This window comes from Massilia pseudoviolaceinigra, from assembly GCF_030846505.1.
Classification (GTDB): domain Bacteria; phylum Pseudomonadota; class Gammaproteobacteria; order Burkholderiales; family Burkholderiaceae_D; genus Telluria_A; species Telluria_A violaceinigra.
Genome location: NZ_JAVCWL010000013.1, coordinates 57672 through 115342, shown reverse-complemented (window position 1 = coordinate 115342; position 57671 = coordinate 57672). Strand labels below are relative to the sequence as shown.

General features: G+C 63.9%; 46 protein-coding genes and 2 pseudogenes (1 of these 48 only partly in view). 35 read left to right on the top strand and 13 right to left on the bottom strand.

Annotated features, from left to right (window positions below):
- The first annotated feature begins 231 nt into the window (after positions 1–231).
- The gene (locus RBA40_RS14585) at positions 232–618 is read left to right on the top strand and encodes a hypothetical protein (protein WP_306648540.1); all 387 of its coding nucleotides are present in this window, start codon (positions 232–234) and stop codon (positions 616–618) included.
- 22 nt (positions 619–640) lie between these two features.
- Positions 641–979, top strand: a complete 339-nt coding sequence (locus RBA40_RS14580) for a hypothetical protein (protein ID WP_306648539.1) — start codon at positions 641–643, stop codon at positions 977–979.
- Between the two features lie 35 nt (positions 980–1014).
- Here the strand turns inward: RBA40_RS14580 and RBA40_RS14575 are convergent, their stop codons facing one another.
- On the bottom strand, positions 1015–2178 hold the full coding sequence (locus RBA40_RS14575) for a tyrosine-type recombinase/integrase (RefSeq protein ID WP_306648538.1): 1164 nt from the start codon (positions 2176–2178) through the stop codon (positions 1015–1017).
- A 478-nt stretch (positions 2179–2656) separates the two neighbouring features.
- Between RBA40_RS14575 and RBA40_RS14570 the strand changes: the two genes are divergently transcribed.
- The 5 genes from RBA40_RS14570 to RBA40_RS14550 all read left to right on the top strand — a co-directional run bounded on the left by RBA40_RS14570 (position 2657) and on the right by RBA40_RS14550 (position 12796).
- Positions 2657–5737, top strand: a complete 3081-nt coding sequence (locus RBA40_RS14570) for a di-heme oxidoredictase family protein (RefSeq protein ID WP_374710499.1) — start codon at positions 2657–2659, stop codon at positions 5735–5737.
- 345 nt (positions 5738–6082) lie between these two features.
- Positions 6083–7324: a Na+/H+ antiporter NhaA gene (nhaA, locus tag RBA40_RS14565; RefSeq protein ID WP_306648536.1), complete on the top strand. Its 1242-nt coding sequence runs from the start codon at positions 6083–6085 to the stop codon at positions 7322–7324.
- Between the two features lie 93 nt (positions 7325–7417).
- Positions 7418–8302, top strand: coding sequence for a hypothetical protein (locus RBA40_RS14560; protein WP_306648535.1), 885 nt, complete (start codon positions 7418–7420; stop codon positions 8300–8302).
- A gap of 279 nt (positions 8303–8581) precedes the next feature.
- Positions 8582–11413, top strand: coding sequence for a class I tRNA ligase family protein (locus RBA40_RS14555; protein ID WP_306648534.1), 2832 nt, complete (start codon positions 8582–8584; stop codon positions 11411–11413).
- A gap of 120 nt (positions 11414–11533) precedes the next feature.
- Positions 11534–12796 (top strand): glycosyl hydrolase, encoded by a 1263-nt coding sequence (locus RBA40_RS14550; protein ID WP_306648533.1) that lies wholly within the window; start codon positions 11534–11536, stop codon positions 12794–12796.
- Here RBA40_RS14550 and msrC read toward each other — a convergent pair whose 3' ends face one another.
- Both msrC and RBA40_RS14540 read right to left on the bottom strand, forming a co-directional pair.
- Positions 12797–13294, bottom strand: a complete 498-nt coding sequence (gene msrC, locus RBA40_RS14545; protein WP_306648532.1) for a free L-methionine (R)-S-oxide reductase MsrC — start codon at positions 13292–13294, stop codon at positions 12797–12799.
- Positions 13295–13517: 223 nt separating this feature from the next.
- A complete protein-coding gene (locus RBA40_RS14540) occupies positions 13518–14363 on the bottom strand; it encodes a substrate-binding periplasmic protein (RefSeq protein WP_306648531.1) in 846 nt (281 codons plus the stop codon).
- Positions 14364–14823: 460 nt separating this feature from the next.
- Here RBA40_RS14540 and RBA40_RS14535 point away from each other — a divergent pair, with 460 nt between their 5' ends.
- The 6 genes from RBA40_RS14535 (at position 14824) to RBA40_RS14510 (ending at position 20162) form a co-directional block, all read left to right on the top strand.
- The gene (locus RBA40_RS14535) at positions 14824–15489 is read left to right on the top strand and encodes an NUDIX hydrolase (RefSeq protein ID WP_306648530.1); all 666 of its coding nucleotides are present in this window, start codon (positions 14824–14826) and stop codon (positions 15487–15489) included.
- 25 nt (positions 15490–15514) lie between these two features.
- Complete coding sequence (locus tag RBA40_RS14530) at positions 15515–16492, top strand: SPFH domain-containing protein (protein ID WP_306648529.1); 978 nt, start codon at positions 15515–15517, stop codon at positions 16490–16492.
- A 7-nt stretch (positions 16493–16499) separates the two neighbouring features.
- Complete coding sequence (locus RBA40_RS14525) at positions 16500–17459, top strand: lipopolysaccharide kinase InaA family protein (protein ID WP_306648528.1); 960 nt, start codon at positions 16500–16502, stop codon at positions 17457–17459.
- Positions 17460–17477: 18 nt separating this feature from the next.
- Positions 17478–18455 (top strand): VWA domain-containing protein, encoded by a 978-nt coding sequence (locus RBA40_RS14520; protein ID WP_306648527.1) that lies wholly within the window; start codon positions 17478–17480, stop codon positions 18453–18455.
- Positions 18456–18463: 8 nt separating this feature from the next.
- Positions 18464–19834, top strand: a complete 1371-nt coding sequence (locus RBA40_RS14515; protein WP_306648526.1) for an adenylosuccinate synthetase — start codon at positions 18464–18466, stop codon at positions 19832–19834.
- An 82-nt stretch (positions 19835–19916) separates the two neighbouring features.
- On the top strand, positions 19917–20162 hold the full coding sequence (locus tag RBA40_RS14510) for a Rossmann-fold NAD(P)-binding domain-containing protein (protein ID WP_306648525.1): 246 nt from the start codon (positions 19917–19919) through the stop codon (positions 20160–20162).
- 141 nt (positions 20163–20303) lie between these two features.
- Here RBA40_RS14510 and RBA40_RS14505 read toward each other — a convergent pair whose 3' ends face one another.
- From RBA40_RS14505 to RBA40_RS14490, 4 genes are all read right to left on the bottom strand, one after another.
- Positions 20304–20879: a TerD family protein gene (locus RBA40_RS14505; RefSeq protein WP_306648524.1), complete on the bottom strand. Its 576-nt coding sequence runs from the start codon at positions 20877–20879 to the stop codon at positions 20304–20306.
- 160 nt (positions 20880–21039) lie between these two features.
- On the bottom strand, positions 21040–23085 hold the full coding sequence (locus tag RBA40_RS14500) for a di-heme-cytochrome C peroxidase (RefSeq protein WP_306648523.1): 2046 nt from the start codon (positions 23083–23085) through the stop codon (positions 21040–21042).
- Between the two features lie 185 nt (positions 23086–23270).
- The gene (locus RBA40_RS14495; RefSeq protein WP_306648522.1) at positions 23271–24026 is read right to left on the bottom strand and encodes a PEP-CTERM sorting domain-containing protein; all 756 of its coding nucleotides are present in this window, start codon (positions 24024–24026) and stop codon (positions 23271–23273) included.
- Positions 24027–24087: 61 nt separating this feature from the next.
- Entirely contained in the window at positions 24088–25137 is a 1050-nt protein-coding gene (locus RBA40_RS14490) for a site-specific integrase (RefSeq protein WP_306648521.1), read from the bottom strand.
- Between the two features lie 185 nt (positions 25138–25322).
- Between RBA40_RS14490 and RBA40_RS14485 the strand changes: the two genes are divergently transcribed.
- From RBA40_RS14485 to RBA40_RS14465, 5 genes are all read left to right on the top strand, one after another.
- The gene (locus RBA40_RS14485; RefSeq protein WP_306648520.1) at positions 25323–26396 is read left to right on the top strand and encodes a DNA-binding protein; all 1074 of its coding nucleotides are present in this window, start codon (positions 25323–25325) and stop codon (positions 26394–26396) included.
- A 141-nt stretch (positions 26397–26537) separates the two neighbouring features.
- A complete protein-coding gene (locus RBA40_RS14480) occupies positions 26538–28706 on the top strand; it encodes a LamG-like jellyroll fold domain-containing protein (protein ID WP_306648519.1) in 2169 nt (722 codons plus the stop codon).
- A 7-nt stretch (positions 28707–28713) separates the two neighbouring features.
- Complete coding sequence (locus RBA40_RS14475; protein WP_306648518.1) at positions 28714–29499, top strand: 4'-phosphopantetheinyl transferase family protein; 786 nt, start codon at positions 28714–28716, stop codon at positions 29497–29499.
- Complete coding sequence (locus tag RBA40_RS14470) at positions 29496–29858, top strand: hypothetical protein (RefSeq protein ID WP_306648517.1); 363 nt, start codon at positions 29496–29498, stop codon at positions 29856–29858. The genes RBA40_RS14475 and RBA40_RS14470 overlap by 4 nt, the downstream gene beginning before the upstream one ends.
- Before the next feature lie 40 nt (positions 29859–29898).
- Positions 29899–30294 carry a hypothetical protein gene (locus RBA40_RS14465; RefSeq protein WP_306648516.1) on the top strand — a complete coding sequence of 132 codons (396 nt, stop codon included), beginning with the start codon at positions 29899–29901 and terminating at the stop codon, positions 30292–30294.
- Positions 30295–30313: 19 nt separating this feature from the next.
- On the opposite strand, the gene RBA40_RS14460 is transcribed toward RBA40_RS14465, so the two are convergent.
- The 3 genes from RBA40_RS14460 to tmpT are packed head-to-tail and all read right to left on the bottom strand — an operon-like array spanning position 30314 to position 33088.
- Positions 30314–31027 carry a glutathione binding-like protein gene (locus tag RBA40_RS14460; protein ID WP_306648515.1) on the bottom strand — a complete coding sequence of 238 codons (714 nt, stop codon included), beginning with the start codon at positions 31025–31027 and terminating at the stop codon, positions 30314–30316.
- A gap of 52 nt (positions 31028–31079) precedes the next feature.
- Entirely contained in the window at positions 31080–32471 is a 1392-nt protein-coding gene (locus tag RBA40_RS14455) for an MFS transporter (RefSeq protein WP_374710497.1), read from the bottom strand.
- On the bottom strand, positions 32456–33088 hold the full coding sequence (tmpT, locus tag RBA40_RS14450; RefSeq protein ID WP_306648514.1) for a thiopurine S-methyltransferase: 633 nt from the start codon (positions 33086–33088) through the stop codon (positions 32456–32458). Before tmpT ends, RBA40_RS14455 begins: the two co-directional genes overlap by 16 nt.
- A 223-nt stretch (positions 33089–33311) precedes the next feature.
- Here tmpT and RBA40_RS14445 point away from each other — a divergent pair.
- From RBA40_RS14445 to RBA40_RS14435, 3 genes and pseudogenes are all read left to right on the top strand, one after another.
- Positions 33312–34870 (top strand): annotated as a pseudogene (locus RBA40_RS14445) (catalase).
- A 42-nt stretch (positions 34871–34912) separates the two neighbouring features.
- Positions 34913–35455 (top strand): ankyrin repeat domain-containing protein, encoded by a 543-nt coding sequence (locus RBA40_RS14440; protein WP_306648513.1) that lies wholly within the window; start codon positions 34913–34915, stop codon positions 35453–35455.
- A 148-nt stretch (positions 35456–35603) separates the two neighbouring features.
- The gene (locus tag RBA40_RS14435; RefSeq protein ID WP_306648512.1) at positions 35604–36500 is read left to right on the top strand and encodes a LysR family transcriptional regulator; all 897 of its coding nucleotides are present in this window, start codon (positions 35604–35606) and stop codon (positions 36498–36500) included.
- A gap of 332 nt (positions 36501–36832) precedes the next feature.
- Here the strand turns inward: RBA40_RS14435 and pstS are convergent, their stop codons facing one another.
- The gene (gene pstS, locus RBA40_RS14430) at positions 36833–37897 is read right to left on the bottom strand and encodes a phosphate ABC transporter substrate-binding protein PstS (protein ID WP_306648511.1); all 1065 of its coding nucleotides are present in this window, start codon (positions 37895–37897) and stop codon (positions 36833–36835) included.
- A 245-nt stretch (positions 37898–38142) separates the two neighbouring features.
- Here pstS and RBA40_RS14425 point away from each other — a divergent pair, with 245 nt between their 5' ends.
- The 6 genes from RBA40_RS14425 (at position 38143) to RBA40_RS14400 (ending at position 47337) form a co-directional block, all read left to right on the top strand.
- Positions 38143–38481: a cobalt-zinc-cadmium resistance protein gene (locus RBA40_RS14425; RefSeq protein ID WP_306648510.1), complete on the top strand. Its 339-nt coding sequence runs from the start codon at positions 38143–38145 to the stop codon at positions 38479–38481.
- 120 nt (positions 38482–38601) lie between these two features.
- Positions 38602–40086 (top strand): TolC family protein, encoded by a 1485-nt coding sequence (locus tag RBA40_RS14420; protein ID WP_306648509.1) that lies wholly within the window; start codon positions 38602–38604, stop codon positions 40084–40086.
- Between the two features lie 3 nt (positions 40087–40089).
- Positions 40090–41625 (top strand): efflux RND transporter periplasmic adaptor subunit, encoded by a 1536-nt coding sequence (locus RBA40_RS14415; protein WP_306648508.1) that lies wholly within the window; start codon positions 40090–40092, stop codon positions 41623–41625.
- Positions 41626–41634: 9 nt separating this feature from the next.
- Positions 41635–44763, top strand: a complete 3129-nt coding sequence (locus RBA40_RS14410) for an efflux RND transporter permease subunit (RefSeq protein WP_306648507.1) — start codon at positions 41635–41637, stop codon at positions 44761–44763.
- A gap of 84 nt (positions 44764–44847) precedes the next feature.
- A complete protein-coding gene (locus RBA40_RS14405) occupies positions 44848–45552 on the top strand; it encodes an SMI1/KNR4 family protein (protein WP_306648506.1) in 705 nt (234 codons plus the stop codon).
- A 96-nt stretch (positions 45553–45648) separates the two neighbouring features.
- On the top strand, positions 45649–47337 hold the full coding sequence (locus RBA40_RS14400; protein ID WP_306648505.1) for a hypothetical protein: 1689 nt from the start codon (positions 45649–45651) through the stop codon (positions 47335–47337).
- Between the two features lie 159 nt (positions 47338–47496).
- On the opposite strand, the gene RBA40_RS14395 is transcribed toward RBA40_RS14400, so the two are convergent.
- Both RBA40_RS14395 and RBA40_RS14390 read right to left on the bottom strand, forming a co-directional pair.
- Positions 47497–48552, bottom strand: coding sequence for a M23 family metallopeptidase (locus tag RBA40_RS14395; RefSeq protein WP_306648504.1), 1056 nt, complete (start codon positions 48550–48552; stop codon positions 47497–47499).
- 68 nt (positions 48553–48620) lie between these two features.
- A pseudogene (locus RBA40_RS14390) lies at positions 48621–48836 on the bottom strand (hypothetical protein); the annotation flags it as partial.
- Positions 48837–49114: 278 nt separating this feature from the next.
- Here RBA40_RS14390 and RBA40_RS14385 point away from each other — a divergent pair.
- The 8 genes from RBA40_RS14385 to RBA40_RS14350 form a co-directional block, all read left to right on the top strand.
- Positions 49115–50356 (top strand): erythromycin esterase family protein, encoded by a 1242-nt coding sequence (locus RBA40_RS14385; RefSeq protein WP_306648503.1) that lies wholly within the window; start codon positions 49115–49117, stop codon positions 50354–50356.
- Between the two features lie 2 nt (positions 50357–50358).
- The gene (locus RBA40_RS14380; RefSeq protein ID WP_306648502.1) at positions 50359–50916 is read left to right on the top strand and encodes a cytochrome b; all 558 of its coding nucleotides are present in this window, start codon (positions 50359–50361) and stop codon (positions 50914–50916) included.
- A gap of 64 nt (positions 50917–50980) precedes the next feature.
- Positions 50981–51115, top strand: a complete 135-nt coding sequence (locus RBA40_RS14375) for a hypothetical protein (protein WP_306648501.1) — start codon at positions 50981–50983, stop codon at positions 51113–51115.
- Positions 51116–51125: 10 nt separating this feature from the next.
- Positions 51126–51962, top strand: coding sequence for a leucine-rich repeat domain-containing protein (locus RBA40_RS14370; protein ID WP_306648500.1), 837 nt, complete (start codon positions 51126–51128; stop codon positions 51960–51962).
- Between the two features lie 453 nt (positions 51963–52415).
- The gene (locus tag RBA40_RS14365; protein WP_306648499.1) at positions 52416–53012 is read left to right on the top strand and encodes a PEP-CTERM sorting domain-containing protein; all 597 of its coding nucleotides are present in this window, start codon (positions 52416–52418) and stop codon (positions 53010–53012) included.
- A gap of 620 nt (positions 53013–53632) precedes the next feature.
- Complete coding sequence (locus RBA40_RS14360; RefSeq protein WP_306648498.1) at positions 53633–55357, top strand: molecular chaperone HscC; 1725 nt, start codon at positions 53633–53635, stop codon at positions 55355–55357.
- Between the two features lie 88 nt (positions 55358–55445).
- On the top strand, positions 55446–57113 hold the full coding sequence (locus tag RBA40_RS14355) for an energy transducer TonB (RefSeq protein ID WP_306648497.1): 1668 nt from the start codon (positions 55446–55448) through the stop codon (positions 57111–57113).
- Between the two features lie 92 nt (positions 57114–57205).
- Positions 57206–57671 carry the 5' portion of a DUF2310 family Zn-ribbon-containing protein gene (locus RBA40_RS14350; RefSeq protein ID WP_306648496.1) on the top strand. Its footprint extends 296 nt past the window's final position, so 466 of the gene's 762 nt are visible here — the first part of the coding sequence; it begins with the start codon at positions 57206–57208; its stop codon lies off the right edge, out of view.

Sequence of the window (57671 nt, the reverse complement as noted above, 5' to 3'; positions counted from 1 at the left end):
TTTCCTCCGCGTGATGAGCGTGTTGATGCGCGGCATCGTCGTGGACGCCGGCTCAGCAATGGTAGAGATTGACACTTAGCGAATACTTAGTGAGGGGCCGCTTTTTGCCGATCGCGCAACTACGCCATTTTTCCACGAAATTGCCGTTCGCAGCGGCATCTTGTTGATATAGAATTATCGCCCATTAATAGTTGCGGACGGCAATCCCGATCGCTCCGACCCACTGCGACAATGGCGAAAAAACAGATTCCTTCCGACGTGCGCCGCCTGATTTTGAGGAACCTTCCTTCCATTCCCCATCTTGAAGCGCTGATGCTGCTGCATGCGAGCGCGCCTGCGTCCTGGTCCGCGCCGGACCTCGCACGGCGCCTGTACGTGGCGCCCGCCAAGGCGCGCGAGGTGCTCGACTACCTGCGCCGTGCGGGAATGCTGCGTGGCGGCGCCTCGCCGTCGAGCTATTTGTTCAGCCCGCGGCGCGAGGAGTTGCGCCATCTGATCGATACCCTTGCGCTGCTGTATTCGAGCCACTTGGTGGAAATCACGCTGCTCATTCATGCGAAACTGGACCGCGTGGCGCACCATCGGGCCAACGCTGCCGGCGCCAAGACCGGCACGTAGGTGCCGGGCCACGTCATGTCGCTTGCGCGCTGCGGCGACGGCGCCGCCTGAACTGAGCACGGTGACGGCGGCGCTGCGCCTGCGGCACTACGAGACGGCCATTGCCGACTTCCAGGGCACCAGCATGTTCAACCTGGTGCTGATCGCGCTCATCGACGCGCTGTATGCCGGACCGGCCGTGCTCGCCATCGTCGGCAATTTCTCCCTCCTTGCCACCTTGCTGTGCATTCTGATGGGGACCATTTACCTGATCGGGCTGATCGAACGCAGCAACCGCACGATCGCCCGCTTCGGCGTTGATTCGATCGTCATCCTGCTGTGCCATATCGGCGGGCTGTACCTGCTTTTTCAGCTCAGATAGGACCGGGCCGGCCTGACGCCGCGCCAGCGGAGCGATTACAGGCTACCCTTGCCGATCACCGAAGCGATGATCTCGTCGTGGCGCTCGTTGTCGGTCTTGTGCAGGTACGCCGCCGTGGTCGCGATGTTCGCGTGCCCGGCCGTGTCCTGCAGGGTTTTCAGCTGCACGCCGTTGTTGGCATGGTTGGTCAGCATGCTGTGGCGCAGCCAGTGGGGCGATGCCTGGCGCAATACCGCGGCCGTTTCGGTATCGCCCTGGGCCGCGGCGGCCGATGCGGCGGCGCCGAACACGGCTTTCAGGGCCTGCGCGGCAGCTTCGTCGGTGATGCGCACGCGTTCGATGCTGCGGCTCGATAACACCAGCGGCGTGCTATCGCCCCGATGCGTCTGCGGCAGCAAGCCGAACGCATGGCGGTAGTCGCGAAATGCCGCCAGCATCTCCGGCGGGACCGGCAAGCGGCGTGGCTTGTTTCCCTTGCCCACAACGTCGAGCCACCAGCGAGCGTTCCCTTCGGTATAAATCGCCCCCATGCTCGCGCTGACGATTTCGTTCAGGCGCGCGCCGGTATGGGTGAACGCCACCAGCAGGAAGCGGTCCCGTTCGCGCTGCTTGAACGCCGACAGGGTAGCCGCATCGCGCGCGCTGACGGTGGCCAGCGCCAGGGCGATGGCATGCGGCGTCAGGTAGCGCGTGATGCGGCTGGCGCCCGGTGCCTTGACGTTCTTGACCAGCCGCGCCGGATTGCGCCGCATATAGCCGGTCTGTTCGGCGAACGCCAGTAAACCCTTGACCGCGATCATCGCCTGGCGCCGGCTGGCGTCCGACAGCGGCCCGGTAAACGGGCGGTAGCGCGGATCGCTGCGCGGCCATTTGGTCGTTGCCACCCAGTCGGGCGGTGGATTTTTCAGGAATTCCTTGTACAGGTTCAGGTCCGCCACGCTGAGCTGGTGAAACGACCTGCCCGCTTCCTCTCGGCACCAGGTGAGGAAACGAAACAGTTCCTTTTGCGTGTTGGCGATCGATTTTTCGCTCAGTTCCCCGTGTGCGATGAATTCGCGGGCAATTTCGCTGTCGGTGCTGGCGTTGGTGATGGCGTCGTCGGCCACATGGAAAATGCCGATGTCCGGGCGCTTGGTGTCGCTGGGCACCGGACCGTTGCGCGGCACCGGTTCCAGATTGATCGGCGTGAATTTGTGCATGCGGGAAGTGTCGAGTACTGTGTTAACGTACAGTATAGCATCTGTAACAACTTAACGCTGCCCCGGGCGCACCCGGCGTAAACACGATTTCCCCTGGCGTAGCGCTCTTCCAACACTTCAACGGTAAAAACAGCACGCGGTACTGGTAACGTTTCCAGATTGTCATATTTGCATGTTATAAAGATGCGAACAGTAGGCGGTGCAATCCACGAAACCGCACGACGGCGGGGCTGCCGACGCTGCCTGGCCATCAAGAGAAGCGTGGCGGCCGGTTCAACCCGGCTGCATCACTTTAATGAAGTCCGACAATCACGAGGTAAATATGAGGTATTCAACATCGGGTGCGCCGCGCAATGGGGCAACGCCGGGACAGTTGCGCAAGCTGTCGGCCCAGGGGCTTCCCCTCGCACTGGCACTGCTGCTGGCCGCCTGCGGCGGCAACGGCGGCGGTGAGTCCCCGCCGGCCGCCCAGGGCAGCATGAGCGGCACGTCGCGCATGGTCGCCGGCGCCGGGCCGAGCGCGGAAGCGGCGCTCACGCCGCTCAGTGCCAGCGCCAGTTCGGCCGAGCGGCCCGACCTGGCCGGCACGGCCGCCATCGACCACAATGAGAACACGCGCTGGGCCAGCGGCTTTTCCGACGCCGAATCGCTCACGCTCGACTTCGGCAAGTCCGAATTCATCAGCCGCGTGCGCATCGACTGGGAAAACGCCCACGCCAGCCAATACCTGCTGCAAGTGTCGGACGATAACACCAGCTGGACCACCATCCGGACCGTGGACAACAGCCAGGGCGGCACCGAGGACATCACCGGCTTGATCGGCAAAGGCCGCTATCTGCGCATGCAGGGCGTCAAGCGCTCTACCCAGTACGGCTACTCCATCTTCCAGATCCAGGCCTTTTCCGGCGCGCCGGTGAGCACCAACCCGGTACCTGTCCCCGTGCCCGCACCGAATGAACCCGGCCAGCCGGGCGTGGCCATCAAACCGGTCGCGGCCAATTCCTCGCCGGTTGAAAACCAGGGCATGTCGGCCGCCATGACGATCGACGGCAAAGCGGCGACGCGCTGGGCCAGCAGGCCCGAGGACGGCGCCTGGATCGAGTTCGACTTCGGCGCCAAGACCCAGGTCGGCTACATGAAGCTGCTCTGGGAAAACGCCCACGGCAAGCAGTACGAACTGCGCGTGTCGGACGACGGCCAGAACTGGACCCAGGTGCGCAACGTGAGTAACGGCCGCGGCGGCACCGAGGAATTTTTCAACCTCGGCATCAACGCCCGCTTCATCCGCCTGCAGGGCGTGGCCCGCGCCACCCAGTACGGCTATTCGCTGTTCGAGGTGGCGTTCAAGACCCCGGGCAGCGACAACACCGTGCCCGTGTCCTTTACCTCGGCGCATCCCTTCCCCGCCAACGGCAATGGCCTCACTCCCCTGCCCGCTTCGGCCGAACCGCTCGAAACGCTGCAGTTCACGTTGCCCGACGGCACCCTGGTCACCCGCTTCGGCGCGCGCGGCCTGGCCCGCCACGGCCGCGAGCGCGGCGAGGACTGGAACGAGATCGGCCAGGGTCCCAACGAAACGGTCGATCCGGCAACCGGCCTGCCTGTCGACAAGGGCCCGGGAAATTACCTCACTTTCGTGCCGCAATACTTCAAGAACCGCACCTGGGGCGTCGAGATCATCGACAACAGCCGCGTGGCCGGCGTCACCACGCCGCAGCTGATCGTCAACCAGTACACGCAGACCGACTTCCTGTCCGGCGGCGTGGCCTTTTTCCGCGCCTTCGACCGCCCTGGCGTGACCGGCTACGGCTGGATGAATCCCGGCGAACTGGTCGACCGCAGTGTGGCCCAGTGCGCGCCGATCCCCTACCCTGCCAACGGCAAGCTGACCCATGTCAACGGCATCAACGGCGCCTGCACCCTGCTGGTCAAGGGCTACCCGGGACATGGAGGCATCGATGCCAGTGGTATGCCAAATGGCAAGAGCGTTGCGGGACGTCCGCTGGTCGCCGGCGACATCATTGAAGTGTCGCCCTCGTTTTTCTCGACCAGGGAATCGATGGCCGCGAAGGGCGACACCGGCGGCATCCGTTATTACTCGTACGAGTGGGTCTACGTGGTCGGCGCCGGCCTGAAGCCGTGGTACGGCGTGCAGCCGCGCCTGAACTCGGTGCCGCTGCCGGAAGAAACCTTGTCCGGTGGCCTGGGATCGATCTCCTACAACTACACCGACAACGGCCTGTTCATGTTCCAGCAGCCGCATAACAATGTGGGTATGCAAAACATGCAGCGCTTTGTCGAAGGCCGGCGTCTGGTGCATACGAATTTCCTGACAGGCGAGCATAACGAGCCGGGCAACGACCGCTACCTGCCCGCGGTGGGTCTGCAAGGACAGCGCTATAACCAGTCCGCCTGTATCGCCTGCCACGTCAACAACGGCCGCAGTCCGGCGCCGAGCGCGCTCAACCAGCGTCTGGACAGCATGTCGGTGCGCGTTGCCTCAACCAGCCCGACGGGCCAGCAACTGCCGCATCCGTTGTACGGCACCGCGGTCCAGATGAACGCCGTATCGCCCGCCGGCAGTACCCAGAGCTGGGGTGCCGGGGTGCGCGTGGCGGGCTTCGAGACCCGGTCGGTCAAACTGGCCGACGGCACCATGGTGGAATTGCGCAAGCCCACGCTCGGCTTTGAGGGGCCGGTGCCGGACGCCTTCTCGCTGCGCGCGGCCCAGCCGATGATCGGCACCGGCTTGCTCGAAGCCATTCCGGAAGCGGACATCCTGGCGCGTGCGGCCCAGCCGCTGGACGCCGATGGGGTCAAGGGCACGGCCAACTTCGTGTTCGATCCGGAAACCGGTGCGGTGCGTCTCGGCCGCTTCGGTTGGAAGGCATCGAAGGCGACCTTGCGTCACCAGAGCGCCGACGCGCTGCTGCTCGACATGTCGGTCACCTCGCCGCTCTATCCGAACCGCACTTGCGGCGCCAATCCGGCCGGTTGCGCATCAGGCGGAACGCAAAAAGGCATTCCTGACGCCGACCTGAAGTCGATCGCGCAATACCTGGCACTGGTTGGCGTGCCGGCGCAACGCAGCGTCGTCAGCGGCTTTCCGAAGGGCGTGGCGCCGCTCGATGAGCACCGCGTCGACGCGCAGCAGGTCAACGCCGGCGGCAAGTTGTTCCAGGGTATGCGCTGCGCCGCCTGCCACACCGTGCAGATGAAGACAGGCGCCGGCCATCTGTTCGCCGAGCTGCGCAACCAGACCATTCGCCCTTACACCGACATGCTGCTGCATGACATGGGCGCGGGACTGGCTGACAAGTTTGCCGAAGGCCAGGCAAAAGGCAATATGTGGCGTACCGCACCGCTGTGGGGCATCGGTTACACCGACATGGTCATGGGCAAGAACGGCAAAGCCGGCTACCTGCACGACGGCCGCGCGCGTAACCTGACCGAGGCGATCCTGTGGCACGGCGGCGAGGCGGACCGCTCGCGCCAGCGCTTCGAAAATCTGTCGGCGCAAGACCGCGAGGCCCTGCTGGCATTCCTCAAGTCGCTGTAATTTTTCGCTCGCGTGGTAAATGAAAAAGGGGGCCGGATAGCACGTCTATCCGGCCCCCTTTTTTTCATGGGGCATGTGATGCCCGAGCCGCGCCACCCGCTAGCCGCCGGGGTGCGAATCGGTTATACTGTGCCCTGGGTGTCCACACGTCCGTGTGGCAGGTTTTGCGATGGTCGGGCCGCCACGCGGCTTGTTGACGACCCATGACCCCCTCTTCCTTCTCTTTCCAGCTTTTTTCTCCGCCTGAGCGGTGCATCCTTGCATGCCGCGTGCTTCATCTCGCTCCTCCAGAGCCCCGCTTTTCCTGATCCAACTACCGTGCCAATCTTTGGCGAAAGGAATCACATGGCGATTGTCGCTAGAAGTCTGTCGAACAGTTTCAAGGCGTTCTTTGCGTCGAGCAAAGCCGGGGGCATTGTCCTGATCGTCTGCACCCTGGTCTCGCTAGTGCTGGCCAACTCCCCCGTCGGCGGCGACTACCTGCAGTTCTGGCACCTCAAACTGGCCGGCCTGAGCATCGAGCACTGGATCAACGATGCGCTGATGGCCTTCTTCTTCCTGTTGATCGGCCTGGAACTGGAGCGCGAGCTGTATAACGGCGAGCTGTCCAACTTCAAGAACGCGCTGCTCCCCATCGTGGCGGCGGTGGGCGGCATTTGCGTGCCGGCGCTGATCCACTTCGGCTTCAATAACGGTTCGCCCACGCAGGCCGGCATCGGCATTCCGATGGCGACCGATATCGCCTTCGCCCTGGGCGTGCTGGCCTTGCTGGGCAGCCGCGTGCCGGCGTCGCTGAAGATTTTCCTGACCGCGCTGGCCGTCATGGACGACCTGGGCGCGATCATCGTGATTGCCGTCTTTTATACCGCCCAGCTGTCGGTGCCCTATCTGCTGGCGGCCGTGGCCATGTTCGCGCTGCTGGTTTGCATGAACCGCGTGCTGCGCATCATGGCGCTGGCGCCGTACCTGGTGGGCGGCGCCGTCATGTGGGTGTTGATGCTTAAATCAGGCGTGCATGCGACGATTGCCGGCGTGCTGCTGGCCTTCGCCATACCGTTCTCCGCGAAGCAGGACGATCAGGAATCGCCATCGCACCGGCTGGAACATATCCTGCACAAGCCGGTTGCGTTTATCATTTTGCCGATCTTCGCCCTCGCAAATACAGGCATTCTCATCGCGTCCGGCTGGACCCAGGAGCTGATGTCGGCCAATAGCCTCGGCATTCTCGCCGGCCTGGTGATCGGCAAGCCGCTGGGAATCACCTTGTTCTGTTTCGCGGCGGTGGCAATCGGCATATGCCGGCTTCCGCTCGACCTCGGCTGGCGCCATGTATTCGGCGCGGGACTGCTGGGCGGTATCGGCTTTACGATGTCGATCTTCATTACCAATCTCGCGTTCGTCGGCCAGCCCGAGGTGGTGAACGCGTCGAAGATGGCGATTCTGCTGGCCTCCGTGATTGCCGGCGTGATCGGCTTCGCGTGGCTGACGATGTTCGGCAAACCCCAGGCTAATGACAGCGACCCGGATACGCTCGATTTCGACGACGGCGCGTCCGTGGAGTCGACAGGGAAATCGGCAACGCAGTAATCGGAGGGACTATCAATTTCTTGATGGAAATAATAGAATGCGATGCATGCTTGTTCAATCGACACAGTTGCCACCGCAAGGGATTACCTACTCATGAAAACGTCCGCCGCACTCCTGATGTTTGTTGGCATGACGCTTGGCGCCGCCAATGCACCGGCACAAACGCCGGCTAAAAAAAGCGGCCCTGCTGCGAAGGCGGCTGATCGCTCCTTTGCCCCGGTGCACTGGGATCCGGCACTGCCGCCGACCGCCTACGCCCGCAACGATCCGAAACAGGTGTTCGCCTGGGTCAAGCGCAAGATCGATGCGGTGGGCAAGATCGATGAATTTTCGAGCAGCGCGGACCGCGAGGCGCACGCCGCCGCCGTGGCAGCGGCGATGAGCGCGGTCGCGCCGATTGCCTTCCTGACCAAATGCGAGGCGGAGTACGACGCCGAGCGCCAGGCGTTCATGGTAAAACAGAAGACCGCTGCCTTCCGCGATTCCTTGCTCAAGCAGCCCAACGCCGAAGCGCTCACGATGCGCAAGCTGGTCCTGAGGTCCGATGTAATCGAGAGCAGCAAATCCGCCACGCAGAATGCTTATGGCGCGAGGAGCATGGTGACGTACACGGAGTCGTCGGAGCTCGCGCTGGGTGTGCCGGCAGGTGCGATGAACGAACCGGCTGCGGCAGTAGTTCGTGGCAACTATACCGCCACGGTCATGCCCTACGCTTACGAATTCATTCACTACACCACCGCCGTTCCCATGCCCGCCGCCGAGGCGCGGGTGAAGAAAAGCCCGTTCGGTTGCATTGCCGTGGCGTCGCTGGAAGCGCCTTACCTGTTTAGTTACGAGGAACGTGAGTCCACTACACGCATCGCCCCTTCCCTCGACAGGATCAATGGCACCGGGCTACTAAGCAAGCTCGACCGTGTGCAAGTCTATGACAAGGCCAGCGGCAAAATCTACGCGACGCACGAGCGCGACGGGCTGTAACTGGTTTCAACACGCCCTTGCGTAAAATGTGCCAGTGCAATATATTGAAGCCATGAACCCGCACAACGCCCCTCCCCTTCGCACCCGCCCGGCACTCGATGCCGCCGCCGGCCCGCGCCTGGGCGCGGGTGTTGCACGAATTATCCGAGCGACCACACACGTCGCTCGCTTTCGTGTTTCGGTCGTCGGATAAATTTCAAGCGAGCACTTGGCGGTAATTCGCGAAGCGTTCCGCGCAAGTCTCATCCAGCTTTGCTCCCGACTTTATCGGAGCACTACATGCACACCTCGTTTTCCCCATCGCACGACCACGCCAGCGGCACGCCCGCCGCGTCAAGCTACGCACTTCGGCTGAACCAGCCCGCCTTCTGGAATACCCCCAGTCCGGCGATGGAAGAGCGCCTGCTCGCCCACTGGCGCGCCACCGGCCAGCGCCAGCAGCTCGATAGCGCGCGCCAGGATAAACCGCGCTACTGGCTGCTCGACGGTCCGCCTTACGCCAACGGCGACGCCCATCTGGGCCATCTGCTCAACAAAACGCTCAAGGACGTGCATGCCCGCTACGCCAGCGTGTGCGGCCAGCGGGTCACCTGGCGTGCCGGGTGGGATTGCCACGGACTGCCGCTCGAACTGGCGGTCGAAAAGCGTCACGGCGCGCGCGCCAAGGACAACGCGCCCCTGTTCATGCGGCAGTGCCGCGACGAAGCGACGCGCTGGAAGGATCAGCAGGCGCTATCGATGTCGCGCGCCGGGCTGATGGCGGACCTGGACCAGCCGTGGCTGACCATGGACCCCGAGCGCGAGGCGTCCTCGCTGTCGCTATTGCTCGAGATGTGGCAGGCCGGCCTGCTGGTGGAACGGCATTCGCCCGTGCACTGGTGCCCGGCGTGCCAAAGCGCGCTCGCCGCCAGCGAACTGGAAAAAACCACCCGCGAGCGCATGGAGACCTTCTTCAGCGTGCCGTTCGCGCCCGCGTCCTGCCAGGCGCTGGAACAAGGCGCGCGCCAGAACGGGGCGGCCTGGCCGGCCGGCCCGCTGCACCTGCTGTCCTGGACCACCACGCCGTGGACACTGTGGGCCAATGCCGGTTTCGGCCACCCCCAGGCGGGCGCGCTCAGTGTCGCCACGCTCCATAATGGCCTGCGCGTCGTGCTCGCGGTGCAGGCGCGTGACCGTTTGCTGCGCGACTACCCGGCGATGTTCAGTCACGCCGGCCACGAATTCGATGGTGCGCTCGACTTTTCCCAGCTCGGCGCGCTGCGGCCGGAGGCGGTCAGTCCGCTCACCGGCCTCGTGGCGCCCCTGCTGGCGGCGGCGTTTGCCAACGAAAGCGAAGGCTCCGGCTTCGTGCACCTGGCGCCGGCGTTCGGACCGGACGACTTCGTGCTCCACGAAACCGATGGCGTGCGCCTCGACTGCCATGTCGGCAAGGATGGCCGCCTGATGGACGTCGGCACGGTCGCCATGCCGGACGCGCTGCGTGGCGCCACGCTGGAAGTGGCGTCGCAGGTGTCATGCGACTTGCTGGCGCAGTCCGGCCGGCTGGTGCACGTCGAGCGCAGGAGCGTTGAAACCACGATGTGCTGGCGCCACAAGAAACCGGTGTTCTACCGCGCCAGCCAGCAGTGGGCGCTCGATCTGCACAAACCCTTCGACGGCTGCCCGGAAGGACTGGCGCAGCGCGCCATGGCCGCGCTCGGGCACACCGTGTTCGTACCGGACGAAAAGGCACGCGCGCCTCTGGCCCTGATGATGTCGACGCGCCGCTTCTGGACCTTGTCGCGCGACCGCCTGTGGGGTTTGCCGCTGCCGTTCTTCCGCCATGAGGCGAGCGGCGAACTGCATCCCGATAGCGCCGCCATGTGGCGCGAGCTGGTGCAGCGCGTGCGCAGTGGCGGTGTCGAAGCCTGGCAAACCTTCGATACCCCGCCCGGCTACACAAAGAGTACCCAGAGCGTCGATGTCTGGTTCGACGCCGGCGCCGCCTGGCACAGCGCGGCCGAAGATGGCTGCGGCCAGGCCGACCTGGCGGTCGAAGGCCAGGACCAGACGCGCGGCTGGTTCCTGTCCTCGTTCCTGCTCCACGCCTTCAAAAGCGCCCTGCCGCCTTTCAAAAAGGTGATGACACACCGGTTCGTGGTCGATGAAAAGGGCATGAAGTTTTCCAAATCCGACGGCGGCACGCCGGACCACAAGGCGCTGTTCGCCAAGTGTGGCGCCGATGTGTTCCGCCTGTGGGTTTGCAGCCAGGACGTGGGCGACGAGATGAAATGGTCCGGCACCTCGCTCAAACAGGCCACGCAGGACGCCAAGGACTGGCGCAGCTTCCTGCGCTTTCATCTGGCGAACATGCAGGACGATCCGGCGGCGCCTCGTCCGGACAGCCTGCGAGAGCTCGACCGCCTGGCGTTGCGCAAATTGCAGGAGGCGCGCCACCAGTGGCACGCATGCATGGAGGGTGGCCGCTTCTACCAGGCGCTCACCTGCCTTGCGCAGTTTCGCCAGTGGGCCAGTGCGGAGTGGTTCGAGCTGTCCAAGCGCACCTTGTACTGCGCGAAAAGCGGTAGCGCGGCGCTGGTGAGCGTGCAATGGGCGCTTCGCGAATCGTTTCTGTTGTGCGCACAGATGCTGGCGACGGTGATGCCGTTCGCCTGCGAGGAAGCGTATCTTGCCTGGCCCGGCCACCCTCGCGCGTCGCTGTTCCTGCACGAATTTCCGGAAAAGGACGAGCAGTCCGGCATGGACCCGGCGCTGCGCCACACCGACGCGATGCTGACCTGGCGCCGCTCGCTGCAGCCGCTGGTCGAACGCGCACGCGCCCTGGTCGACAAGGGTACGCCCGTGTGCCTGGCGTTCCAGGGCGACCAGGACCAGCAGAGCGAAGAGCGGCTGCGCGCCCTGTTCCCCGGTTGTTTCGTAGTGCTGGGAGACGAGGCGAACGCGCTCGACGCGTGGGAAGCCGGTCCGGCCGGCGACGCGGTACCAGTCCGTGCCGGCAAGAGCGCCGCTCGCCCGCACCGGTGCGGCCGCTGCCGCGACTACCTGAGGGTGGCGCTCGATGAACGAGCGCTGTGCCACCAGTGCGCCGAGGAGGTAGCGCACGCGAGGTGACGCACTAAACACGGCCCCAGTTGCGCGCTGCCGACTAAAGAAGCCCGTCAATACAGTACATCGTTGAAAAGCAGCGCGCACAAGGCTACCTTGGGTGCTCCCTCACCGCTGGAGAAACACATGACCTACCCACGCACGGCGGGCATCCGCCTGCTCGCCCGTCTGACCGCCCTGATGGCGGCCCTGACGCTGCCCGCTCATTCGCAAGCGGCCGACAACGACACCTGCACCGTCAACCAGCAGATCTGGCCGCTATGCGTCAACGATCACGACGGCTGGGGCGTCGAACGCGGGAACTACTGCATCGCGCGCAGCTTTTGCACCAGCATGCCGCCGGCAGCCACCCGCAGCGCGCCGGTCGACAACAATGCGAATGCCAAAACGCGCGCGCTATTCAGCTATCTGCGCAGCGTCTGGGGCAAGCAGGTCATCGCCGGCCAGGCCGACCTGACCTGGAAAGACGCGATCGACATGGCTGAACGGGTACGCGCCGATACCGGCAAGTCCCCTGCGCTGATGGGCTACGATTTCATGAACTACGGGCTGACGGCCAACTGGGTGGAGGGCCGGCGCAAGACCGAAGAAGCGATCGCCTTTGCCGGCAAAGGTGGGCTGGTCACATTCGCGTGGCACTGGCGCGACCCGGCGCTGCTGAAAACGGCCCAGGTCAACAACGCCAACTTCTATGCGCGCGAGAGCGATGCCAGCAAAAACACCAATTTCATGATTCCCATGGCCCGTGGGGCGCTCGACAAGAGCAGCCCGGCTTACCAGCAGATCAACGACGGCATCGACATGGTGGCGGTGGAGCTCAAAAAGCTCTCCGACGCGGGCGTCACCGTGCTGTGGCGGGCCTTGCATGAAGCGTCGGGCTACAAGGGCGATGGCTGGTTCTGGTGGGGCCGCACCCGTACCGACGGCGTGCCGCAGGCGTACGCGAACATCCTGTTGTGGCGCCACATGTTCGACCGCCTGGTGCACAGGCATGGCCTGCATAACCTGATCTGGATATGGAACGGGCAGGATCCGGCGTGGTATCCGGGCGACGACGTGGTGGACATCGTCAGCTACGATATTTACGACGGCAGCGACAACAAGACCTACGGCTCGCAGCTGGCGACCTACCAGCAGGCGTTGAACACGCCGGTGGAACGCAAACCGGCCGCCTTGAGCGAAAACAGCTTCATCCCCGATCCGGACAAGATCGCCGCGGACAAGGCCTGGTGGCTGTGGTTCATGGTGTGGAACGACGGCGACGGCCCGGCCGGCGTCACCAGTCCGAACAACTTCTGGACCGGCGAGTATTACAACACCAATGCGCACAAGCGCAAGGTGTACAGCCATCCGGACGTGATCACGCTGGACAAGCTGCCGCGTTTTTGATCAGTGCATGTCGGTCGCGTCGAGGAATGCCTGGACCATCGCTTCGAGGCCGACGCGGTCTTCTTCGCTGAAGCGGTTCAGCAGCGGGCTGTCAATGTCGAACACGCCGTACAGCTGGCCGTCCTTGAGCAGCGGGATGACGATTTCGGCGTTCGAGGCGCTGTCGCAGGCGATGTGGCCCTCGAACGCGTGCACGTCGGCGACCACGATGGTGCGGCGCTCCTGCGCGCAGGTGCCGCACACGCCACGGCCCAGGGGAATGCGCGCGCACGCGACCTTGCCCTGGAAGGGGCCGACCAGCAGTTCCTGGGCGCCCTCCTTTTTGCCCGGGCGGAGCAGGTAGAAACCGGCCCAGTTCAGGTCCGGAATGGTGGAATACACCAGGGCGGCGAATTGCGACGCGTTGGCGGTCAGATCGCGCTCGCCGTCAAGAATGCTGCTCACTTGACGCGCGAGAAGAGAATAGTCACCTGTGTTGCTGGAAATGTCGGAGTGCATACGGCTGGCTGTTTGTCCGGTTAATGTGAAAAAGAAAGCGATGGATTGCGGGCGGCTGCATTGTAACGCGTGTCGCCAGGGATACTGTATCGAAGCGAGGGTGGACATGGAGAGCATCGGTCAGCGCAAAGCGCTGTTTCAAGGCCTCGCTCCGGTTAGCCGCTTGCTCAAGCAAGGCATCCGCGTGAGGGGCCGATAGAGGCCGAATCTGAAACGGAATTGCTTAACGAACTATTTTTCCAGAATCCCGTGTTCTCCCCTCATTGTCGGATGCCTGACTCTGAGACACGGCACTGTGGGCTGGAATCGCGTACCGTTCGCGCAGTTTTCTCAGTGCCCCTGAGGCTTCGAGATGCTTGATGCCGTTGGCCAGGACGCGCAGCCAGGTCGCGCTGCGGCTGTCTTCGCGCGCGAAGCCGATCGTCAAGGGCAGTGCTTGCTTCAAGCATCCAGCTTGTCTAAGCTGCGCGGTCACACCCAGCTTGCGTGCTTGAAGGCCGACGACGGCTTCGTGCTCGAGCATGACCAAAAAGCGTCCGGCGAGCATTTTTTGCAGATTGGTCGTACCGGCCTTGGCGCCATGGGAAAAGTCGAGCGCATGGCGGTCTGCGCGCCTGGCCACGATATAGGCGTCCATGGCCCCGTCGTCATAGCCATAGTCGGCGATGACGCCGACGGTAATGCCTGCGAGCGAGCGCTGGTCGCGATAGGCCCATTTCTCGTTCGCGCGAGTATAGAAGCAGGCCCTGGAGTAGGCTATTGGTGCGCTCAGGCGCAACCTGTCGTCGACCGGTGGAGCGTAGACGCCTTCGATATCGCCGGTGCGCGTTTCGCGCATGGCCCGGTTCAGCGGCATCAGGATCGGCTCGACCAGATAGCCGGCGGCGCCCATCGCCTGCAACGTGGCATCCACGAGATAGCCTCCGCTGAGTTTTCCGTCCGTCGCACAGACAAACGGACACCATTCGTCCGACGCCATGCGGATCACGCCGCTGGCGGCGGCAGGTACGGGAAGTATCAGCACAGCGACCAGGCTGAAACAGAAGGGGGTGTCGCACACAAATGACATGGTCTCACTTCACACGGGGATATGGTAGGGATTCCTTCGTGTTGGCGCTGGCGCCGACCAGGTTGGCAGCAAGGCCCGCACCGACTTTTTCTCGCCATGGCTAGCCGGCCTCCCCCTGCGGCCATGTCTGGCCGGACCGCTTCGGCCATCTTGAAAACGCCGATCTCCCGCATCAGCTTACCAGCCTGTTCCTGGGCGGCGCAAGCTTTGCGCGAAACCGGCAAGCTATCCAACAACGGCATGCTGCGATACTTGCCGCCTACCTTGCAGCAAATTGCCATTCAGAATAGCGTCGCGGCAGTGCGCCAGGAAAGATTCGCTCGATTAAGTCGCACTTTGAAACTAATCCGGAAATTTCGCTGCTTCGTCGAGTCGCATGAAAAATAGCTTGCGGTTTCATTTTGAAACTAAGTACAATGCAAACATGTCAACTAAATCCACCCTTCCACAGGAGCCCAGCGTGAATGACGTCATCTGCACCGTCGACACCGTCCTGCTCACCCTTGCCGACGACGGCTTGGCGGTCGCCCTGCTCAAGCGCGAACGCGAGCCGTACAAAGGCGTGGCCGCCCTGCCCGGCGGTTACATCCACACCGATAAAGACCGCCACGGATTCGACGCCGCCCTGCGCGTTCTCAAGTCCAAAACCGGCATCGACGTGCCTTATCTCGAACAGTTGGCCGCCTTTTCCGGCGCGGCGCGCGATCCGCGCGGCTGGTCGGTGTCGCTCGCCTATTACGCGCTGGTGCCGCACGCGGTCATCGCCGCGGCGGGCCACCCGGGCGTGAAGCTGGTCGGCGTCGACCGGCTGCCTACCCTGCCCTTCGATCACGCCACGATCGTGGCGGCGGCGGTCGAGCGGCTGCGCAGCAAGAGCCAGTATTCGTCGCTGCCATGCTTTCTGGTCGGCGAGCTGTTCACGCTGCCGCAGCTGCAGCGTGTGTATGAGGCGCTGATGGGCGAAGCGCTGAACAAGGTGAGCTTTCGCCGCAAGATGACCGAGCTGGACGTGCTGGAAGCGGCCGAAGGACACATGGATGCGTCGAGCCCCAGCCGCCCGGCGCAGTTGTACCGGTTGCGTGCGCAATTTCGCGACCGCCTCGGGCTGCTCAAGCGCGGCCTCTGACCAATCAACCAAGGAGAACACGATCATGGCCATTATCGACAGGGTGAAGTGGGACGGCAGCCCTAGCCAGCTGGCATGGAAATACCCCTCGCAGGAGCTTTCGACGATGACGCAGCTGATCGTCAATGAGTCGCAGGTCGCCTTCGTGGTGCGCGACGGCGTGTACGAAGGCCCGTTCGGCGCCGGCCGCCACACGCTCTCCACCGGCAACATGCCCTTGCTGCGCAAGCTGGTGGGCCTGCCGTTCGGCGGCCAGTCGCCGTTTTCGGCCGAAGTCTGGTTCGTGAACCTGGCCACCACGCTCGATGTACGCTGGGGCACGCCGGACCCGATCCAGCTGCAGGATCCGAAATTCGGCATCATGGTGCCGGTGCGCGCCTTCGGCCAGTACGCCATCGAGGTGGCCGATCCCAAGCTGTTTTTGATGAAACTGGTCGGCACCGCGCGCAGCATGGACGCGGCCACCCTGGCCGACTATTTCCGCGCCATCAACACCACGCGTATCAAAACCGCGATTGCCGGTGCGATCAGCGCCAGCGGCATATCGGTGCTGGAGATCTCGACCCGCCTCGATGCGCTGTCCGCCACGATAGGCGAGGCGCTGGCCGGCGAGACCGCGCAGTACGGCGTGGCGCTGACGCAGTTCAGCATCGAATCGATCAACGTGCCCGAGACCGACAGCGCCGTCCAGAAGCTCAAGGCGGCCCTGGCGCGGCGCGCCGAAATGAACATCATCGGTTTCGACTACCAGGAAGAACGCCGTTTCGACGTGCTGCAGGCGGCCGCGCGCAATGAAGGCAGCGCCGGGACGGTGCTCGGCGCCGGCATGGGCTTCGCCCTGGGCGGCAAGCTGGGCGCGAGCGTCGGCCAGATGGCGGGAGCAATCGCGCCCGACGCGCCGGCCCAGCGCATGGCACTGCTGCGCGACCTGGCGGCGCTGCGCAAGCAGAACATCCTGACCGACGCCGAATTCGACGCCGAGAAAAAACGCATCCTGGCCTGACGTCGACATGACTCCGCTCACCCTACTCTGTCCGCAGTGCGGCAGCCCGCTACCCCGGCAGGCCCTGTGGCGCATCGTCACCTGCATGTATTGCGGGGCGGACGTCACGCGCAGCGAAGAGCTGGTGCGCGCCGCCGATTTTCGCGAGGCGTACCTGCGCTCGCGCTCCGGCGACAGCGAGGCCGACATCGCCTGCGGGGGCCAGCGCTACAAGACCATCGCGCACCTGGGTGCCGGCGGCAGCGCCACACTGGCGCTGGCCGAGCGCAGCGGGGCCATGCCAAGGCGCGTGGTGCTGAAAATCGCCCACGCCGGTGCGCCCGCCGGCCAGCTGGCGCGCGAAAAAGCGATTCTCGACCAGCTGCAGGACGACGGCTTGCCCGGCGCCGCCTATTTCACCCAGCGCCTGCCGCAGGCAGTCGCCGTGAGCAGCAGCGCCAGCGCGGACGGCCAGCAGCGCGAGGTACTGGTGCTGCGCCACCCCACGGGATTCTGGGGCAGCCTGGCCGACGTGCGGCTTGCATATGGACGCGCGATCGATGCGCGCCACGCCGTGTGGATGTGGCGCCGCGTGCTTGAAGTGCTGGCCTACGTCCACGCCGGCGGCTGGAGCCACGGCCGCCTGGCCCCCGAACACCTGCTGGTGCATCCGCCCGACCACGGCGTGCTGATTATCGGCTGGTCCGGCGCGCGCCGCAGCCGGCACGATGGCGCAGCCGCCCAGGGGCGCGACCTGATGCAGCTGGCCTGGGCGATGCGCGCCATGCTGGCGGACGCACCCGGCGAGCCCGCCATCTCGCGCGCCACGCCTCCTCCGCTGGCACGCCTGCTGGAACGTGCCAGTCTCGATGCCGCATGGTGCGCGGCGCTGGGCGCGGAAGGCATGCGCCAGGCGGTCGGCAGCGCGGCGAAAGACGCTTTCGGTGCGGCCAGATTCATCGACTTCAGTCCCACCCCATCAAACTAGACAAACAAAGGAACCATCATGGGTCAAGGTAATTACTCCCACGCTGCGCATGCAGCACTGGTCGCCGACCGCGCGTCGGCATCCCGCAACGAAGTGTTCACCCAGCGCGGATGCCACCCGCTGATGAATCCCCACGGCCTGAAAATCCGCGAATCGCGCGACAGCGACGACCATCCGGGTTCGCTGGGAATCGTGTTCGCGCTCGACGTCACCGGGTCGATGGGCGACATCCCGCAAAGCCTGGCCACCAAGGAACTGCCCACCTTCATGGCCTTGCTCAACGCGGTCGGCGTGGCCGATCCGCAACTGCTGTTCATGGCCATCGGCGACGCCACGTCCGACCATGCGCCGCTGCAGGTGGGCCAGTTCGAGTCGACCGCGGAGCTGATGGACCAGTGGCTCACGTGGAGCTACCTGGAAGGCGGCGGCGGTGGCAGCGGCGAAGAGAGCTACGAGCTGGCCTTTTATATGGTGGCTCAGCATACCGACATGGATTGCTGGGTCAAGCGGCGCAAGAAGGGCTACCTGTTCATCACCGGCGACGAACTGCCGTATCCGGCGGTGTCGCGTCACCAGATCGGCAGCCTGGTGGGCGACACGCTCGACGCGGATGTGCCGATCGCCGAAGCCATCGCCGCGGCGGCCGAAACGTATCACGTGTTTTTCCTGATTCCCGACCTGGGCCGGCGTGGCCGCTGCGAGAAGCGCTGGCGCGACCTGCTGGGCGACCATGTGATCTGCATGGAGGAGCCGGGTGACGCCTGCGCGGTGGCCGCCGCCATCGTCGGCCTGACCGAGCGCGCCATTCCCGACATGGATGCGCTGGCGGCCACGCTGGGCGCCAACGCCATCGCGCCGCAGCGCGTGTCCGCGATCGTGCGTGCCCTGCGTCCGTACGCCGACCTGCTCGATCCGAACGCCGCCACGCGGATGCACGTCCCTGCGGCGGGCACGCCGGCAGCTCCCTCGGCGTGGTGGAAGCGCATGTTCGCATAAGGATGGCCATGTCTTCGACCCGTCTGGTGTCCCTGCTGGGGCTTGGCTTTGGCGATTGCGGCAAGGGCCTGTTCACCGATTACCTGTGCCGGCACTGGGGCGCGCATACGGTGGTGCGTTTTAACGGCGGCGCCCAGGCCGGCCACAATGTGGTGCTGCCCGACGGCCGGCATCACACCTTCGCGCAGTTCGGCGCGGGCAGCTTCGTGCCGGGCGTGGCCACCTTGCTGGCCTACCCGGTCATCGTGCATCCGACGGCGCTGCTGGTGGAAGACGCGTACCTGCGCCGCGCCGGGGTGCATGATGCCCTTGCGCGCATCCTGATCGATGGCCGCTGCCGCGTCACCACGCCGTTTCACCAGGCGGCGGGACGCATGCGCGAACTGCAGCGGGGAGCAGCGGCGCACGGCAGCTGCGGGGTCGGCGTGGGCGAGACGGCCGGCCATGGCATCGATCATCCGGAGCACATTGTGCGGTACGCGGACCTGATGCAGCCGGCAGTGGCGCTGGCGAAGCTGGAACTGATGCGCCGCACGCTGCGCGCCGCATTCGGGCTGCGCTGCGCGGAACCGGCGAATCAGGATGCCTACGACGCCGAACTGGCGGTACTGGACGACGCAAGCATGGCCACGCGCTGGCTCGACCGCGTGGCGGAGCTGACGCGCCAGGCGCCACCGGCCGCGCATGCGCAGGTGGCGCAGCGGCTGCACCTGCCCGGATGCGTGCTGTTCGAGGGTGCGCAGGGCGTCCTGCTCGACGAATGGCGCGGTTTTCACCCGCATACGACGTGGAGCAGCATTCATCCGGCGTCGGTGCGGGCGGTGGCCACGGACGCCGGCCAGCACGCGCGCATCGAACACCTGGGCATCCTGCGTTCGTACATGACGCGCCATGGCAACGGGCCGTTGCCGACGCACGATGCGCGGCTCGATCACCTGCCCGAGCCGCATAACGCGTCCGATGGTTGGCAAGGGCGCTTCCGGCGCGGCCATCCCGACGCACTGCTGCTGCGCTACGCGCTGCAGGTGGCGGGACCGCTCGACGGCCTGCTGGTCAGCCACCTCGATGTGTTCGGGCGCGAACGCGCCCTGCGCTGGTGCACCGGCTACGAGACCGATGCGGCGGACGATGCCTTGTGTGCGCGCGACCCGGACTCGGGGCGGATCAGCGCGATCCTGCCCGGCGCCCGCCACGATCTGGCGCATCAGGAGCGGCTGGGGCACCTGCTTGCGGGCGCCACCCCGCATTACACGGGCGAGCCCGTGGCTGACGCCGGGTCGTTTGTGGCGCAGCTCGAAGCGCTGACGGGTTTGCCGGTCCTGCTGGGATCGCATGGGCCAACACACGAGACGGTCAGGCAGCTAAGCCTGTTGCCATAAACGTACGGTTTATGTTGCAAAAGTAGATTCGTTTGTTGAAATAAAGCTGGCGTCGCGCAACGCCGGGCGGCTCGACGACCTGGTGGACGAACTGAGCGCCGAGGGCGGACAGGTCAATGCCTACGGCTGCGACGCCACCGACGAACGCTCGGTCGCCGCCTTGCTCGCCACAGTCACGGTTGAACTGGGTGCGCCGCACCTGGTGGTGTACGCGGTGCAGGGATTTTGCCCGGGTACGGTGCTCGGCACGGAAGTACCGGCGTTTGAAGAGAGCTGGCGCCAGAACTGCCTGGGCGGCTTATCGTGGCGCGCGCCGCGGCCCGGATGATGGTGCCGTTAAGCCGGGGCAGCATCATCCTGACCGGTTCGACGTCGTCGCTGATCGGGCGCGAAGACCACCTCATCCTGGCCGCCGCCATGGGTGCCAGCGCCTTGCCCCCCGCCTGCGCGGGGGGGACGGGCCATCCGGTTAAACGTTGACGCCGAATGAGGATGCCAGAGGACCCAGGCCGCCATTGAAGCCCTGGCCGACCGCGCGGAATTTCCAGTCGCCGGCATGGCGGTAGACTTCGCCGAAAATCATGGCTGCTTCGGTCGAACCATCTTCGGACAAATCGAAACGCGCGATTTCGGTGTTGTCGGCTGCATTGATGCAGCGAATGAATGCATTCGATACCATCCCGAAGTTCTGCTTGCGCGAAGCGGCGTCGTGGATGGTGACGCACACCGAAATTTTTTCGATGTCGGCAGGAATACGGCTCAGTTCGACGGTGAGACTTTCGTCGTCGCCATCGCCCGCACCGGTGCGGTTGTCACCGGAGTGAGTCACGCTGCCATCGACGGACTTGAGGTTGTTATAGAAAATCATGTCGGTGTCGGCGCGGACTTTGCCGTCGGCCTTCAACAAGAACACCGAGCCGTCGAGGTCGAACTCAACACCGCTGGTGGACCGGGCATCCCAGCCCAGACCGATTACCATTTTCGTCAGGCCGGGCGCTTCCTTGCTCAGGTTGACGTTGCCGCCCTTGGTCAGACTAATTGCCATCTTAAATTCTCCTGTTTTAATGACTACACGAGCCCATATTATAGGTGCTCCGCGCGCGCGACAGAAGACGGCCTTGGAAAGGCACGGGCGGCGCCGAGCCGGGCCAGCCAGTGCCCGGCCTGCAATGACAGGACCCGTGCCGCGATGCGCGCCGCCGGTCTTACTGCGCTTTCAGGTAGTCGAGCAGGTCGAGCCGATCTTCCCTGGTCAGCGGCGGCACGGTTTTATCGCCTTTCACGGTGGCGACCATGCCGTATTCGTGGCCGGCGTTGCTGTTGCCTGGCAGCCGGGTGTCGAAAGTGAAACCGTCGTAGCCTTCGCTTCGCATTCCCACCTTGACGGGATCGAATTCGCGCGAGCCGACCTGAAATTTGACGGGCCGGCATTCGGCCTGCTTGTCCTCGGCCGGACACTGCGCCGGCAGCAGCAGGTCGTACAATGTCGGCACCGAGCCGTTGTGCAGATAGGGCGCCGTGGCCCAGATGCCGTTCAGCGCGCGCCCCTTGTAGGCACGCAAGGACGCGTAGGGGGCGATGGTGGTATCGATCGTGTAGTTGCCCTGCTTGTTTGACGCCTTGATCTCGTTGCCGAAAAAGGCTTTGGCCATGTTGCGCAGCCACTCGGCCCAGCGCTGCACGAAAGACTTGTCGGGATCGCGCGTTTCCAGCACGCTGGTGGTGGCTTTGGTGAGCAAGGCGGCGATCGGCGCCTTTTTGTCGAGCAGGATGCTGCCCACGCCCGCTCCGACGTATTGGTTGCGCAAAATGCCGGAGTAGCCCAGGTATTTGACGCTGTTGTCAGCCATGGTGGGATCGGTGCCTACTTCCTCGACCTTCGACATGTAGGCGACGATGCGCCGCTCGGGCGAGCTGCGATCGATGCTGGCGTGGCAGCTGGCGCAGTGGTTATTAAACAGGCGCTCGCCGCGCAGCACCCGCGCTGCGTCAATCGAGGCAGCGCCGAACACGCTGCGCGGCCATTGGGGGGACTGCAGCGACGCCAGACGGCTCTCGATCAGGCGCAGGTTTTCCACGTTGACGGAAGAGTCGAAGCGGATCGTGCGTTGTTTGACACCCTGGCCGGCCAGCAGCGAGGACAGCGAATAGGTGTCCGCTTCGTGCCAGTCGAGCGTGCCGAACACGCCGATCACCTCGCCGGCGTTGCGGCCCAGCGGCCCCAGGCCGGCATTGTTGCCGATCCCATTCCACTGGACCACGTCGTGCTGGGGCACGTCCCACAAGAAGGGATAGCTGACGGGCGCGTCGGCCTTGATGAACAGTTCGCGCTTGAGCCAGGCGATGTCGCGGGGCGTCCTGGCGACCCGTGCGATGACCTGGTCGCGCTGGGCCGAGCTGAGGGTGTTCCCGATCCCGGCCAGCGCCTCGGCAACCTGCTCCGGCGTGAGAATGTTGCGCAGCACGGCTTCAAGCTGGCTTCGGTTGAGCAGGTGTTGCAGGGTGCGGTTGTAGATGCGGCCGAATGCGTCCAGGCGCGCGTACCCGTAGTTGGTGGCGCTATGGTTGATGATGTTGTAGCTGACCAGGCGCTGGGTGTAGATACCGACGTCCTTGACGATGTCGCCGGCGCTGGCATATTCGCCGCGCGCCAGGACCGCCTTGACGAAGCGGTCCCGGACCGCCGCATCGTCGCGCACCGCCTGCATCGCCATGGTCAGGGATGTGAGGAAGCCGACCATATCGGCGCCGCCCGGGCCGCCGTCGATGCGCATGCCCAGTCCACGGTAATTGATCTGCGCTGTGTGGCAGGCGGCGCAGGTCAGGCCCACGTAGCTCTTGTTGAGATAGCCGTCCTTGACGAAGCCGACCGGCAGCGCGTCCGGATTGGACGCCGTGGCCCGCTGCGGCAGGTAGCGCAAGCGGTTCATGTGCTCGTTGGCCCGGAATGGGAGCGCGGCGCCCGGCTGTTCGAGCGCCATGAAGAAGTCGTAAGGCAGCAGGTTCGAGCCCTGGGTGGTGGTATAGAACCACAGGCTGTCCTGCGGCTTCCAGTTTTGTTCGAGGTAGCTCACCTTGGTGAAACTATCGCCGAACACGTCCTGGGCGACGGTGGCGGCACCCCGGCCAGGATCGGCGTCGGATGCCTGCTGATGGCGGAACAGCGACAGTGCCAGCGGCGGCACGGCAATTACCAGCAGCAGGACGAGCACGATGGCAACACGCCAGTGCTTCAATGAGCGGCGAACCATGGTCGAGTACCTCCCGCGGGGTGGGCTTGCGTACCGAAATAACTAGTCATTTCATGGTACGCCCGGCGGGTGGGCTGAACAATCCTGTCTGAACGATCAGCTCGCAGAAAATCCGGGTTTGTGCACATGAACCCACAGTGCATCGGCCAATGTTCGCCCAATTTCACCTCGGCTTACGCCGACGTTCAGCTGTGCCCGCCCTGACGCTGGCGCCGGCGCACGACCGTTCCGATCGCCAGCATGCCAGCGGTCAGCATGAGGTAAGCCGATGGTTCCGGCACCGGCGAGGTCGAGTGGAGCTTGAGGGAGGTCAGATTGGTGGTTACCTGGTACGAGTTGTTCCAGGCTGAGCTGCCTGGTGCGGTGATGTAATCCGTGAAGCTGTAGACCATCGTAGCCGAGTCGAAGCCGGCGAAGTTCAACGCCGTGGGCAGCAAAGGCACGCCGCTGGGGTCGAGCGCGCTCAGCATCTTCCCGTCCGCCTGATCGAACTGAAATGTTGTGCGTTCGGCAGTCAGCGGATTGTGTTCGGCGTTGAGGGTGTCGCTGAGAATCTGTGCATTGAAGCTGTCCGATCCGGTTCCCGGCAAGTGGTCCCAGAGGAAGATCCCCGTGTTCGCTGTTGGACCCGACGAGTAGACGTACCCAGTCTGATCGACCGAAAAACTTGCCCCGCTCTTCTGGGACGAGTCATCATAATAGGCGTGGGAGGCCCCTCCCCACAGCTGGGGCATGTCCAAGTTGATGCTGATCGTGCCTTTGAGGGTATAGCCCGGTGCCATCAGCGCCCCGTTGATCATATAGCCCGGACCCGGCTCGTGTGGTCCGTGCTCTTTCACGATACTTGCGATGGTAGCGGTAAAGTCGAACATGACCACCTCCGCCTGCGCATAGGAAGTCAGAGCGAGGCCGGCGAGCAGGCCGGCGATGTGTGATTTCATGGTTTTCCCGTGTGTTTATTGAAGGATTGCAATTTATACCACACGCAGCCACTCCCGGCGATCATTTATCGTGGCCCTGTTTGGCGGCCCGCCGCGCTGGTTGCCGATCCTGCCGATGCCCTGACCTGAGCAGCGTGCCGGCGGCGTTGTCCTCGAAGCGGCCGGCTTCTTCTATATAGCCTTGCACGGTGCCGTCGTGGCGCCAGCCGCCCTGGCGTTTGATGTCGCGGAAGTTGGCGCCGGCGCGGTGCGCGCTGGTGGCCATGCCGCGCCGCAGGCTATGGCTGGACAGGTCGGGAACGTAGTCCAGTCCAGCCAGCCGCGCGCATCGTTCGAGAATGGTGTTGACGCTGCCTTCGTGAAGTGCGGCCGCGGACACCTCGCCCCATTTGCTGATCGGGCGAAACAACGGGCCGCTGGCGATGCCGGCCGCATCGAGCCAGTTGCGCAGCGCCGTGGCCGGGCAGCAGGCGCCGTCGCCATAGGGGATCGCCTTGACGATGCCCTCCCCCATCTGGTCGGTTTTCGAGCGCGGCAGGGTGATGGTCATGCCTTCCGTTTGCATGCCGATGTGGCTCACGTCGATGGCCACGAGCTCGCTGCGGCGCAATCCTCCGAAAAATCCGATCTGCAGCAGGGCATTGTCGCGCAAGGCTTTCAGCGTTTCCAGGTTCGCGAGTTGCGCGACGATGCGTTCCAGGTCTTCCACCGGCAGGGCCTTGGCCTTCTTTTTCGGTTTGCCGTTGGTGCGCGTGATGCCGGCCAGGGTTTTGCGGACGGTGGGCGTGGACGCGGGGTCGGCAAAACCCTGGTGCACGTGCCACTGCGACAGCGCGGTGAGTCGCAGCGCGAGCGTGCGCGGATTGAGCGAGGCCGCGAACGCCAGCAGGTAGCGGATCATCATCGGCTCGTCGGCAGGCAGCGCACCGCCCCACGCCAGGAAATGCTTGATGGCCGAACGGTAAGTGCGGCGCGTGTTTTCCGAGGTGGCGGCGGCGAGGAAGGCGCGGTGCTGCGCACTCAGTTCCGCATCGAGGGGCGTAACGGCGTTACGCAGCGGCGCGGGAGCACTTAAGGGCGCTGCAGGGGCGAGAACGAATTCATCAGACATGGCGACACGCGGGAAAACGCGATTTGTAACGGGTATTACGCAGCATATCACGGCGGCATGGCGCATAACTCACGATAACAATTCTTATCGCGATTAACAAAAATGAGAAACTGATATCCATGATTGCGTAATTTAAGATAATATTACGTAACACGTAATACGTTATCTTATTCAGGAGTCCCAAAATGGCACGCGCCGGCATTCTCTATTCCCATGTTGCAGCCGCCGCTGCCGGTCTCGCTGCCGATAACAAGAACCCCACCGTGGACACCGTTCGCGAAGCTCTTGGCGGTACGGGTAGCAAAAGCACGATCGCGCCCATGCTCAAGCGGTGGAAGGAAGAACACCAGCAGGCGCCCTCGCCCGCCGCGCCCGGCGTGCCACCAAGCTTGCTGCAGGCGGTCAAGGGGGTGTATGAGTCGATCAAAACGGATTTCCAGCAGAATCTGGACGTGGAAAAGCTCGCCCACGCGGCCGGGCTTGAGCAGCTCGCCGACGAGTTGCAACAGTCGCGCACGGAACAGGCGGCGCTGGAACAGCGTGTGAAGGCGCTTGAAACCGACCTCGACAGCGCAAACACCACCATCGCGCAGGCCCACCATGCCAACCACTTGCTGACGGTCGACCTGGCCGGTGCCCGCAGCGAACAGGCCGGCCTGCAGCAGCGCCTCGCCGACCGTGCCGCGGAGGTGGCCTCGCTCAACGCCCAGCTGACGCAGGCGCGCGCCCAGTTCGACCATTACCACGAGGCCTCCGCTGCCCAGCGCGCCGAGGAACGCCAGGGCTTTGAACAGCGCGCCGCCCTGGTCGACCGGGAATTGGTGACCTTGCGCCAGCAATTGCTGCACCACAAAGGCCAGGCCGCGCAGCTAGCCGGCCAGCTATCCCAGGCCGGGGCCGAAAACGCCCGCCTGCACCAGGTTGCCGAGGCTGCGCACAGCGAGGCGGCGCGCGAACGCACCGGTTCCGAACGCGCCGCGTTCCAGGTGGCAGCTCTGTCCGCCCAGCTCGACAAGCTGCAGGCCGGGCACGATGCCATGCGGGCCGAACTAAGCGACTGCAAAATTGCCCTGGCGGTGCGGGCGCGCGAGTCGGAAATCGCCGCGTCGCGCCTTGCCAGCGCGGAAAGCGAAGCGCACACCGGGGCGCAGGAAAAACACGCGCTGATGCGGCAACTGACCGTGCTCGAAACCGAGCTGCGCCAGGAGCGGGATCTGGCCAGGCAACGTAAGGAAGAAGAGGGAAAACCGGAAAGATAACGCGTCCAGCATCGCGGCGCGCGAACGGCTCTTTAATCATTTGGCAAAATTGCAGGCATCCCATCGCGCGTCCACCGACGCGGTACAATCATCGTCCGTACGGCGGCCGGTGGCCGGTGGCATTCATTCCGAAGGAGTCCCATGTCCGATAGCAAACCGACCTTTGTGCCCAAACGGCGCCAGTTCTGCGCCGGGGGCGTCAGTCTTGCGGCACTCGGATCGCTAAGCCTGAGCGCCTGCGGCGGCGGCGTGGACGACGCCGGCAGCACGATCAGCGTCACCGAATCGAAGCGTTCCGATGCGATCCGCCCCGCCGCGCCGCGCCGCTTCGTCCACCCCGGCCTGCTGCACACCGCCGCCGACTTCGAGCGCATGCGCGCCAAAGTCGGCGCCCACGCCGAACCATGGGCCAGCGCCTGGAAAGCACTGATCGCCAACGGCCGCTCCCAGCTGAACGCCACGCCGCGTCCTCTGAAAACCGTCATCCGCGGCGGCGACGGACAAAACTTCGCGCAGATGTACATCGACATCGCCCGCGCCTACCAGCTCGCGCTGCGCTGGAAAATCTCCGGCGACGTCGCCTATGCCGAACGCGCCATCGCCTTCCTCAACGCCTGGTCGTCCACGCTCACCACCATCACCGGCAACGCCGACCGCTTCCTCGCGGCCGGCATCTACGGCTACCAGTTCGCCAACGCCGCCGAAATCATGCGCACCTATGCCGGCTGGGCGCCGGTCGATTTTGCGCGCTTCCAGCACATGATGCTCACCGTGTTCTACCCGCTCAACCACCAGTTCCTGATCCAGCACAACGGCGCCGAGATCACCAATTACTGGGCCGCCTGGGACCAGTGCACGCTGGCCTCCATCCTCGCCATCGGCGTGCTGTGCGACCGTGAAGACCTGTACAACGAGGCGTTGAGCTACTACATGACGGGGCCCGGCAATGGCGCCAGCTCCCAGGCTGTTTACCACGTCCATCCCGGACACCTCGGCCAGTGGCAGGAAAGTGGCCGCGACCAGGGCCATGCCACGCTCGGCATCGGCCTGGCCGGCGTGTTCTGCGAAATGGCGTGGAACCAGGGCGACGACATGTACGGCTACGACAACAACCGCTTCCTGGCCGGTGCCGAATATGTCGCCAAATCGAACCTGCGCGATGCCGCCGGTGCCTTCCATCCGGTGCCCTACACGCCCTACCGGAACATCAACGCATTCCAGCCAGTTCTGTCGGCCGAGTCGCAGGGAATCCGCCGTCCCGTATGGGAAATGGTGCACCAGCACTACGCCAACCGGCGCGGCCTGGTTGCCCCGTACACCGGTCTGCAGGCAGTACAAACGCGCCCCGAAGGCGATGGCGGCAACGGCGACCAGCTTGGTTTCGGTACCCTCACGTTTACCCGCGACCCCATGACCGGCAGCGTCCCGAGCGGCCTGACGGCGCGTCTGACTGCGGGAAAGGTCGTTCTCAGCTGGTGGGGCTGCGCCCATGCCAGCAGCTACACCGTCAAGCGCGCCACGGCCCTGGGCGGTCCGTACAAGGTACTGGCCAGCGGCATCAGCGACCTGCTCAGTTACACCGATGCGGCCATGCCCGCCGGCGCCTTTTACTACGTGGTGACGGCGCATATCGCCGGCAAGGAGAGCGTGCCCTCCGCCGCGGCGCGCGTCGTCACGGGACTGACGCCGCACACGCGCCTGAGAATGGACGAAGCGTCAGGCACGGTCGCGCCGGACGCCAGCGGCAATGGCCACGCCGGCACCCTGGCCAGGGGCGCCACGTGGACGACAGGCCGTACCGGCAACGCAGTCGCGTTCGACGGGGTGGCCGGCCATGCGAGCCTGCCCCACAACCTCGTTGCGGACCTGGCCGACTTCACCGTGGCTACCTGGGTGTACCTGAATGCGGCCACGCCGTGGTCGCGCGTGTTCGACTTCGGCAGCGGACCGGGACACTACATGATGCTCACGCCGCGCAACAACAAGGGCGTGGTCCGCTTCGGCATCACCACCAATTTCCCTGCCGGCGAACAAGGCATTTCCGGCAACGCGGCGCTGCCCGTGGGACAGTGGGTGCACGTGGCCGTCACCTTGTCGGGCGGTACCGGCGTCTTGTACGTCAACGGCGTCGAAGTGGGCCGCAACAGCGCCCTGGCGCTGGCGCCGTTTCGTCTCGGACCGACCAACCAGAACTGGCTCGGCCGCTCGCAATTTCCGACCGATCCCTGGTTGAACGGTAAAATCGACGACTTCCGCCTCTTCCACGGTGCTCTGAGTGCCGCCGAACTGGCCGCCCTCATGCGCACCTGACGCCAAAATGACTCCACACCACCCGCTCACCAGCGAGCACATCGACATCTGGCTGGTGTTCTACCAGACCATCACCGCCCCCGAACTGCAGGCGGCCCTGCTCGAGCTGCTCAACGACGCCGAGCGCCAGCAGCAAATCCGCTTCTACCGTCCGGACGACCGCCTGCGCTACCTGGCCACGCGCGCGCTGGTCCGCACCACCCTCTCGCGCTACGCCCCGCTGGCCCCGGCCGACTGGACCTTCATCCCCAACGAGTACGGCCGCCCCGCCATCGGCAACGCGCACGTCGAGGCCCGTTCGCTCAACTTCAACGTCTCGCACACGCGCGGCCTGATTGCGCTGGCAGTCACGCGCGACCGCGTGCTGGGCGTCGACGTCGAAAACCTCGTCACGCGCCAGGTTTCCGGGGACATCGCCGAGCACTATTTCGCCCCGGCCGAAGTGGCGGAACTGGCCACCATCCCCGAAGCACGGCACCAGGCCCGCTTCTTTGAATACTGGACCTTCAAGGAAGCCTACATCAAGGCGCGCGGCATGGGATTGTCGATTCCGCTCGACCGCTTCGGCTTCCATTTTGCGGACGAGCGCAGCGTCGTCCTCGCCGTCGACGCCGAACTGGGCGACGATGCCGCGCGCTGGCGCTTCTGGCAATTCCAGCCCACGCCCGACCACCTGCTCGCGCTGTGCGCGGAACGTCTCGACGGCGCCGTGCCGCTGGTGACCGTGCGCAGCGTGATGCCAACCGTATCCGAGACGCCTTTCGCGTGGACCCTGCTGAAACGTTCGCCGTGACCACTTCCCCCGACCCGGTTGAAGCGCTCAGAGAGCAATTCCAGTCCGAAGACGGCTTCCTGGTCGAACTGCGCTGCTTCGCCCGCTGGGACAAGGCCGCGTTCGCGCGCCTCGTCGCCGCCATGCAGCGCTATCTGGAAAGCGCCGGCCACGGCGAGCACCTGGAGCGCTGGATGGCCGAAGGCTTCTGGCTGCACGGCGACATGGTCAAGGTGCTGTCATCGCCTCCGGAATTTCGCAACGCATTAGGCAAGGAGTACCTCGACGCCGCGTACCAGCGCCTGAGCGATCTGGCCTGCTGGTTCTTCACAGGCGCGTCGATCTGGGAAGAGAACAGCTTGGCGCCGTTCGAGGCGTGAAAATCCTGTCCCCCCATTCCATGCAGACCAGCGAAAACCGATGAAAACAGCCCTGCTGCCATTTGCCCTCTTCCTCATCGCCGTCGGCACCGTCATCACCACACTAGCCGATGCTGTCGGTGCGTCCAAAGGCGTGATTGTGGCGATCTTCTACGCCATGGCCACCTTGGGCCTGTTGTCGACAGCCGTCGTGCGGGTCCTGTTCCGGCCGGGATTACCGTGGAAACCGCGTCTGATCTGGTTCGTGGGCGGCGTTGCGGTCGAATTCCTCAGTTGCCACCTCATATCCTTTGCGTTCCCGCGGGTGTTCGGCTACGAGATGATGTTGACGCCCCTGCCGTGGATCCTGGTGGTTCTGCCGGCGGGCGTCGTCGTTTACTATTTCGAGGAAAGGGCGCGCAAACGTATCCACGCGCCGGCGACTGCCGGACAATAAGCCGGCATGCTCCCGCGCCTCAGGCCGCGCCATCCCGGTCGGGAATCTCCAGCCCCTTCGCCACCGCCGGACGCGCCACGAAGCCCTCCAGCGCGCGCGTCACATGCGGGAAGTCGGCGATCCCGACCAGGTCCCCGGCCTCGTAGAACCCGATCAGGTTACGCACCCACGGGAAGATGGCGATATCGGCGATGGTGTACGTATCGCCCATGATCCACGTGCGCTTCTCCAGCCGTCCATCGAGCACGCCGAGCAAACGCTTCGATTCGGCCACATAGCGGTCGCGCGGCCGTTTGTCTTCGTAATCCTTGCCCGCGAATTTGTGGAAGAAGCCGAGCTGGCCGAACATCGGTCCGATGCCGCCCATCTGGAACATCACCCACTGGATCGTCTCGTAGCGCCCCGCGGCGTCGGGCGGCAGGAACTGGCCGCTCTTCTCGGCCAGGTAAATCAGGATCGCGCCCGACTCGAACAGCGCCAGCGGTTTGCCGTCCGGGCCATTCGGATCGATGATGGCCGGGATCTTGTTGTTCGGGTTGAGCGACATGAATTCGGGCGTCAGCTGGTCGTTGTGATCGAAGCGCACCAGGTGCGGCTCGTAGGCCAGCGCGGTTTCTTCCAGCATGATGGAGACCTTCACGCCGTTCGGCGTCGGCAGCGAATAGAGCTGGATGCGCTCGGGGTGCCGGGCCGGCCATTTTTTCGTGATTGGAAATGTCGACAGGTCGTTCATGGCAGTATCCTTTTAGAGCGTGTCAAAGTGATCTGACAACATAGCAGAAATTTCAAGTTTGCTGTTTTTGCGCCCTTCCTGCACGCCAGGCGATGGCCAGCGCCGCCGCCAGCAGCACGGCGGCGAGCGCGAACGTCCTACGCATGCCTGCCGCCACCGCGTCCGGCGGCGCCGTGGCGGCCGCCGAGCCGAACGCAAACACCGCGCCCATGAGCGATGCGCCGGTGACCAGCCCCAGATTGCGCGCCAGATTGAGCATGCCCGATACCACGCCGCGCCGGTCGGCGCCTGCATCGGCCATCAGCGCCGTATTGTTCGCCGCCTGGAACAGTGCATACCCGATCGTGATGACGACCAGCGGCCCAAGGTAGCCGGGCACGCCCAGCGACGCCGGCAGCACCGCCAATGGCACCGTCCCCACCAGCATCAGCGTCAATCCGGCGATGGTGACGCCCGGGGTGCCGGCACGGTCCACGATGCGTCCCGCCGGCATGCCGCAGAGCGCCGATACCAGCGGCCCCGCCGACAACACCATGCCGACAGCGGCCGGCGCCAGGGCGAGTGCGCGCGCCAGATAGAACGGCCCCACTATCAGGGTTGCCATCATCACCGTCGACACCAGCGTGGTGGTGCCAAGGCGCGCACCGAGGAGCCGGTCGCGCAACAGCGCCAGCGGAATCAGCGGCGAGGTGGCCCTCGATTCGGCCAGCATGAACAGGCCCGCCCCCACCGCTGCGGCGAACAGCAGGCCCAGATTGACGGCCCCGAACCTGCCGCCGCCGGCCGTCAGGGCCAGCGCGTACGCACCAAGCGTCAGCGCCAGCAGGAACGTGCCCGCATGGTCAAACACCGCCGGCCGCCGGACGTCACCGGGCAGCGCGCGATACGCCAGCAGCAAGGTCACCATCCCCAGCGGCACATTGATGAAGAACAGCGCGCGCCAGCCGGATGCTGCGATCAGCAAGCCGCCGAGCGACGGCCCGAGCGCGGTACCGATGGCGGACATCGTTCCCAGCAGCCCCATCACGCTTCCGGTGCCATCTTTTGGCGCGGCTTCGGTGGCGAAGCTCATGGTCAGCGCCATCATCACGGCCGCGCCCAGTCCCTGCAGCGCGCGTGCGGCGATCAGCCAGGGCAGCGCCGTCGCCATGCCGCACAGGGCCGATGCCGCTGTAAACAGGCCGATACCGGCCAGCAGCAGCCGGCGCCGGCCCGCCAGGTCGCCGAGCCGTCCGGCGCCGACAATGACCGTGGTAATCGCCAGCAGGTAGGCCAGCACCACCCACTGCACCTGTGCGAACGTGGCGCCGAACGCCTGCGCGAGCGTCGGCAAGCCCACGTTGGCGATGCTGGTGCCCAGCGACGAGAGCAGCATCGACAGCGACAGCGCGGCCAGCGTCAAGCCCCGCTGTGCAGGCGGCTGCGGCCTCACTGAAGCAGCCACACCGCTTCCGTTGCCGGAAAACGGCCCTTGAAGCCGCCGGCCACGTCGGCCCTGGCCAGCAAGGTCAACGCATATGCGTGGCCGTAGCGCTGCCGGACTTCGTCATCGCCGATGGAAAACGGCGGCCCGTCCATCAGGGACTGGTCGTACTGGTAGCAAATGAGCAGTTGGGGCGCCCGCCCTGCCAGTTGCGTCAGATGGGGGGCGTAACGTGCGCGCATCGCTTGCGGCAGCGCCACGAAAGCCGCGCGGTCGTACACCGCGTCCACCGGGCCGAGCGTCTCGCCATCCAGGCAAAACATGTCGCCGACAAAAATATCGATGTTCCGCGCGCGGTAGTGAAGCAGTTCTCCCGCCTGATGCACCTCCGGCGTCAGGCCCAGGTCGGCAAACAGCTGGTCGACCGCGATCCGGCTCAATTCGGCGCCGGCTACACGAAAGCCTGCGGACAGCAGCCAGTGCAAATCGAGCGACTTGCCGCACAAAGGCACGAACACCCGGCTGCCCTGGGCCAGATCCAGCCGGCCGAGATACGCCACCATGAGCGGATTGGCCGCCCGCTCATGAAACCCGATCTCGTTGATTGCCCACTTGCGATGCCAAAACTCCCTGTCCATATCTGTCCTTTGTCTGATCATGCCGAGCGTCGGCACCCGAACTCAGTCTAGCGGTCCGAGCAACACGGCGGAAGACGCATGGATTGCACTATATCGTTGCGTCTGACGCCGCTCCGGCCGGATACAAATAGCTATAATCTATCGCACCGATATTAATAATTGCGTATACATATCACCTTGATTTCCTTATTGTTTAAACACTTTTACAAAAAAAGGAATCAAAATGATTAACAATGTCCAGCTGCGCGCCTCCGGAGAACGTCGCGCGGCACGCTCGGCGGTGGCATTCGCCATTGCCGCACTGTTCTCGCCCTTCACCTCGGCGGCGCCACAGCTCACGCGCGACAACGGCGCCCCGGTAGGCGACAACCAGAACTCGCAAACGGCCGGCAGAACGGGCCCACCCTTCTGCAGGACGTTCACCTGCTGCAAAAACTGCAGCGTTTCGACCGCGAAAAAATTCCCGATCGTATCGTGCACGCGCGCGGCACCGGCGCCCACGGCGTCTTCGTCGCCAGCGGCGATGTGTCGGGGTTGACCCGGGCCAAGGTGTTTGCGAAAGGCACCGAAACACCGGTATTCGTGCGCTTCTCGACGGTGATCCACGGCAGCCATTCGCCCGAAACCCTGCGCGATCCGCGCGGTTTTGCCACCAAGTTCTACACCAGCGAAGGCAACTGGGATCTGGTCGGCAATAATCTACCGATCTTCTTCATCCGCGATGCCGTCAAGTTCCCGGACATGGTCCATTCTCTCAAGCCTGCGCCCGAGACCAATGTCCAAGACCCGAACCGTTTCTTCGACTTCTTCTCGCACCAGCCGGAATCGACCCACATGCTGACCCAGGTGTACTCCGATCTCGGAACGCCGAAAGGCTACCGCTTCATGGACGGCAACAGCGTGCATGCATATAAATTTGTCAATGCCGCCGGCACGGTCAACTACGTCAAATTTCACTGGAAATCGCTGCAGGGCATCCAGAGCCTGACCGGCCCCGAAGCATCGGCCGTGCAGGGCAAGGATTTCAACCACGCCAGCAACGACCTGATCAACGCCATCAAGCGCAAGGAATTTCCGCGCTGGGAACTGTACGTGCAGGTGCTCAAACCGTCCGAGCTGGGCAGGTTCGACTTCGACGCGCTCGACGCCACCAAAATCTGGACTGGCGTGCCGGAAACCAAGCTCGGCACGATGACCCTGAACCGCAACCCGGCCAACATCTTCCAGGAAACCGAGCAGAGCGCCTTTGCACCCTCGAACCTGGTGCCCGGCATCGAACCGTCCGAAGACAAGCTGCTGCAAGGCCGCGTGTTTTCCTACGCCGACACCCAGATGTACCGCCTCGGCCCGAATGCCCTGCAATTGCCGATCAACCAGCCGCGCGTGGCGGCAGTCAATCACCATCAGGATGGCGCGATGAATGCCGGCAAGCGCACCGGCAATATCAACTACGAACCGAGCCGCCAGTCCCCGCTGGCGGTCAACGCCGACTTCAAGCCGAGCCAGCTTCCCCTCTCGGGCAGCACGGTGCAGCAGCGCATCACCAAGACGCTGAACTTCCGCCAGGCGGGCGAGTTCTACCGCTCCTTGCCTGCGCAGCAGCAGAAAAACCTGGTCGCCAACCTGGCCGGCGATCTTGGCCAGGTCAAGGATGAGGAAGTGCGCTACACGATGCTGTCGCACTTCTACAAGGCCGATGCCGCCTACGGAACCGCGCTCGCCGCCGCGCTGGGCTACAAGGTCGCGCAGGTTGCCTCGCGCGCCGCGTCCCTGGCCGACTGATGAGAAAGCGGCCGCCTGCGGGCGGCCGCTCGGGAGACTGCCATGAAATACCTGATCACAATTGCCGCGCTCGCCATGGCGCCACTGGCGCACGCGGCCCCACCCGACCCGGCGCGCCTGGCCGAACAGCTCAAAGGCTATTACTTCGACGCGGCCCGGCGTGGCGATGTCGCGATGCTCAAGGAATTCACCGGCGCGGCCTACGACCTGAACATGCGCGACGAGAAAGGGTACACGGGACTGATCCTGGCCGCCTACCATGGCCACGGCGCGGCGGTGGACCTGCTCATTGGCGCCGGCGCCGACCCGTGCGCGGGCGACAAGCGTGGCAACACGGCGCTGATGGGAGCGATTTTCAAAGGCGAGCTGCGCATTGCGCGCCGCCTGGCCGATACCGCGTGCCAGCCGAACCAGCGCAATCATGCCGGGCAGACGGCGGCAATGTATGCGGCCTTGTTTCAGCGCAGCGAGATCCTGCAAGCGCTGGTCGAGCGCGGTGCGGATATGAAAGCGGCCGATGGCGCTGGCAACACCCCCGCCAGCCTGGCACGCGGCGAATTCCGTCAGGCGCAGCGCCAACCCTGACAACGGGCGGAGCCGGCGGCGACGTCGGCGCCCGGCAGTGACAAAATCGAGTTTGGCCGCCGCATTGACATGGCGCGCTACGCACACGGTTGCGCCGTATCGATGCATCTGACGCCACGCCAGTCGTAAATTGCGTTATCGTAAGCGCATGTCCCTGCCCGACCTGAACCTGCTCATTACCCTTGACGTATTGCTTGCCGAAGGCAGCGTCGCCCGTGCGGCGCGCCGTTTGCACCTCAGTCCCTCGGCCATGAGCCGCGCGCTGGCCCGTTTGCGCGACGCCACGGGCGACCCTTTGCTGGTGCGGGCCGGGCGCGGCCTCGTGCCCACGCCGCGCGCCATCGCACTGCGCGAACAGGTCAGCCAGCTGGTGCACGACAGTGTCGCAGTGCTGCGCCCCGTCGACAAGCTCGATCTGGCCCAGCTCGCACGCACCTTCACGATCCGCACGCGCGAAGGCTTTGTCGAAAATTTCGGCGCGGAACTCATCACGCGACTGCGCGCCGATGCGCCCGGCGTGCGCCTGCGTTTTCTGCCCAAGCCGGACAAGGACAGCGCCGGTTTGCGCGATGGCAGTATCGACCTCGAAACGGGCGTCATCGGCAAGTCCACCGGCCCGGAAGTGCGTACCCAGGCCCTGTTCCGCGACCGTTTCGTCGGCGTGGTGCGCGCCGGCCATGCGTTGGCCGAAGGCGATATCACGCCGGCGCGCTATGCGGCGGGCGAGCACATCGGCATAGCGCGCGAGGGGATGGAAAAAGGCCCTGTCGACGACGCCTTGTTGCCGCTGGCTCTGGAACGCACCATCGTCACCACGGCTGCCGGCTTTTCCCAGGCGCTGGCGTTGGCATGGGGAAGCGACCTGGTCGCCACTGTCCCGGAACGGCACACCGGCCGGCTGCGCAGCGGCATGCACAGCTTCGCCCTGCCCTTCCCCGTGCCCGAATTCACCGTCTCGATGCTCTGGCACCCCCGGCTCGACGCCGATCCCGCCCACCGCTGGCTGCGCACTCATGTGCGGGCGGTCTGCGGCGTGCAGCGCTGACTGCGGGCGAGCACCCCTATCCTGTTCCTGCATCCGCCAGCGAAGCGCGATGCCGCACCGGCCTGCTTTTCTCAGACGGACGCTCCCTGCCGTAAATGAGCCGGTTGTGCCGGGCGTGTGCGTGTTCTTTTGGAATATGGCACAGCCGGACCCGATGCATGTTCCATGGCAGATTACTTCTGTGGTGATCGTCCCATTCCTCGTCGTGCGCATTCTGCCTGCGCCGGGCCGCGACCCGGGCTAGATTTCTGGTCTTGGGCGCTGCGCTCGGCGAACAAAAAACCCGCCGGCGCATCGCGCGGGCGGGCTGCTGTCCGCTGAACGGCGGCTGCTTAACGCAGGTTCAGCGCCTCGGCCAGCGACCACTTGAGCGGCGTTCCGCTGGCATCGGTGATGGTGGTCAGGTCGCCGATGATACGGCCTTGCATGGTGTCCGGCAGGCGCACGAAGTTGGCATTGCCGACAATCGCGTCCCCGTTCGCGAAACCCCAGGCGAAGAACTTCAGGGCGGCAATCGTCTTTTCAGGATTGTTGGTCGCTTGCGGCGCAACGATGAAGGTGCCCGACGTGATCGGCCAGGTGGCCGGACCGACGCGGTCGGTCAGCATTTCTTCATACTTGGCCTGGGCAACCCATGGGCTGTTCAGCAGCGCGGCCGTAAACCCATCCGCGCCTGGCGCAACAACCTTGCCGTCGCGGTTTTTCAGACGCGTGTAGGTCAGCTTGTCCTGCATCACGTATTGATAATCCACGTAGGCAATCGCACCCGGGGTCTGCTTGAGCGCATTGACCGCACCGTTGCTGCCGTTCACCTGAGTGACGCCATTCGCCCACGCGACCGTGAAGTTGCGGCCGTAAGCCTGCTTCCACGCCGGGCTGACCTTGCTCAGATAGTCGCTGAAGTTGTAGGTGCTACCCGAACCGTCCTGGCGCGCGATCACGGCGATGGCCAGGTCCGGCAATGCCACGCCAGGATTGGCGGCGGTCAGTTTAGGATCGTTCCATTTGGTGATCTTGCGCGAGAAAATGTCGGCCAGCAGTTCGCCGGTCAGTTGCACTTCGCCCCGCTTGAGGCCGGGAAGATTAACTACCGGTACCACGCCCGAGACCGCGCTCGGGAAGCAGATCAGTTTGCCTGCCTTGAGATCAGCCTGGGACGGTGCGATGTCGGTGGCGCCAAATTCAACCGTTTTGGCCTTGGCTTGCTTGAGACCTTCGCTCGAACCGGTCGGTTGATAAGTGAGCTTGACGTTCTGCGACTTGCCGTAGACGTCGGCGAGTTTGACGTACAGCGGCTGCGCCGCGGACGAGCCGGCACCGCTGATATCGATGGCGTGGGCCGCGAATGCGGAGAGAAGCAGTGTCAGGGTGACAGTAGTTTTAACAGCAGAGAACATAAATCCCAGGGGTCTTAAAGTAATCGGAACCGCGCCGGCTGCAGGGCAGCCAGGAAACGAACAACCGACGATGATAGCAGGACTACAACATTGCGGCAATGCGTGTAAATACGTAGTTTGGGCTTAAATGTGGAGAATTTCTTCTATTTGCTGTCAACTTATGGTTGTTGCATATTATTGATTCTTTATGCATGGGCATCGCTCGGGCTTCAGCGAAATGAGCGTGCTACTGTTACAATCGCGCCATGCGTCGCCTGTTGATTATTCTCTTGCTGTTTGTTTTCCCGCTCCAGGTGAGCTGGGCGGCGGCGAGCGCCTATTGCGGGCACGAACCTGCCCCAACCGTCGCGCATCCGGGCCACCATCAGCATGCGCCGGACAACCACGCCGACCCGGACGACTCGCCATTCGGTTTCGACATTGATTGTGGCGACTGCCATTTCACCAGTGTTGGAATCACCGGCACCCCAAGCGATGGCAATGTGCCGCCACCCACCTCGTACGCCGATGCAGCCGACGCGGCTTGCCTGGGGACGCTGCGGCCGGCCCGCCCCGAACGTCCCAAATGGCAACGCGCCGCCTGATCCGGCTGCCGCTGTCGCTTTCCTGATATCCGCTTACCGCGGATAATCACTGCCTTAACCACACGCACACCGCTAGCGCGCCTGGCCGGATTCCCTTGTCTTATTAACCAGGAGAATTCGATGTACAAACTCGTCTTGCCGCTGGCTATTGCCGCGGCGTGGCCCTGCCATACGCAGGCCCAGAACATGACTGCGCCCGCATTGTCCGGGGCGTCAGCAGTTACCCAACCGAGCCCAGGCTCGTCATTGAGCTCCGGCATGCTCAATCCGGCACGTGACCCCGCCGAGCGCCGTCGTGGCGCGGGTACGACGGAGCAACCGTCGCCGGATCTGTCGGACGACGTCGGCATTCCACCGCCACCAGCGAACGCCGGGCGGGCGTCTGCCGGCACCGCGAACGCGGCCGCTCCATTGTCCCTCGCCGCTCCGTTGTCCCTCGCCGCACCTCTATCGCTGGCTGGCGCGCTGTCGCGCGTCCTGCAAGCGAACAACGACCTGCGCGTGGGCGTCCTGGAAATCGACGCTCAGTCCGGGGCCGTCATGCAGGCCGGCGTCGCCCCCAATCCCGAACTGGCCACCCTGGTCGAAGATGCGCGCGAATCGACCCGGACCACGACGGTCCAGCTGAACGTGCCAATCGAACTCGGCGGCAAACGCACGGCGCGCGTCAACGCCGCCCAGCTCGGGCAGGACGCAGCCGGCGCCGACCTGGCCGTCAAGCGCAACGCCGTGCTTGCCTCCACCCGCGCCGCCTTCCACGACCTGCTCGCCGCCCAGCAGCGGCAGCACATCGCCGGCGAATCGCTCACCCTCGCCAACGGCGCGCTCGCTGTCGCGGCCAAGCGCGTCCTGGCCGGCAAGAACTCGCCGGTCGATGAAACACGCGCCCGCATTGCGGCCTCCAGCGTCAAGGTCGACCTTGCCCAGGCAGCCGGCGAACTGGCCGGCGCAAAAAACCGCCTTGCCGCGCTATGGGGCGGGACCGGGCGCGACATCGGCCGTGCCGAGGGCCACCTCGACCGGCTGCCGGCGCAACCTTCCCTGCCCCATCTCATGGAGCAACTGAGGGCCGCGCCGGCGTTGCGGCTTGCACAAACCGAACTGGCGCGCCGCCAGGCTCTGTCGCAGGTGGAACGTTCCGGCCGCGTGCCGGACCTTACCCTCAGCATCGGCGCCAAGCGCGACCAGCAAGCGGGCCGCAATCAGGCTGTTTTTGGCCTGGCCATTCCCCTGCCGCTGTTCGACCGCAACCGGGGCAAGCTGCACGAAGCGCTGCAACGCAGCGAAAAAGCCCGCGCCGAACTCGACGGCGCCCGCGCGCGCCTGACCAACGAGCTGGCACAGGCCCACGAAGCGTTGAGCGTCGCCCGTGAACAGGCCCAACTGCTGAACGACGACATCCTGCCCGGTGCGCAAAGCGCTTACGAGGCCGCCCGCACCGGTTTCGAGTACGGCAAGTTCAATTTCATCGATGTGATCGACGCCCAGCGCACCTTGCTGCAAGCCCGCACCCAGCACCTGCGCGCCCTGGCGGACGCCCACCGCGCCGCCGCCGACATCGACAGCATCCTCGGCGCCCCAGGCGCCACCCAGACAGTGGAGTAATGCATGAAATATCCTTTCGACAAGAAACAGACCATCGTGATGATCGTCGCCCTGCTCATCGGCGTCGTGCTGGCCGTCCTGATCGTGGCGCGCAAGCCCGGTCAGGCGCAGCACGACGACCATGACGAACATGGTGCTCATGCGGACAGCGCCCAGGTCGACCACGGCGGCAAGCCTCACCAGGAAGACGCCGTTCCCGCGCGCGGCCCCCACGGCGGCAAGCTGTTCGTCAGCCAGGGCTACGGCCTGGAAGTCACTATCCTGGACCACAGCGCAGGTCCGCAGTTCCGGCTCTATACCTACCAGGATGGCAAACCGCTCGATCCCTCGGCCACCAAGGCCCAGCTGACCCTGGAACGCCTGGGACGCTCGCCGCAAACCATCCGCTTCGCACGTGAGGAAGATTATCTGCGCGGCGACGCCATCGTCGGCGAGCCGCATTCCTTCAAGGTGGCCGTGACGGCCCAGTCGGGCGGCAAGACTTACCGCTTCGCCTACGATCAGGTCGAGGCTCGGGTAACGATGTCGGAAACGCAAGCGGCGCAAAACGGCATCGACGTTCACACCGCCGGCCCGGCGCGCATCAAGAGCGTGCTCAAGCTCAATGGCGAGATCCAGCTCAACGCCGACCGCACGGTGCACGTGGCCCCGCGCCTGGCCGGGATGGTCGAATCGGTCAGCGCGAACGCGGGCCAGACCGTGCGCAAAGGCCAGGTACTGGCCGTGCTGTCGAGCCAGGCACTGGCGGGCGAACGCAGCGCCTTGCTGGCGGCGCAGCAGCGCCTGGCTTTGGCGCGCAGCGTGTTCGAGCGCGAACGCACGCTGTGGCAACAGAAAATCACGGCGGAGCAGGATTATCAGCAAGCCCGCGCCGCCCTGCAGGAAGCCGAGATCGCCACGCAAAGCGCGCGCCAGAAGCTCGACGCGCTCGGTGTCGGTGCTGGCAGCCTCAAACAACTGGCGCGCTATGAAGTGCGCGCGCCGATCGATGGCGTGATCACCCAGAAAACCGTGGCCGCCGGAGAATCGGTGAAGGAGGAAGCCAGCCTGTTCGTGGTGGCCGACATGTCGACCGTCTGGGCGGAGCTCTCCGTGAGCGCGCGCGACCTCGAAACCATCCGCCAGGGCCAGAGCGCGACTGTGCGCGCCGGCGCCGCCGACACGGTGGCCAGCGGCACCATTTCCTACGTCAGCGCCCTGGTCGGCGAGCAGACGCGCGCCGCCAAGGCCCGCGTGGTCTTGCCCAATCCCAAGGGCGTGTGGCGGCCCGGCCTGCCGGTCACCGTGGATGTGGTCGCCGCCGAGGTCACCGTGCCGGTGGCGGTGCTGGTCGAAGCGGTCCAGAACGTGAACGAGTTGCCCTCCGTGTTCGGCCGCTATGGCGACCATTTCGAAGCACGCCCGCTGGTGCTCGGGCGCAGCGATGGCGAGTCGGTCGAGGTCGTCAGCGGCTTGCTGCCCGGTGAAAAATATGCGGCAAAGAACAGCTTCCTGATCAAGGCCGACCTCGGCAAAGCCGGCGCCAGCCACGACCATTAAGGAGCCGCCATGTTCGATCACCTCATTCGCTTTTCCATCGAACGGCGATGGCTGGTGCTGATGCTGGCCGCTTTCGTGGCCGTGTTCGGCGTCTACAGCTACCGCCAGCTGCCGATCGACGCCGTGCCCGACATCACCAATGTCCAGGTCCAGGTCAATACCGCCCTGCCCGGCTATTCGCCGCTGGAAGCCGAGCAGCGCATCACGTTTCCGATCGAAACGGCGATGGCCGGCTTGCCCCATCTGGAACAGACCCGTTCGCTCTCGCGCTACGGCTTGTCGCAGGTGACGGTGATCTTCAAGGATGGCACCGACATCTATTTCGCGCGCCAGCTCGTCAACGAACGCTTGCAGCAGGTGCGCGCCAGCCTGCCCGACGGCGCTTCGCCCGCCATGGGGCCGATGTCGACCGGCCTGGGCGAAATCTACATGTGGACCGTGGAAGCGAAGCCCGGCGCGCTGAAAACCGACGGCACGCCCTACGATTCCACCGACTTGCGCCAGATCCAGGACTGGATCGTCAAGCCGCAGCTGCGCAACGTGCCCGGCGTGACGGAAATCAATACCATCGGCGGTTACGCCAGGGAACTGCACGTGGCGCCGAACCCCGGCCAGATGGTGGCCCACGGGTTGTCGCTGGCCGATATCGTCGAGGCGCTCGAACGCAATAACAGCAATGTCGGCGCAGGCTACATCGAGCGCGGCGGCGAGCAATACCTGGTGCGCGTGCCGGGCCAGGTTGGCTCGGCCGAGGATATCGGCGGCATCATCCTGCGCTCCAGCCAGGGCGTGCCGCTGCACATCCGCGACGTGGCCGAGGTCGGCGTGGGCAAGGAATTGCGCACCGGCGCCGCCTCCGAGAACGGCCAGGAAGTCGTGCTCGGCACCGTGTTCATGCTGATCGGCGAAAACAGCCGGGCGGTGTCGGCCGCGGTCGACAAGAAACTGGGCGAGATCAACCGTACCCTGCCGCCGGGCGTCCTGGCCCGCACCGTCTACGACCGCACCGACCTGGTCGACAAGGCCATTGCCACCGTACGCCAGAACCTGCTCGAAGGCGCGGCGCTGGTCATCATCGTGCTGTTCGTGTTCCTCGGTAATATCCGCGCGGCACTCATCACGGCGCTGGTGATTCCCCTGGCCATGCTGGCCACCTTCAGCGGCATGGTCGCCAATGGCGTCAGCGCCAACCTGATGAGCTTGGGTGCCCTCGACTTCGGCATCATCATCGACGGTGCCGTGGTCATCGTGGAAAACTGCGTGCGGCGCCTGGCGCACGCCCAGGCCGCCGCCGGCCGCCCGCTCACCCGCGAGGAACGCTTGCGCGAAGTATTCGCCGCCGCCGGCGAAGCGCGCCGTCCGCTACTGTTCGGCCAGCTCATCATCATGGTGGTGTACCTGCCCATCTTTGCCCTCACCGGGGTCGAGGGCAAGATGTTCCATCCGATGGCGTTCACGGTCGTGGCCGCGCTGGTGGCGGCGATGGTGCTGTCGGTCACGTTCATCCCGGCCGCCGTGGCGCTGATGATCGGCAATAAGGTCAGCGAGCACGACAGCCGGATCATGGGCTGGGCCCGCCGCGCGTACCTGCCGCTGCTGCGCCTGTCGAACGCCAACAAGGGACCGGTGATCGTCATCGCCGGCGTGGCGATCGCCCTGTCGGCGCTGCTGGCCACGCGCCTGGGCAGCGAATTCGTGCCGAGCCTCAACGAAGGCGACATCACCATGCACGCGCTGCGCATTCCGGGCACGAGTTTGTCGCAGGCGGTCCAGATGCAGCTCGCGCTCGAACGGACGATCAAGCAGTTTCCCGAGGTCGATACGGTGTTTTCCAAGATGGGCACGGCGGAAATCGCCAGCGACCCGATGCCGCCGAGCGTGGCCGACACCTTCATCATGCTCAAACCCCATGCCGAGTGGCCCAAGCCGGCGCGCAGCAGGGAACAGTTTCTCGCCGCGCTGGAACAGGCGGTCGGCAAGGTGCCGGGCAATAACTACGAGTTCACCCAGCCGATCCAGATGCGCTTTAACGAGTTGCTGTCGGGCGTACGCAGCGATGTGGCGATCAAGGTGTTCGGGGACGACAGCGAGGTCATGGGCCGTAGCGCCGACCAGATTGCCGCCGTGCTGGAAACCATCCCCGGCGCGGCCGACGTCAAGGTCGAGCAGACCACGGGCTTGCCGATGCTCACGATCCGCATCGACCGTGCGCGCACCGCGCGCGTTGGCGTCAACGTTGGGGACGTGCAGCAGACCATCGCCACCGCCATTGGCGGGGCCACCGCCGGTTCGCTGTTCGAGGGCGACCGCCGGGTCGACATCGTGGTGCGGCTGCCGGAAGCGTTGCGCGCCGACCTGGACGCCATAAGGCGCTTGCCGATCCGCGTGGCTGTGCGCGAAGGCAATCAGCCGGCCGCCTACGTGCCGCTGGGCGACGTGGCGCAGCTGGACATGAGCCCCGGGCCGAACCAGGTCAGCCGCGAAAACGGCAAGCGGCTGGTGGTCGTCACGGCCAATGTGCGCGGGCGCGATATCGGCTCGTTCGTGGCTGATGCCGGGGCGGCCATCGGCCGGCAGGTCAGGATTCCGCCCGGGTACTGGATAACCTGGGGCGGGACGTTCGAACAGCTGCAATCGGCCACCAGCCGGCTGCAACTGGTGGTGCCGGCCACGCTGGCGCTGGTGTTCATGCTGCTGTTCGTCATGTTCGGGAATGTGCGCGACGGACTGCTGGTGTTTACCGGCGTGCCGTTCGCGCTGACGGGTGGCATCGTGGCGCTGTGGATGCGCGGCATTCCGCTGTCGATTTCGGCGGCGGTCGGCTTCATCGCCTTGTCCGGCGTGGCGGTGCTCAACGGGCTGGTGATGATTTCCTTCATCCGCGGCTTGCGCGCGCAAGGCATGCCGATGGCGCAGGCGGTGGAAAGCGGCGCCATGACGCGCTTGCGGCCGGTCTTGATGACGGCGCTGGTGGCCTCGCTCGGCTTCGTGCCGATGGCGCTGGCGACCGGTACGGGTGCTGAAGTGCAGCGTCCGCTGGCAACCGTGGTCATTGGCGGGGTGTTGTCATCCACCCTGCTGACCTTGCTGGTGCTGCCGCTGCTGTATCAATGGGCGCACCGGCGCGATGCGAAATAAGGCGGGGAGCGCTACCGGCCTGATCTGACTCCACAAGCAATGCTGGCGAATATAATAGGTGTTTAATCAAGTGGATGCCTAGCCATGCTTACCCGAAGCCAGATCGAAGAATTGAACGCGCTCCTCGTCCGCGTTGATGAGGATGAGGACGAGGAGGACGATGACGACTGGTTTGCGCTGGAGTTCTCCGAGCCCGATTCGGCGGAAGATATCGCCGCGTTGGAGGGCATTATCGGATTCGGCATTCCCGACGCATTAAAGGCGCTGTATCAGCAGTGCGGCGCATTCGGGCACGCGTCATACGGGTTGTCCTGGCAGACGATCAAGGTGCGCTCGGCGAGCAGAATGCTGGAACGGCTGCGTGCGGGCGGCGACGCGACCCCGGCTATGGGGCTTCTTAATTATATTCATGATTCCTGGGGCGGGCGCACGGAGCTTGAGGTAATCGATTCCGAACTGGCGAAGATCGTCAATGAGAACTACGTGGTGTTCGGCGAGCGCATCATCAGCGACGACGTTTACGATTACTGGTATTTCGACCGCAACGGCCTGTTCGGATGCCTGCATTTCGACCAGGATCAAGGCGGCCACAACATATGGAAGCTCGAAACGCTGGGCAATATCGTACCGCCGGAGGTTCCGGCATTGTCGCGCGAAGAACGCCGCGCCCAAACCCTGCTGGAGGTCGCCATTTTTTCGGGCGACGAGGATATTTTCCCCGGCAAGGAATTGGACGAACTCATTACACAGCAGTTCGAGGCATGCGCACAGAGCCTGGCGCACGGCTAACCAGTCGGGCGGGATTTATTAACAGCCCTAACAGTGCTGGGGGCAAATAAGGGCCATAATCGACCAATCAGATACTGCGAAGGCGGAAGGTTCATCATGGATACCCCCCAGATCACGCCGCTTTCGGCACGCAACGTAGGCCTTGTTACGCCCCTCGCGCCAACACACACCCTGGCCATCGAACAGGTCCAGAGCCTGCCGTTGGCGGCGGTCGCCCCCACCACGGTGGACCTGTCGACTTCGGGGCGCTTCCTGTCGCTGGCCTCGCTGTTCCAGAAAAAGATGCTGGACTTGCAAAACGCTGTCACTGCCGACACCGATGCATCCAGGCAGCTTGCCGACGTGACGGTTGCAGCGGCAGCCGTGGCCAGCATATTCAACGAATTGCAGACCAGCGCGGTCGACAATACCGGCGCAGCGATGGACACCCTGGGCGACCAATCGCTGCAATCGCAATTTTTCCAGCAGTTTGGCGGCACGCCGCAGGATGCCGACGCCAGCCTGGCAGCTATCGGCCTGAGCTTTACGCCGGCGACCAGCACCACCCCTGGCACCCTGAGCATGGACGAGACGGCGCTACAGGACGCATTTCGGCAAGACCCTGTCGCCACGTCGGCATTGCTGGAGCGCGCCGCTAACGCCTTCTTCGGCGTGGTCAGCACGCAAGTCCAGGCACAGGCGGCCGGCGTCTCTTTCCTTTCCGACGATAGCGTGATCGGCGCCGCGCCCCCGGTCTTTATCGGCGTGCCCCAGGACATCACCGCCACGCAAGGCCAGCCAGTCAGCAATGCGGACAATCTGTTCGTCCAGAACCTGGTAACAGAGACGCTGCGCAATGAAAGTGCGCAGCTCGACGAAAGCGCAACCAGGGCCGACTTGGGCGAGGGGCGCGATTTTCCGGTGCAGATGGACCTGATCGCCTCGCCGCAAGAGGAGCAACAGGCCCAAGGCGCGCGCCTGGCCTCGCTGCCCGCGGAAGCAGACGCACAAGCGCTCGCCGCCGACGCCATCCCGGTCGAAGCGCTCGCTACGCCGATGGCGGCAACGGCGCCGCCAGCCGCGCTCGCTATGCCACCTGCGACGGCAGCGCCAGTCGCAACCGCTGCGCCACCCGTTGCGGCAGCGCTGAGTACGCAAGACCGGACCCAGTCGGCATCGACCGCTACCACGCCGGCGACGGCCACGATCTCCGAACCCGATGCCACCGCAAGCAACGGTATCAGCGTGGCGGAACAGGCACGCGTTCTGGCGCAACAGTTGCAGGCGGAACGCCAGGCGGCGCGCGAGCTCGACGAGAAAATCGCCGGCGCCAGCGACGCTGTCCGCGCGGCATTGGCCGACGACATCGCCAAGCGCGACGCCCTCAGAGTCGACCAGCTCAACGTGGAAAGAGGCATGGAACAGCGTCGCGCGGACCAGCTGGCGCAAGCCGGACCCGCCCCGGTCCCTGTCGCGCCGGATCAGTTTGCGCGGCCGGCCGGTGCCGTGCGGACGGTCACGACTGCGCAGACAGTAGCCGAAGGCCAGAACGAGGACCCGAACATCACACCGCAGCAAGCGCCGCTCCCGGCGCCGAACCAGGCGCAGCTGGCCGCGCGCGACCCGGCGATCGCCGCCGCCATCGCGGCTTACAACGTCAACACCGGTCCGTTTGCGGCACAAAACGGCCGGCCCGACATTCAGCCGCCCAAGGCCAGGCCGGTTGCGCCGGTTGCCGGCGTCACGAAGGTGGAGCCCGCCGGGGCGCTCGGTACGCCTGGCGACGGATCGTCGCCACTACGATAAGGCGCTCAGAATCGCCAGCATGTCGCTCACGCCCGCTTGCGCGCAACCCCCGTGGGAAACATGCTGGCGCCTTCTCCCGCCGGCAACGTCTTGTCGAGATGCCGGGTGGGATTTCTAAAAGCCTTCATAAAGTCGCTTTGCCTGGCCCAGAAATTGCCTTTATTTACGCCAAATGGCAGACCGAACCGAATCGCAATACCACCACTTATACTGGTGATAGCCTTGGCCGGCCAAAGTGTTCGTCAACTCTGCCATTTCGGTGGCACTCATTCCAGCCTTCGCATACCACTCGCCCTTGCCAGGCACCCAATGCGTGTCGTAGAAAGCGCCATTATCGGTGCAAGCCAGACTTTCTGGCATCTGGCCCGAATCTTTCATGTGATTGAACCAACCCTGGAAGGCCGCGCTCGAGATGTTGTTGACAGTCCAGTTGCCCGTCGAGCGAGGCGCCCAGATCAGGATTGGACCACCCGGAAGAGCGCTTCCTTTCAACAGCGTCCATGGCCCCAAGGGAGACGCAGTACCGTCGGTGTACGGGGTGGTCTGACCGTGTTCGAACTTCATTTCGACCGGGGCATCGTCTTTGAACATGTGGACGTGAAGGTGCGGCAGACTCGAATTCCCGCTGTTTCCGGCCAAGCCCAGATATTGACCTTTGGTGATGGTCGCACCGTCCGTAACCGCCGCTTCGGGTGGCAACGTACTGCCGCTAGGCTTGTCGAAGCGTGTCTTATTGTGCGGGCAAATGGCTGCGGGAACGGAGCCTGGAATCATATGGGAATGCTTCGCGAAGACGCCACCGGCGGTCTTGATCACGACATGGTTGCCACCGACGCCGATTAAGTTGTTCTCGACGTCGGGATCCTTGGTGCCAGCCTTGGCGTTGTCTGGGGCATTGCGCCAGCAATTGACGACTGTACCGGACACCGTGGCGTACACCTTCCTACCGTAGACGAGGTGGTTTGAATTGACCGTCTTGTCGGCCCCGTCGGCAACCAGGTGATTCCACTTGTCATCGCCAACAGGACGCATGGCAATAATATCCTTGCCCATCCCCTGATTTGCGCCCGTCGCATGATCGCTCGTCTTGTAGCGGTGTGTCAGGCCGAGGTCGTCGCTTTTCAGCGGGAACACGTCTGCAAAAGCTGAACCGGATAGGAATGATGCGCCGACGCACAGGACAGAACCGACGCCTTGAGTAATTGTAGATTTCATCTCGATTTCCTTTCAAAATGTTGTAAAAAAATATATTCCATGTGGAGCGCCGCTTCAGGAAGGCTTCTTCATTCGCAGCGTGGATATGCAGGACTCAATGGGAAGTTGATTATTGATTGGCACTGATCTTCATCTAGCCTGAGCGAAGCGTCAGTTCGCTTGCCGGTCGCTGCGGCGGTGTAAAGGAAACGTCGCAGGAGGGCGGACAGGTCGAAGCGCCGGTTGAAGCGGTACTGCGCCTTGGCCAGGTAGCGGTGCCCGTATTTGCGGAAGTTGAACGCGTGATCACCGTAGAGCGCCATGAATTGGTCCGGGCTCATGCGCGCTTGAACTTGAAATTGATTCATATTTGCCATGAACTACCCTCGTTGGGTATCCGCAGCTGGTGCCTTTCTGGCTTAGACCATGGGCAAGTGGGGCAGTTCGGCAAAGCTGAAGAACAGCACTAATCCATGAACAATTTGCTAAATTGGTATTTCATGGGTATTATTTGACGACCGGATTGGTACTTGTTTGGCATGCATATAGCCATTCCTTCCTCCCCATACTGATCGGAACACGCTTGTCACATTTCAACCGGCTCGCGCCCATTGCTGCCCTGCTGCTGACCGTTGCGGCGGGACCGGCATACGCTCAAGCGCCCACCTCTCCAGCGAAAACGCCGCTGCCTGTGCTGCAATGGCCGATTGCCGACGTCGATCCCGATAACGAAGACTTCAGCGATCTGAAGCCCTTCGCCGACGCCATCGGGAATGCGCGGATTGTCGCGCTGGGCGAGCAAACTCACGGCGCGCGCGAAGAGTATCTGTTGAAAACACGCCTGCTCAAATTCCTGCATCAGCGCATGGGATTTGACGTGTTACTGCTTGAAAGCGGCTTCTACGATATCGGACGGCTCGCAGAGCGTGCGGAACGCGGTGAGAAGCTCGATGCTAGCGCGCCCGGCAATGTTTTCTTCATGTACGCCAAAAGCGCCGAGGGCCGCGGCATGCTGCAGTACCTGGACCGCCAGCGCGCGCTCGGGAAACCCATGCAGCTGGGCGGTATCGACAGTCAGCATACCGGTGAGCATAGCCAGAGAGAACTGATCGGGGACTTGCAATCCTATCTGCGCAAGCAGCAACCCGGCTTGGCCGAGGGGGCCGGCTGGACGGCGTATGCGAAGCTCGCCAACGGGCTGTTCATGATGGACCGCAAGGCGCCACAGATGTCGGAGCGAGAGCCATTTCTGGGCCACGCCAAGCTGCTCGAATCGCATTTATGCCAGCAGGACGACGCCGTCTTCAAGGGCCGGACCTGGTGGTGCAACGTCGTTCGCAGCATCCATGCCCAAGCCACCAGCTACTGGAGTGCCGACCGCGACTACCAGCGTGACAATCAGATGGGCGCGAACGCGATCTGGCTTGCCGATCATCTTTTCGCAGGCAAGAAAGTGGTGATTTGGGCGCACACTGTGCACGTGGCGCGGGGGTTTCAGCGCTCGCCAACGAACCTGCAGGCTGGCGAAGTCATGCATCGGCGCTGGGGACGCGACTACAAGGTGGCGCAGTTCAGCACCGCTGGCGGTACGATTTTCGAGTATGTCTCCGGAAAACCGACGGCTGTGCCGGCGCCTGCCGCCCACAGCCTGGAGCAACGCCTGGCGCAGCAGAGCAAAATGGTCATCGGTTTAACGCCGCTGGCGCCGGTCGACCTGACCCAGTTCAGTTACGAATATCTCACCGGCGGCGCGGGAAGGCTCGGCACGCATTGGGATGTACTTTTCTTTATTCCGGCGGTGACGCCGGTTACGATGACGCGCTGACGATGGACAAGAAACTCAGTTTGAGCTACACCACGATTGCATTGCACTGGCTTTGCGCGCTGGCGATGCTGGCCATGCTCGGGGTCGGACTCTACATGGTGCGCTTCGAAGCGTGGAGCTTCTACCCCTGGCACAAATCAGCTGGCGTCATCCTGCTGGCACTGATGCTGGCGCGCGCCGCCTGGCGCATCCGTCAAGGCTGGCTGCCGGCGCTCGGAGCCGCTTCGCGCATCGAGCAAGGCCTTGCCAAAGCGGTGCACTGGATGCTAATCATCGGCACCCTCGCCATGCCACTGACGGGGATGCTCTTTAGCGGAGCGAGCGGACATGGATTCGGTATCTTCGGGATCCCGGTCGTGCACGAACAGCACGACCCCGTGCATCCCGGCCAGGTGATTCCATACAGGGCCGCCTGGGCCGACGCAGCCCAACTGATGCATGCCTGGCTTGGCTACTATCTCATCGCAGTCATCACGCTGCACATCGCCGGGGCGCTCAAACACCACGTGCTCGCCCGTGACGGCACGTTACGCCGCATGTTCGGTGCGCATATTCAGTGACGCTGATGAAGGCTTTATCGCCAGCGTCGCTGCCTGACCGTTCTCGATTGAAAACCGAGCGCGCTTGAAGATCGCCAACAAGACCAAAGTGCGCCTGGTCGATCACGGCCTGTCGCCAGAATATTCCATTTTTTTGATTAACATCGCCCGCTGGCCGGTTTGTTATGATCAGCGTTTCTTATTCGAAGGCGCTCTCTGAATGAACTTGCATGGATAGTAAAACGACCGAATCCAACTGTGTGAACATCGAGGGAAGTTTTTCCTCTGCCGATCTGCGTCGTTATGCAAAACGTGGTCCTGTCGGGAAGCTGTCGCTGACTAAGATTCCTTTGGTGACGGAGCGCATCGCGCAAGGTTTTCGCTCGTTCCAGTCAGTGGACCAATTATGGCTATGGGGCGATATCACCCGAACCGCGATGCGCCATGTCGTGTCGATTCCCGGTTTACGGGTTCTCGATGTGCTCGGGATTGTAAAACCCGGCAGGCTGGAAGGGTTTTCGGCGGCGGCCACGCTGGAGGAGTTCAGAGCAAATCACACTCTCTCTGCAAGTGACGTCATTGAGGTTTGCAGGTGTCAATCCCTGCGCGAACTTGGCGCACAGGGAGCGGAGCTTTCTCCAGAGGCGATAAAAGCAATTCTTCAGTTGCCGGCCCTCGCATCGCTGGATCTGGAGGCTTCCTGCTTCGACGATACGATGGCCGAGCAACTGAGCGCGTCCACGTCGATTACCTGCTTGAGTGTCGGCGCAACCGACATTTCGCGTGAAGGACTCGCATTTCTATCCAGGATGAAGCAGCTTCGCCAACTTGATCTGTGGGCAACTTCTATCCCGGAAGCCGATCTCGTTTTGCTCGCCGAACTTCCCGAGCTCGAATACCTGTCCGTCGGCGGATACGACCACTTGCCTTCCATTCCGGCCGAAACCTTGCTGCCGCTCCTGTTTGCGATCACGTCGTTGAAACGGCTATGGCTCGATGGCGTGGACCTGACGCCATCGCAGCGCGACCAGCTGGCCGCCCGCTACGCGTACCTGCGCATTACCTGAAACGGCAATGCGCAGGCCGAGGCGCTTCCCGGCAATTGCAATAAGCATTCGCAATCCCTGCCGCACTTCCCCCAACCTGCCGGGCAGGAACGCGTTGTATCTGCGAAAGCGTTGCGCGCACGATGAAGTCGCCCGACGCCAAATTACCACAGCGGTGATAATTTTTTTCGTTCTGAATGTGAATGCCATCATGGATGCCGTTAATGAAAAATAACATTCATTTCCGCCGCTATCATTCTTTGTTTTGAATGAAATAAAACGTGCCGTGGCGGGCAATAAGTCATTTCACATTTGCAATTCCATGGATTTTTCAGAAAAACTCCTGTCCTTTGGGCAGGAATGGGATCGCGTCTGTATTGACAAACAGGATCCGATCAGGTTTATCAATTTATTAATTGCGTCATTCCTCTGCATACTTGTATCGCCATTTGGCACACTTTTCTGGAGATAGTCATGACGTCGTACATGAACAAGCTATTGACCGCATTCACCGTTGCAGCACTGAGTTTGCCGCTATCGGCGGCAGCGGGTACGTACACGCTGACCTCCCCGGGAACGGACCAACACGCATGGGTCAACGGCGGGAAATTCGAAATAGGTCGTTTTTCCCTGCAATCGCATGTCGGCGACATCCTTGACCTCAATACATCAGTGACACTGGTGGACCAGGGATGGGGAGGCCAGGATCCGACCAACGGCGTGTACGTCGGGCTCTTTGCCGGTGAAACGGCCCTGTACACGCTGCACGTGGCCGGCGCCGACCACGTCTGGAAGACAGATTATTATTCCCTGACCTCGAATCCCGGGGACTTCGCTGGCATGAATGCTGCTCTCGACAATGCTCAGTGGAACGCCGGTGTCACCGTGCGCATGTACACCGACGCGTGGGATTACGCGGGATGGGAACTCCACACGCGCAATGTCAGCCTTGCCATGACCTCGGGCGTATTGCCCGCGGTGCCGGAGCCGTCGAGCTATGGAATGATGTTGGGCGGCCTGACCCTGCTGGGCGCAGTCGCCTGGCGCCGGCGGGCACGAACGATGTCCTGATTGTTGAACCGCTATGGCATTCGGCGTACCGTGGCGTGGTTTGCCTGCGCTGGTACGCCGGTACAAACATAAGGAAAGTTGCGTCCGGCCGGCACTGTTGGGTCGGTGAATCGCTTCGTCCATAGCCAGATCAAAGCCGCTCTTGCTCACGTACCCCGGCTGCCAGCATTGCCAGGTTGATTTGACGGCGTTCATCCTTGCAAGTCTCCTGCCGTAGTGCCCCATCCCTGTCGTGCGCATCAGTCCATCCACAGACCGTGTCAGCGGCCAGGTTTCGCTGCGGATCATTACTGATAGCTTTACAGCGATGCATACGTTGGCGCGCTGCCCTCCACGTCGACGGCGAACTCCGGCAACGCATGGTATCGCCGTCCTCAGCTCTCCCTGACGCCCCATGCGGATCGCACCAGTGGCTCAATCAGGGCTGCATGCCTGTTTTTTGGCTACCTTCCTGCCTCCTCCGCCTACCCGCCCGCACTGCCAAAGTGTTGCGCCGGAAGATGAATTTGAGCATGATCGATTGCTCAAATGCCAACGATCTACCTCTTTTCGGTTATCATTGCTGTACTGAAAGGTTTAGCCGCACGGCGACGCCTAAACGTTACTCAATGGGATTTAGCATGATCGTAGGAATCGACCTCGGCACCACCAACAGCCTGATCTCCGTTTGGGAGAACGGCGCCGCCCGCCTCATCCCCAACCAGCTGGGCGACGTCCTCACCCCGTCCTGCGTCAGCGTTGACGAAGACGGCACGATCCTGGTTGGCCGCGCCGCGCGCGACCGCCTGCAAACCCATCCGGCCCAAAGTGCCGCCGCCTTCAAGCGCCACATGGGCAGCGACAAGAAAATCACCCTGGGCAAGCGCGCTTTCCGCGCCGAAGAACTGTCGGCCCTGATCCTGCGCGCGCTCAAGGAAGACGCCGAGGCCGCCCTCGGGCAACCGGTCACCGAAGCCATCATCACCGTTCCGGCCTATTTCTCCGACGCCCAGCGCAAGGCCACCCGCGCCGCCGGCCAGCTTGCCGGGCTCAAGGTCGACCGCCTGCTCAACGAGCCGACCGCGGCCGCCCTCGCCTACGGCATCCACCTGCGCGACAGCGAAAGCAGGTTCCTCGTGTTCGACCTCGGCGGCGGCACCTTCGACGTCTCGGTGCTCGACCTGTTCGAGAACGTGATGGAAGTGCGCGCTTCGGCGGGCGATAATTTCCTCGGCGGCGAAGATTTCGTCACCGCGCTGGTCGACCGATTCTTCGAGCACAACAAACTCAACAAGAACTATCGCGAGAACGCGCACTTCATGCAGCGCCTCGGCGCCCAGGTCGAGCTGGCCAAGCGCGAGCTGAGCACGTCCGCGCGCGCGCTGATCCGCGTCACCGACGGCAGCGACAATTTTTCGATGGAACTCGACGAGTCCACCTTCGAGACCCTGTGCGCACCCTTGCTGGCGCGCCTGCGCCACCCGGTCGAACGGGCCCTGCGCGACGCCAACCTGGTCGGCGCCCAGCTCGACAATATCGTGCTGGCCGGCGGCGCCACCCGCATGCCGGTGGTGCGGCGCATGGTGGCGCGCATGTTCGGCCGCTTTCCGGCCTGCGACATCAATCCGGACGAAGTCGTCGCGCTCGGTGCGGCAGTCCAGGCCGGCCTGAAAGGCAAGGATGCCGCCCTCGACGAAGTCGTCATGACCGATGTCTCGCCCTATTCCCTGGGCGTCGAAATCGCCATGCACTACGAATCGGGCGGCCACTCCAGCGGCCACTTCGACCCCGTAATCGAGCGCAATACCGTGGTGCCGGTCAGCCGCGTCAAGACGTACTCGCCGATTCACGATCAGCAAAGCGTTATCGAAATCAATGTCTACCAGGGTGAAGCGCGCATGGTGGCCGACAATATCAAGCTGGGCACCCTGAGCGTTCCGGTCCCACCCGGCACGCGCGACGACAGGTCGGTCGAGGTGCGCTTTACTTACGACGTCAACGGCCTGCTGCAGGTCGAGGCGACCGCCCGCAAGGGTGCCGAGAGCGCCGTCCTGATCATCGAAGGCAACCCGGGCATGATGTCGCCGCAGGAAATCAAGGAACGCCTGGCGTCATTGTCGCAGCTGAAAATCCACCCGCGCGACCGCATCGAAATGCGCACCCTGCTGGCCCGCGGCGAGCGCCTTTATCAGCAATTGCGCGGCAGCGTGCGCGATCAGCTGTCGGTGGAAATGACGCGCTTCGAGGGCAACCTGGAAACCCAGGACAAGCGCATCATCGACGCTGCGGCCAAGCGTTTTGTGGAAGTGCTCGATTACGTCGAACACCAGCACGCCGGCAACCCTTTCGGTGATGCCGACCTGTGACGCTCCCGGCGCCGCCTCCAGGCGGCGCCCCGGCCTCACCCTCACCCTCACCCTTTGCCTGCTCCTGCGCACCTCTTTTTTCTGACCAATGCCCCACATACCCCCTTTTCTCGCCCGCCTGGGCCTCGACCGGAGCGCGGACGAACGCGCGATTCGGCGCGCCTACGCCCGCCAGCTCAAGCAAATCGACCAGGAAACCGAAGCGGACCGCTTCCAGATACTGCGCACGGATTACGAATCGGCCCTGGCATGGCTTTCCTGGGCCAGCCACGAGGATGAGGACGACGATGATGACGGCATCGACGACCGCATCGGCGACGGCGGCGATCACAGCAGCGCCAGCGCCGACGCCGGCCACGCCAGCGATGGCGGACCCGAACCACAACAGCCATCGTACGCGCCGTCCCAGGCCCCGGTGGCATACAACGTTCCTACCTACCGGGCAGATGCGGACGTAGCGCCATCCGCCCGCGACGCTGGCATGGAAACCGATCCCGAGCAGTTGGCCGACGCCGTCTTTCAGCAATTCCTGGACGCGCTGGCCAAGCTGCGCGCAGGCCGCATGCTCTATGATGACGGCCTCTGGGCCGACGAACTGCAGCGCTGCCTGAACGACGACCGCCTGCTCAATATCGCCGCCCGCATGGTATTCGAGGCGCGTATTACCTATTTCCTGGCCGGTACTCGCCAGCTCGGTCACGAGACCCTGTTTTTCGCCGCCCTCGGTGTGTTTGGATGGATGTCAGACCGCCATCGCCTCGAAAGGTTCGGCCATCCCGGCGCCATCGTCAATCGCGCCATCGACGAGCGCAATATGTTCCACGTCCAGGACCAGGCCGACCGTGTCGGGCAGCAAGAAGTGCTGTCCGCCTTGCGCAGGCCGGCCGTGCCCCGGCTTGGCGAAGTGCGCCGCATGATGCCGCATTTGCAGACGATGATGGCGCGTTTTCCGGTGTTGATGAGGATCATCGCTGACCAGGAGGCAATCGGCCGCTGGCAAGAGGCATATGCCAGCTTAACGGCAAAGAGCGGCGCGCCGCTAACCGTCAAGGAGAGCGAATGGGCAGCAGCGGGCGAAACGGAAAAGTCAGGCTCGTCGTACGGTTGGATTATTGGTGTGATGATATTGCTTTCCACCCTGTTCAACACGATGAAGTCGAAATCCCCCAATATCCCTATCGCGCCGCCGCCCACCTTGGAGTCGCTCAGTGAGGCTCCGTGGAGGCCGTCACCTCCGAAGCTCGGCCAGGAACAGGATTACGCTCCCCTGCTCACCGCGATGAACAAGAATCCCAGAACCGCGTCCAGCCCGGCGCGCCCCAAGGGCGAGCCGCTGACGCGTGCCCAGCTCGACGAGATCGGCTCGCGCATCGACTACAAGGTCGACAAGGATGCCGCGCCCGGCCTTCGATCGGTCGAGTTTGAAGTACTTCTCGATGCCCGGGGCAAGGTCAAGTCCCTGAAAAAATTGAGCGGATCGGGCGATCAGCGCTACGAGGACGCGGTCGCCAAGGCGATGAGGGAATCGAAGCCGTTCCCGGCGTCGACTACGCGCTTCTTCAGCGTGACCCATTCGGTCCGGATCACACGCGTGCTTCGCCCACCGCAGTTCGTTTCCCCGCCAGTGCCGGTGTTTCCGCCGCCCTCGCGGGAACTCGGGCAGGCACCGGCGGTACCCGAGCCGGCCGAGACCAAGCCGCGCCCTGCGCCGCCCCCGCCCGACGAGGCCAATGAAGACCCGCTGACCACGCAGTAAGCGGGGGCGCACACGGAGGGACGACAATGCACGTATTACGAATTGACATGCGCTTCGCCGGTCCGCCGCCTGCTGACGGCCCAGGAGAGGAAATGATTCTGTATCTGGGCGCGCTGCGTATGAACGGCCAGGTCTGCGGCAGCGATTGGCCGATCGTCATGGAAAATGGCTGTTACGTCGCGACCGTCCTGGCGCCCGCGGCCGATTCGCTCGACGCGCGGTATAACGGCACCCATGTCAGGCAGCGTATCGCTGATGCGCGGCAGGCAGGCGTCACCTTTGCCTGGTCGGTGATCGGGGAACAGTCCGACTCCGCTCAGGCATGCGGCTGTGCCGACCCCAGCGCTTACCTTTTGTTCACCACCTATCTGACGGTGGAATCGCCAGTGCAGTGCATGGACTGCTTCGGCGTGGTGCCGCTCTATCGCTTCAAGGCGCCGCCCGATGCCGATTTTTACGACGTCATGTCGTGGCAGTCTGATTATCAATCATGCGATCAGTTGCAAATGAATTGCACGGTACTGGAACAAGCGGCCACTGGCCAGATGTCTGCGGTCG

Bases quoted from the DNA above. Each gene is read 5' to 3' on its own strand.
- RBA40_RS14585 (WP_306648540.1), top strand. From the start codon at position 232: ATGGCGAAAAAACAGATTCCTTCCGACGTGCGCCGCCTGATTTTGAGG.
- RBA40_RS14575 (WP_306648538.1), bottom strand. From the start codon at position 2,178: ATGCACAAATTCACGCCGATCAATCTGGAACCGGTGCCGCGCAACGGT.
- RBA40_RS14570 (WP_374710499.1), top strand. From the start codon at position 2,657: ATGAGCGGCACGTCGCGCATGGTCGCCGGCGCCGGGCCGAGCGCGGAA.
- nhaA (WP_306648536.1), top strand. From the start codon at position 6,083: ATGGCGATTGTCGCTAGAAGTCTGTCGAACAGTTTCAAGGCGTTCTTT.
- RBA40_RS14560 (WP_306648535.1), top strand. From the start codon at position 7,418: ATGAAAACGTCCGCCGCACTCCTGATGTTTGTTGGCATGACGCTTGGC.
- RBA40_RS14555 (WP_306648534.1), top strand. From the start codon at position 8,582: ATGCACACCTCGTTTTCCCCATCGCACGACCACGCCAGCGGCACGCCC.
- RBA40_RS14550 (WP_306648533.1), top strand. From the start codon at position 11,534: ATGACCTACCCACGCACGGCGGGCATCCGCCTGCTCGCCCGTCTGACC.
- msrC (WP_306648532.1), bottom strand. From the start codon at position 13,294: ATGCACTCCGACATTTCCAGCAACACAGGTGACTATTCTCTTCTCGCG.
- RBA40_RS14540 (WP_306648531.1), bottom strand. From the start codon at position 14,363: ATGTCATTTGTGTGCGACACCCCCTTCTGTTTCAGCCTGGTCGCTGTG.
- RBA40_RS14530 (WP_306648529.1), top strand. From the start codon at position 15,515: ATGGCCATTATCGACAGGGTGAAGTGGGACGGCAGCCCTAGCCAGCTG.
- RBA40_RS14525 (WP_306648528.1), top strand. From the start codon at position 16,500: ATGACTCCGCTCACCCTACTCTGTCCGCAGTGCGGCAGCCCGCTACCC.
- RBA40_RS14520 (WP_306648527.1), top strand. From the start codon at position 17,478: ATGGGTCAAGGTAATTACTCCCACGCTGCGCATGCAGCACTGGTCGCC.
- RBA40_RS14515 (WP_306648526.1), top strand. From the start codon at position 18,464: ATGTCTTCGACCCGTCTGGTGTCCCTGCTGGGGCTTGGCTTTGGCGAT.
- RBA40_RS14505 (WP_306648524.1), bottom strand. From the start codon at position 20,879: ATGGCAATTAGTCTGACCAAGGGCGGCAACGTCAACCTGAGCAAGGAA.
- RBA40_RS14500 (WP_306648523.1), bottom strand. From the start codon at position 23,085: ATGGTTCGCCGCTCATTGAAGCACTGGCGTGTTGCCATCGTGCTCGTC.
- RBA40_RS14495 (WP_306648522.1), bottom strand. From the start codon at position 24,026: ATGAAATCACACATCGCCGGCCTGCTCGCCGGCCTCGCTCTGACTTCC.
- RBA40_RS14490 (WP_306648521.1), bottom strand. From the start codon at position 25,137: ATGTCTGATGAATTCGTTCTCGCCCCTGCAGCGCCCTTAAGTGCTCCC.
- RBA40_RS14485 (WP_306648520.1), top strand. From the start codon at position 25,323: ATGGCACGCGCCGGCATTCTCTATTCCCATGTTGCAGCCGCCGCTGCC.
- RBA40_RS14480 (WP_306648519.1), top strand. From the start codon at position 26,538: ATGTCCGATAGCAAACCGACCTTTGTGCCCAAACGGCGCCAGTTCTGC.
- RBA40_RS14475 (WP_306648518.1), top strand. From the start codon at position 28,714: ATGACTCCACACCACCCGCTCACCAGCGAGCACATCGACATCTGGCTG.
- RBA40_RS14465 (WP_306648516.1), top strand. From the start codon at position 29,899: ATGAAAACAGCCCTGCTGCCATTTGCCCTCTTCCTCATCGCCGTCGGC.
- RBA40_RS14460 (WP_306648515.1), bottom strand. From the start codon at position 31,027: ATGAACGACCTGTCGACATTTCCAATCACGAAAAAATGGCCGGCCCGG.
- tmpT (WP_306648514.1), bottom strand. From the start codon at position 33,088: ATGGACAGGGAGTTTTGGCATCGCAAGTGGGCAATCAACGAGATCGGG.
- RBA40_RS14440 (WP_306648513.1), top strand. From the start codon at position 34,913: ATGAAATACCTGATCACAATTGCCGCGCTCGCCATGGCGCCACTGGCG.
- RBA40_RS14435 (WP_306648512.1), top strand. From the start codon at position 35,604: ATGTCCCTGCCCGACCTGAACCTGCTCATTACCCTTGACGTATTGCTT.
- pstS (WP_306648511.1), bottom strand. From the start codon at position 37,897: ATGTTCTCTGCTGTTAAAACTACTGTCACCCTGACACTGCTTCTCTCC.
- RBA40_RS14425 (WP_306648510.1), top strand. From the start codon at position 38,143: ATGCGTCGCCTGTTGATTATTCTCTTGCTGTTTGTTTTCCCGCTCCAG.
- RBA40_RS14420 (WP_306648509.1), top strand. From the start codon at position 38,602: ATGTACAAACTCGTCTTGCCGCTGGCTATTGCCGCGGCGTGGCCCTGC.
- RBA40_RS14415 (WP_306648508.1), top strand. From the start codon at position 40,090: ATGAAATATCCTTTCGACAAGAAACAGACCATCGTGATGATCGTCGCC.
- RBA40_RS14410 (WP_306648507.1), top strand. From the start codon at position 41,635: ATGTTCGATCACCTCATTCGCTTTTCCATCGAACGGCGATGGCTGGTG.
- RBA40_RS14405 (WP_306648506.1), top strand. From the start codon at position 44,848: ATGCTTACCCGAAGCCAGATCGAAGAATTGAACGCGCTCCTCGTCCGC.
- RBA40_RS14400 (WP_306648505.1), top strand. From the start codon at position 45,649: ATGGATACCCCCCAGATCACGCCGCTTTCGGCACGCAACGTAGGCCTT.
- RBA40_RS14395 (WP_306648504.1), bottom strand. From the start codon at position 48,552: ATGAAATCTACAATTACTCAAGGCGTCGGTTCTGTCCTGTGCGTCGGC.
- RBA40_RS14380 (WP_306648502.1), top strand. From the start codon at position 50,359: ATGGACAAGAAACTCAGTTTGAGCTACACCACGATTGCATTGCACTGG.
- RBA40_RS14370 (WP_306648500.1), top strand. From the start codon at position 51,126: ATGGATAGTAAAACGACCGAATCCAACTGTGTGAACATCGAGGGAAGT.
- RBA40_RS14365 (WP_306648499.1), top strand. From the start codon at position 52,416: ATGACGTCGTACATGAACAAGCTATTGACCGCATTCACCGTTGCAGCA.
- RBA40_RS14360 (WP_306648498.1), top strand. From the start codon at position 53,633: ATGATCGTAGGAATCGACCTCGGCACCACCAACAGCCTGATCTCCGTT.
- RBA40_RS14355 (WP_306648497.1), top strand. From the start codon at position 55,446: ATGCCCCACATACCCCCTTTTCTCGCCCGCCTGGGCCTCGACCGGAGC.